This window comes from Pseudomonas sp. BSw22131 (assembly GCF_026810445.1).
Taxonomy (GTDB): domain Bacteria; phylum Pseudomonadota; class Gammaproteobacteria; order Pseudomonadales; family Pseudomonadaceae; genus Aquipseudomonas; species Aquipseudomonas huanghezhanensis.
In genome coordinates this window covers 2,067,110-2,123,515 of sequence record NZ_CP113949.1, presented here as the reverse complement: position 1 = coordinate 2,123,515, position 56,406 = coordinate 2,067,110, and the positions used below count along the sequence as shown (strand labels likewise).

General features: G+C 56.4%; 51 protein-coding genes and 9 pseudogenes (2 of these 60 only partly in view). 33 read left to right on the top strand and 27 right to left on the bottom strand.

Going from position 1 to position 56,406, the window contains the following annotated elements:
- A protein-coding gene (locus OYW20_RS09515; protein WP_268800432.1) for an alkene reductase crosses the window boundary here: on the top strand, positions 1–312 show its end. It extends 777 nt beyond the left edge of the window; the window shows 312 of its 1,089 coding nt (coding positions 778–1,089); its start codon lies beyond the left edge, outside the window; its stop codon occupies positions 310–312.
- Between the two features lie 226 nt (positions 313–538).
- Here OYW20_RS09515 and OYW20_RS09510 read toward each other — a convergent pair whose 3' ends face one another.
- The 5 genes from OYW20_RS09510 to yghU form a co-directional block, all read right to left on the bottom strand.
- A complete protein-coding gene (locus OYW20_RS09510; RefSeq protein WP_268800431.1) occupies positions 539–2,260 on the bottom strand; it encodes a diguanylate cyclase domain-containing protein in 1,722 nt (573 codons plus the stop codon).
- Complete coding sequence (locus OYW20_RS09505; RefSeq protein ID WP_268800430.1) at positions 2,257–3,297, bottom strand: ABC transporter substrate-binding protein; 1,041 nt, start codon at positions 3,295–3,297, stop codon at positions 2,257–2,259. Before OYW20_RS09505 ends, OYW20_RS09510 begins: the two co-directional genes overlap by 4 nt.
- A 206-nt stretch (positions 3,298–3,503) precedes the next feature.
- Positions 3,504–3,839 (bottom strand): helix-turn-helix domain-containing protein, encoded by a 336-nt coding sequence (locus OYW20_RS26175; protein WP_408005484.1) that lies wholly within the window; start codon positions 3,837–3,839, stop codon positions 3,504–3,506.
- Between the two features lie 259 nt (positions 3,840–4,098).
- Positions 4,099–4,479, bottom strand: coding sequence for a RidA family protein (locus OYW20_RS09500; protein WP_268800429.1), 381 nt, complete (start codon positions 4,477–4,479; stop codon positions 4,099–4,101).
- A gap of 84 nt (positions 4,480–4,563) precedes the next feature.
- A complete protein-coding gene (gene yghU, locus OYW20_RS09495; RefSeq protein ID WP_268800428.1) occupies positions 4,564–5,400 on the bottom strand; it encodes a glutathione-dependent disulfide-bond oxidoreductase in 837 nt (278 codons plus the stop codon).
- A 297-nt stretch (positions 5,401–5,697) separates the two neighbouring features.
- On the opposite strand from yghU, the gene OYW20_RS09490 reads away from it, so the two are divergent.
- From OYW20_RS09490 to OYW20_RS09480, 3 genes are read left to right on the top strand one after another with little or no spacing between them, the layout of a single operon-like run.
- A complete protein-coding gene (locus OYW20_RS09490) occupies positions 5,698–6,837 on the top strand; it encodes an ABC transporter substrate-binding protein (RefSeq protein ID WP_268800427.1) in 1,140 nt (379 codons plus the stop codon).
- 34 nt (positions 6,838–6,871) lie between these two features.
- Positions 6,872–7,948 (top strand): FecCD family ABC transporter permease, encoded by a 1,077-nt coding sequence (locus tag OYW20_RS09485; RefSeq protein ID WP_268800426.1) that lies wholly within the window; start codon positions 6,872–6,874, stop codon positions 7,946–7,948.
- A complete protein-coding gene (locus OYW20_RS09480) occupies positions 7,945–8,730 on the top strand; it encodes an ABC transporter ATP-binding protein (RefSeq protein ID WP_268800425.1) in 786 nt (261 codons plus the stop codon). The genes OYW20_RS09485 and OYW20_RS09480 overlap by 4 nt, the downstream gene beginning before the upstream one ends.
- A 182-nt stretch (positions 8,731–8,912) precedes the next feature.
- On the opposite strand, the gene OYW20_RS09475 is transcribed toward OYW20_RS09480, so the two are convergent.
- The gene (locus tag OYW20_RS09475) at positions 8,913–10,373 is read right to left on the bottom strand and encodes an aldehyde dehydrogenase family protein (protein ID WP_268800424.1); all 1,461 of its coding nucleotides are present in this window, start codon (positions 10,371–10,373) and stop codon (positions 8,913–8,915) included.
- Between the two features lie 389 nt (positions 10,374–10,762).
- Here OYW20_RS09475 and OYW20_RS09470 point away from each other — a divergent pair, with 389 nt between their 5' ends.
- The 4 genes from OYW20_RS09470 to OYW20_RS09455 all read left to right on the top strand — a co-directional run bounded on the left by OYW20_RS09470 (position 10,763) and on the right by OYW20_RS09455 (position 13,201).
- Positions 10,763–11,143 (top strand): hypothetical protein, encoded by a 381-nt coding sequence (locus OYW20_RS09470; protein ID WP_268800423.1) that lies wholly within the window; start codon positions 10,763–10,765, stop codon positions 11,141–11,143.
- A 181-nt stretch (positions 11,144–11,324) separates the two neighbouring features.
- Complete coding sequence (locus tag OYW20_RS09465; protein WP_268800422.1) at positions 11,325–12,200, top strand: hypothetical protein; 876 nt, start codon at positions 11,325–11,327, stop codon at positions 12,198–12,200.
- Positions 12,201–12,230: 30 nt separating this feature from the next.
- Positions 12,231–12,731: a GNAT family N-acetyltransferase gene (locus OYW20_RS09460; protein WP_268800421.1), complete on the top strand. Its 501-nt coding sequence runs from the start codon at positions 12,231–12,233 to the stop codon at positions 12,729–12,731.
- Positions 12,732–12,814: 83 nt separating this feature from the next.
- Positions 12,815–13,201, top strand: coding sequence for a hypothetical protein (locus OYW20_RS09455; protein WP_268800420.1), 387 nt, complete (start codon positions 12,815–12,817; stop codon positions 13,199–13,201).
- A 227-nt stretch (positions 13,202–13,428) separates the two neighbouring features.
- Here OYW20_RS09455 and OYW20_RS09450 read toward each other — a convergent pair whose 3' ends face one another.
- The 3 genes and pseudogenes from OYW20_RS09450 to OYW20_RS09440 all read right to left on the bottom strand — a co-directional run.
- Positions 13,429–14,928 (bottom strand): sensor domain-containing diguanylate cyclase, encoded by a 1,500-nt coding sequence (locus tag OYW20_RS09450; protein WP_268800419.1) that lies wholly within the window; start codon positions 14,926–14,928, stop codon positions 13,429–13,431.
- 215 nt (positions 14,929–15,143) lie between these two features.
- Positions 15,144–15,782 (bottom strand): LysR family substrate-binding domain-containing protein, encoded by a 639-nt coding sequence (locus OYW20_RS09445; RefSeq protein ID WP_268801089.1) that lies wholly within the window; start codon positions 15,780–15,782, stop codon positions 15,144–15,146.
- Between the two features lie 150 nt (positions 15,783–15,932).
- Positions 15,933–16,058: pseudogene (locus OYW20_RS09440) on the bottom strand (LysR family transcriptional regulator); the annotation flags it as partial.
- On the opposite strand from OYW20_RS09440, the gene OYW20_RS09435 reads away from it, so the two are divergent.
- From OYW20_RS09435 to OYW20_RS09425, 3 genes are read left to right on the top strand one after another with little or no spacing between them, the layout of a single operon-like run.
- Positions 16,044–16,343, top strand: coding sequence for a hypothetical protein (locus OYW20_RS09435; protein ID WP_268801256.1), 300 nt, complete (start codon positions 16,044–16,046; stop codon positions 16,341–16,343). The pseudogene OYW20_RS09440 and the gene OYW20_RS09435 sit on opposite strands and share 15 nt — an antisense overlap.
- Entirely contained in the window at positions 16,249–16,638 is a 390-nt protein-coding gene (locus tag OYW20_RS09430; RefSeq protein ID WP_268800418.1) for a GlcG/HbpS family heme-binding protein, read from the top strand. Before OYW20_RS09435 ends, OYW20_RS09430 begins: the two co-directional genes overlap by 95 nt.
- A 57-nt stretch (positions 16,639–16,695) precedes the next feature.
- Complete coding sequence (locus OYW20_RS09425; RefSeq protein WP_268800417.1) at positions 16,696–18,210, top strand: MFS transporter; 1,515 nt, start codon at positions 16,696–16,698, stop codon at positions 18,208–18,210.
- A gap of 501 nt (positions 18,211–18,711) precedes the next feature.
- Here the strand turns inward: OYW20_RS09425 and OYW20_RS09420 are convergent.
- From OYW20_RS09420 to OYW20_RS09410, 3 genes and pseudogenes are all read right to left on the bottom strand, one after another.
- Positions 18,712–19,414 (bottom strand): annotated as a pseudogene (locus OYW20_RS09420) (alpha/beta hydrolase fold domain-containing protein).
- A 207-nt stretch (positions 19,415–19,621) separates the two neighbouring features.
- Positions 19,622–20,005 (bottom strand): nuclear transport factor 2 family protein, encoded by a 384-nt coding sequence (locus OYW20_RS09415; RefSeq protein WP_268800416.1) that lies wholly within the window; start codon positions 20,003–20,005, stop codon positions 19,622–19,624.
- A 144-nt stretch (positions 20,006–20,149) separates the two neighbouring features.
- Positions 20,150–21,253 carry an alkene reductase gene (locus OYW20_RS09410; RefSeq protein ID WP_268800415.1) on the bottom strand — a complete coding sequence of 368 codons (1,104 nt, stop codon included), beginning with the start codon at positions 21,251–21,253 and terminating at the stop codon, positions 20,150–20,152.
- 102 nt (positions 21,254–21,355) lie between these two features.
- On the opposite strand from OYW20_RS09410, the gene OYW20_RS09405 reads away from it, so the two are divergent.
- On the top strand, positions 21,356–22,345 hold the full coding sequence (locus OYW20_RS09405) for a LysR family transcriptional regulator (RefSeq protein ID WP_268800414.1): 990 nt from the start codon (positions 21,356–21,358) through the stop codon (positions 22,343–22,345).
- Between the two features lie 75 nt (positions 22,346–22,420).
- On the opposite strand, the gene OYW20_RS09400 is transcribed toward OYW20_RS09405, so the two are convergent.
- On the bottom strand, positions 22,421–22,627 hold the full coding sequence (locus tag OYW20_RS09400; protein WP_268800413.1) for a barstar family protein: 207 nt from the start codon (positions 22,625–22,627) through the stop codon (positions 22,421–22,423).
- 188 nt (positions 22,628–22,815) lie between these two features.
- Here OYW20_RS09400 and OYW20_RS26170 point away from each other — a divergent pair.
- Positions 22,816–22,956, top strand: a pseudogene (locus tag OYW20_RS26170) (hypothetical protein); the annotation flags it as partial.
- 101 nt (positions 22,957–23,057) lie between these two features.
- Here OYW20_RS26170 and OYW20_RS09395 read toward each other — a convergent pair.
- Together OYW20_RS09395 and OYW20_RS09390 are read right to left on the bottom strand one after the other, a co-directional pair.
- A complete protein-coding gene (locus OYW20_RS09395; protein WP_268800412.1) occupies positions 23,058–23,495 on the bottom strand; it encodes a GFA family protein in 438 nt (145 codons plus the stop codon).
- Between the two features lie 99 nt (positions 23,496–23,594).
- The gene (locus tag OYW20_RS09390; protein WP_268800411.1) at positions 23,595–24,356 is read right to left on the bottom strand and encodes a DeoR/GlpR family DNA-binding transcription regulator; all 762 of its coding nucleotides are present in this window, start codon (positions 24,354–24,356) and stop codon (positions 23,595–23,597) included.
- A 64-nt stretch (positions 24,357–24,420) separates the two neighbouring features.
- Here OYW20_RS09390 and OYW20_RS09385 point away from each other — a divergent pair, with 64 nt between their 5' ends.
- Positions 24,421–25,422, top strand: a complete 1,002-nt coding sequence (locus OYW20_RS09385; protein WP_268800410.1) for an NUDIX hydrolase — start codon at positions 24,421–24,423, stop codon at positions 25,420–25,422.
- On the opposite strand, the pseudogene OYW20_RS09380 reads toward OYW20_RS09385, so the two are convergent.
- The 3 genes and pseudogenes from OYW20_RS09380 to OYW20_RS09370 form a co-directional block, all read right to left on the bottom strand.
- A pseudogene (locus OYW20_RS09380) lies at positions 25,367–25,569 on the bottom strand (glutathione S-transferase N-terminal domain-containing protein); the annotation flags it as partial. The gene OYW20_RS09385 and the pseudogene OYW20_RS09380 sit on opposite strands and share 56 nt — an antisense overlap.
- Entirely contained in the window at positions 25,570–28,530 is a 2,961-nt protein-coding gene (locus tag OYW20_RS09375; protein WP_268800409.1) for a sensor domain-containing protein, read from the bottom strand.
- A 31-nt stretch (positions 28,531–28,561) separates the two neighbouring features.
- Positions 28,562–29,413 (bottom strand): phosphate/phosphite/phosphonate ABC transporter substrate-binding protein, encoded by an 852-nt coding sequence (locus tag OYW20_RS09370; protein ID WP_268800408.1) that lies wholly within the window; start codon positions 29,411–29,413, stop codon positions 28,562–28,564.
- Positions 29,414–30,105: 692 nt separating this feature from the next.
- Here OYW20_RS09370 and OYW20_RS09365 point away from each other — a divergent pair.
- Entirely contained in the window at positions 30,106–30,732 is a 627-nt protein-coding gene (locus tag OYW20_RS09365; protein WP_268800407.1) for a pyridoxamine 5'-phosphate oxidase family protein, read from the top strand.
- Between the two features lie 128 nt (positions 30,733–30,860).
- On the opposite strand, the gene OYW20_RS09360 is transcribed toward OYW20_RS09365, so the two are convergent.
- The gene (locus tag OYW20_RS09360) at positions 30,861–31,235 is read right to left on the bottom strand and encodes a MerR family transcriptional regulator (protein WP_268800406.1); all 375 of its coding nucleotides are present in this window, start codon (positions 31,233–31,235) and stop codon (positions 30,861–30,863) included.
- 75 nt (positions 31,236–31,310) lie between these two features.
- Between OYW20_RS09360 and OYW20_RS09355 the strand changes: the two genes are divergently transcribed.
- The 3 genes from OYW20_RS09355 to OYW20_RS09345 all read left to right on the top strand — a co-directional run bounded on the left by OYW20_RS09355 (position 31,311) and on the right by OYW20_RS09345 (position 34,218).
- Complete coding sequence (locus OYW20_RS09355; protein ID WP_268800405.1) at positions 31,311–31,760, top strand: hypothetical protein; 450 nt, start codon at positions 31,311–31,313, stop codon at positions 31,758–31,760.
- Positions 31,761–31,876: 116 nt separating this feature from the next.
- Positions 31,877–32,206 (top strand): DHCW motif cupin fold protein, encoded by a 330-nt coding sequence (locus tag OYW20_RS09350; protein ID WP_268800404.1) that lies wholly within the window; start codon positions 31,877–31,879, stop codon positions 32,204–32,206.
- 344 nt (positions 32,207–32,550) lie between these two features.
- Positions 32,551–34,218, top strand: a complete 1,668-nt coding sequence (locus OYW20_RS09345) for a sensor domain-containing diguanylate cyclase (RefSeq protein ID WP_268800403.1) — start codon at positions 32,551–32,553, stop codon at positions 34,216–34,218.
- A gap of 90 nt (positions 34,219–34,308) precedes the next feature.
- Here the strand turns inward: OYW20_RS09345 and OYW20_RS09340 are convergent, their stop codons facing one another.
- Complete coding sequence (locus OYW20_RS09340; RefSeq protein WP_268800402.1) at positions 34,309–34,794, bottom strand: AAA family ATPase; 486 nt, start codon at positions 34,792–34,794, stop codon at positions 34,309–34,311.
- Positions 34,795–35,392: 598 nt separating this feature from the next.
- Positions 35,393–36,193: an enhanced serine sensitivity protein SseB gene (gene sseB / locus OYW20_RS09335; RefSeq protein ID WP_268800401.1), complete on the bottom strand. Its 801-nt coding sequence runs from the start codon at positions 36,191–36,193 to the stop codon at positions 35,393–35,395.
- Positions 36,194–36,434: 241 nt separating this feature from the next.
- Between sseB and tspO the strand changes: the two genes are divergently transcribed.
- Complete coding sequence (gene tspO / locus OYW20_RS09330; RefSeq protein WP_268800400.1) at positions 36,435–36,878, top strand: tryptophan-rich sensory protein TspO; 444 nt, start codon at positions 36,435–36,437, stop codon at positions 36,876–36,878.
- Positions 36,875–37,864: an alpha/beta hydrolase gene (locus tag OYW20_RS09325; protein ID WP_268800399.1), complete on the top strand. Its 990-nt coding sequence runs from the start codon at positions 36,875–36,877 to the stop codon at positions 37,862–37,864. The genes tspO and OYW20_RS09325 overlap by 4 nt, the downstream gene beginning before the upstream one ends.
- 28 nt (positions 37,865–37,892) lie before the next feature.
- Here OYW20_RS09325 and OYW20_RS09320 read toward each other — a convergent pair whose 3' ends face one another.
- A complete protein-coding gene (locus OYW20_RS09320) occupies positions 37,893–38,744 on the bottom strand; it encodes an oxidoreductase (RefSeq protein WP_268800398.1) in 852 nt (283 codons plus the stop codon).
- A gap of 273 nt (positions 38,745–39,017) precedes the next feature.
- Between OYW20_RS09320 and OYW20_RS09315 the strand changes: the two genes are divergently transcribed.
- The 7 genes and pseudogenes from OYW20_RS09315 (at position 39,018) to OYW20_RS09290 (ending at position 46,307) form a co-directional block, all read left to right on the top strand.
- Entirely contained in the window at positions 39,018–41,438 is a 2,421-nt protein-coding gene (locus OYW20_RS09315; protein ID WP_268800397.1) for a DUF3772 domain-containing protein, read from the top strand.
- A gap of 137 nt (positions 41,439–41,575) precedes the next feature.
- Positions 41,576–41,740: a DUF2986 domain-containing protein gene (locus OYW20_RS09310; protein ID WP_268800396.1), complete on the top strand. Its 165-nt coding sequence runs from the start codon at positions 41,576–41,578 to the stop codon at positions 41,738–41,740.
- Positions 41,741–42,027: 287 nt separating this feature from the next.
- Positions 42,028–42,762, top strand: a pseudogene (locus OYW20_RS26165) (MCP four helix bundle domain-containing protein); the annotation flags it as partial.
- 42 nt (positions 42,763–42,804) lie between these two features.
- Positions 42,805–43,668, top strand: coding sequence for a methyl-accepting chemotaxis protein (locus OYW20_RS26160; protein WP_408005505.1), 864 nt, complete (start codon positions 42,805–42,807; stop codon positions 43,666–43,668).
- A gap of 120 nt (positions 43,669–43,788) precedes the next feature.
- A pseudogene (locus OYW20_RS09300) lies at positions 43,789–44,151 on the top strand (glyoxalase superfamily protein); the annotation flags it as partial.
- 438 nt (positions 44,152–44,589) lie between these two features.
- Complete coding sequence (locus OYW20_RS09295) at positions 44,590–45,018, top strand: DUF2231 domain-containing protein (RefSeq protein WP_268800394.1); 429 nt, start codon at positions 44,590–44,592, stop codon at positions 45,016–45,018.
- Positions 45,015–46,307 carry a PQQ-dependent sugar dehydrogenase gene (locus OYW20_RS09290; RefSeq protein ID WP_268800393.1) on the top strand — a complete coding sequence of 431 codons (1,293 nt, stop codon included), beginning with the start codon at positions 45,015–45,017 and terminating at the stop codon, positions 46,305–46,307. Before OYW20_RS09295 ends, OYW20_RS09290 begins: the two co-directional genes overlap by 4 nt.
- 104 nt (positions 46,308–46,411) lie before the next feature.
- Here OYW20_RS09290 and OYW20_RS09285 read toward each other — a convergent pair whose 3' ends face one another.
- Both OYW20_RS09285 and OYW20_RS26155 read right to left on the bottom strand, forming a co-directional pair.
- Positions 46,412–46,768: a diguanylate cyclase gene (locus tag OYW20_RS09285; RefSeq protein WP_268800392.1), complete on the bottom strand. Its 357-nt coding sequence runs from the start codon at positions 46,766–46,768 to the stop codon at positions 46,412–46,414.
- A complete protein-coding gene (locus OYW20_RS26155) occupies positions 46,750–47,097 on the bottom strand; it encodes a hypothetical protein (protein ID WP_408005483.1) in 348 nt (115 codons plus the stop codon). Before OYW20_RS26155 ends, OYW20_RS09285 begins: the two co-directional genes overlap by 19 nt.
- Between OYW20_RS26155 and OYW20_RS09280 the strand changes: the two genes are divergently transcribed.
- Together OYW20_RS09280 and OYW20_RS09275 are read left to right on the top strand one after the other, a co-directional pair.
- Complete coding sequence (locus OYW20_RS09280) at positions 47,072–48,496, top strand: methyl-accepting chemotaxis protein (protein ID WP_408005482.1); 1,425 nt, start codon at positions 47,072–47,074, stop codon at positions 48,494–48,496. The two genes, OYW20_RS26155 and OYW20_RS09280, sit on opposite strands and share 26 nt — an antisense overlap.
- 97 nt (positions 48,497–48,593) lie before the next feature.
- Positions 48,594–49,402 (top strand): annotated as a pseudogene (locus OYW20_RS09275) (LysR family transcriptional regulator).
- Here the strand turns inward: OYW20_RS09275 and OYW20_RS09270 are convergent.
- Positions 49,388–49,959: pseudogene (locus OYW20_RS09270) on the bottom strand (substrate-binding domain-containing protein); the annotation flags it as partial. The pseudogenes OYW20_RS09275 and OYW20_RS09270 overlap by 15 nt on opposite strands.
- On the opposite strand from OYW20_RS09270, the pseudogene OYW20_RS09265 reads away from it, so the two are divergent.
- Positions 49,949–50,350: pseudogene (locus OYW20_RS09265) on the top strand (MBL fold metallo-hydrolase); the annotation flags it as partial. The pseudogenes OYW20_RS09270 and OYW20_RS09265 overlap by 11 nt on opposite strands.
- 300 nt (positions 50,351–50,650) lie before the next feature.
- Here the strand turns inward: OYW20_RS09265 and OYW20_RS09260 are convergent.
- Positions 50,651–52,852: a TonB-dependent receptor gene (locus OYW20_RS09260; protein ID WP_268800391.1), complete on the bottom strand. Its 2,202-nt coding sequence runs from the start codon at positions 52,850–52,852 to the stop codon at positions 50,651–50,653.
- Positions 52,853–53,034: 182 nt separating this feature from the next.
- Between OYW20_RS09260 and OYW20_RS09255 the strand changes: the two genes are divergently transcribed.
- Positions 53,035–53,487, top strand: coding sequence for an NUDIX hydrolase (locus OYW20_RS09255; RefSeq protein WP_268800390.1), 453 nt, complete (start codon positions 53,035–53,037; stop codon positions 53,485–53,487).
- Here OYW20_RS09255 and OYW20_RS09250 read toward each other — a convergent pair.
- A complete protein-coding gene (locus OYW20_RS09250; RefSeq protein WP_268800389.1) occupies positions 53,481–54,593 on the bottom strand; it encodes an ABC transporter ATP-binding protein in 1,113 nt (370 codons plus the stop codon). The genes OYW20_RS09255 and OYW20_RS09250 overlap by 7 nt on opposite strands.
- A gap of 269 nt (positions 54,594–54,862) precedes the next feature.
- On the opposite strand from OYW20_RS09250, the gene OYW20_RS09245 reads away from it, so the two are divergent.
- Together OYW20_RS09245 and OYW20_RS09240 are read left to right on the top strand one after the other, a co-directional pair.
- A complete protein-coding gene (locus OYW20_RS09245; protein WP_268800388.1) occupies positions 54,863–56,197 on the top strand; it encodes an ABC transporter substrate-binding protein in 1,335 nt (444 codons plus the stop codon).
- 133 nt (positions 56,198–56,330) lie between these two features.
- Positions 56,331–56,406 carry the 5' end (the start) of a carbohydrate ABC transporter permease gene (locus OYW20_RS09240; RefSeq protein ID WP_268800387.1) on the top strand. Its footprint extends 830 nt past the window's final position, so only the first 76 of its 906 coding nucleotides appear in the window; its start codon is at positions 56,331–56,333; its stop codon lies off the right edge, out of view.

The window sequence follows — 56,406 nt, the reverse complement described above, 5'->3', positions numbered from 1 at the left end:
CGCAAGATTGCGTTCATCAGCACCCGTGAAAAAGAAGGCCCCGACAGCATTGGACCGATGCTCAAGGACACCTTTGGCGGCCATCACATCGCCAACGAAGCGTTCACCCAGGATTCGGCTCAGGCCTGGCTGGGCGCCGGGAAAGCAGACGCCATTGCGTTCGGCGTACCCTTTATCGCTAATCCGGACCTGCCGGAACGTCTGCGGGTTGGCGCTGCGTGGAACGAGGCCCGTCGAGAGTATTTCTACGCTGGCGTCGAGGTGGGCTACACCGACTACCCCACCCTGGCGCAGGTCGCTGAACCGGCTTGAAACCAGAACGCCCCCGGTTTCCGTTGAGGCCAGGGTTTTGATTCTGCCCGGAGGGCGTAGGAGTCCAGCTTGCTGACGATCTGCTGCGCAGCGGCAGTAAATTCAGTGAATGCGGTGCATCAGGTACAGCTGAAGTGTCCGGGTTCAGGGCCGCTGCGCAGCCCATCGCGGCCTCGCGTTGCTAACCTGAGCGCATTACGCGCCCGAGCGAGGCTGACGCGGCGACTCAGCCCCGCCCCGGCATGTCGAAGGAGTACCGATTACGGCCAGCACTCTTGGCTTTGTACATTGCGTTGTCGGCATGTTGAATCAGCGTCTCTATGTCGCTGCCGTCCTGAGGGAACAGGCTCACACCCATGCTGGCGTGGATCTGCACTTTCCGCCCATCAATGAACAACGGCAGCTGGAAACACTGGTGGAGTTTCTCAAGCAGCAAGACGATTTTCCGGGGATCTTTCACGTTGCTGAAAAACATCACGAACTCATCCCCGCCCAGCCGCGACACACAATCAGCGTTGTCGCTTGCCGAGATCAGCAACTTGGCCACCGCCTGCAAGACCCGGTCACCGAAGTGATGGCCGTATTGATCATTCATCTCCTTGAAATGATCGAGGTCGACAAACAGTAACGCCATCTGTTCTGAATTCAACCGTGCCACGGTCAGCGCATGCTCCAGTCGTTCAAAGCACATTCGCCGATTGGGCAGTTCAGTCAACGGATCATGTCGGGCCAGGTGTTCGAACGCGGCGCGGCTGCTGGTGAGGTCATCGAGCTGGTCGAGAATCTCCTGCTTCATGGCATGAAAACGCCTGGACAAGACGCCCAGTTCATCGCGCCTTGGCGGGAGTTCGGTGATCTTGCGCTCGCGGGAAAACAGCTCTACCGCATCGGTCATGCTGCGCAAAGGACGGATCAGCGCGCGTGACGCAACGAACGCCGCAAGCAGCGCCAACACGCTGAAAAACAGGGCGATCCGAAAGATATCGGTGCCCGCACGGGAGGCCTGCGCCAGTACGTGACTTTGCTGTTGGCCAAGGCCCAGCACGACAAAAGGCTGCGACGCCCCGTTTTGAGACAGCCGCACAAACGCCGCAACCAGTCGCTCCTGCTGGTCCTGCTCGACGCTGCGGGTGATCACACTGCTCGGGCCGGGGTCATCCAGCAGTTGCGCCACATCAGGAAACTCGTCCTGCAAAAACAGCCGGCGGCCCTGATCAAATCCGAACGTGCGTCGATCGTCGGGGTGCACCAGCAAATCACCCCACCGATTGCTCAGGTACACCTGATACTCGCTGGGCAAATCACTTTGCAGTTGGCTAAACAGCTGGTCGAGGTCAACGTTGATCACCAACAACGCGAATACGTTGCCTGCGGCATCGGCAACCGGTGTCGAAACGTGCAGCGTCGGCTTGCCGAGCCCTGAGTGCGCGCCCTGTTCGTGGTTGATAACGATGGGGGATACGCGTACGTCGCCGGGCGCCAGGTTCAGCGTCTCGAACACGTAGGCGTAATGCCCTTTCTCCTGAAGATCATTGCCGGTGACCCTGACGATATCGTGGCCGTCACGGTCCTGCCGCACCAGTTCCAGACCGTGATCGGTGGCGCTGATCAGCCGGATCTGCATGTAGTCCGGGTGCGCCAGCAACATCGCGCGAAAGGAGTCCGCCAGGTTGTCCTGAACCTCGGTCCGGGTGTGTTGCTCGGCGATGTCGCCCAGTTCACGCACATGCGGGCCATTACCGAGCACCGCTACGTCCCGCGAAATGTTGCGCAGACTGCTGCGCAAATCACGCCCCAGCACCTGCACCGAGGTCAACAAGTCGCGCTCCGCGCCTTGCAGCAGCATTTCCCGGCTGCTGTTGTAGATGTAATACCCCGCAAGCGCAGTCGGCAGCATCCCGAACAAGGCCATCAGGCAACCGAGTTTGAACGCGATGCCGAACCTCATGGCAGTTCCCTCAACGGTGGACGCTCGCCCGACATGATGCGCTCCCACAGCGCCGCGCGACGCTGATCGTCCTCAACCGGACGCAGCCAGATTAAACGGCCGGAGGGGCTGGCGTCTTTGGGTTCTTCAACCGTACTGGACAAGTCCTGACGATCACTGAGGGCGCGGCTGGCCTCGGGTTCGAGCATGAAATTGATCCACTGCGCCGCCAGCGCCGGGTCACGGGCCTTACGACTGATCGCCCAGCAATCGAGCCACGCCAGCGCGCCCTCCTGCGGGACCACATAGCCGACATCAACACCCGCATCGCGAAGCTGCTTGAGCTGCTGACGGCCATAATTGGCAAATATCAGCGCCACCCTATGCGTGCGAAACAACTCGGCGGCCTCTTCAGGCAGCGAGTAAAAAGTCAGGACGTTACGCCGTAGGGCGACCAGCTTGTCGGTGACCCTTGGAAATTCCTCGGCACCGATCTGAAACGGGTTGCCGCCAAGTGCGAGGCTGGCGAGAGAGTAATTATGGTTGCCGGTATTGAACGCCAGCACGCGACCTTTGAACGCCGGGTCCCACATGCTGGTGATCGAATCCGGGGGCTGGCTGAATTGCTTGCGGTCGTAGATCAGGCCCATGTCGGACCAGGCGTAAGGCACTGCGTAGATCTGGCCGTCAATCACGATGTCGGGGAGTTTTGAATAATCGCGAAAACGCGGGAGCTGGCGGGCGGTGTTGGCAATGCGTTCGGGATGCACAGGTTGCAACAAGCCCTGCTGTGCGTAGTTGTGGATCTCAGCAGTATTGGCGGCAATCACGTCGAAATCCGCGCCCTGATTGGCGCTCAACTTGCTGCGAAGGACTTCATCGCTGCCCACCAGCGTGATTTCCACGTTCACCTTGTGGCGCTTTTCGAAAGCAGCCACGATGTCGCTGTCGGCATAACCGGGCCACGCCAGCACACGCAGAACCTGATCTTCGGCGCTGGCCTGCGTACCGAAGAAAAGGGAAAAAATGACCCAGCACACAGAGAGCAGGTAGTTCATGAGGATAGCCAGGACATGCGGTCGCAGTACTATACAGATGGCAATGTGCCTGTGTTCAGCAACGTCAGCAGCGCGGCGGCCCTTCGGTCGGAAACGCAACGCAAGCCAGCAGCATTAGTCAACGCGCACATCAAATCGACGCAGGCAAAAAACTGCCTGCGTCGAATGACGCTTTATGTTTAAAGTTATGTATCTGTATTGAAGTGCTAGTTCTGACTTGCATAACAATGCCTGAGCCAGGTTTTGAATAAATGATTCACAGCTTCCTTATCGTCCTGCGGCATTTTCCTTAGCGCAACAAGTATGTCGTGTTCATCCTGAGACATCTCTGCGAATGTATCTAACATACGTCGTCCGGTAACTAAGTAGCTAACATCGATAACGCTTGCCGTTGCCAAGAGGTAGTCAACACGCGGCATGCGCTGACCGTTTTCGTAGTGCCCTCGGGCATTTGGCTGCACGCCACCAATCTCGGCGAGGGCGGTTTGAGTCAGCTTGCTACGAATACGCTCCTCCCTTAAGCGGCTCCCAAACGTGTCCATACTTGCAGTGGCCTATTACAATTAAATACTAATTCACCAGTTTAGGCACATGGCTATTATCGCGCAATATTCGCGCAGATGGATTTGAAAAGAGAATCATCCATTTGGATTAAAGATATTCGCCGTTTTCTTCTAGATCCATCACATGACGTAATACCAAGCAATCATATAAGCAAGAGCGCCACGGACCACTGACACTCAAGACTGCTCATCGACGCGCAAAACCGCGCCGATGAGCGCGTAACTTACTGACAGCGCCTCAAGCTTTGGCCGCCATCGCCGTCACCTCGACACGCATACCCTCAACTGCCAGCGCAGCGACGCCTACCGCCGCCCGGACCGGCCAGGGCCTGGCAAAAAATCGCTGGTAAACCTCATTGAACGCGGCGCGATCAGCCATATCGGTAAGATAAATCGTCAAATGCAGGACCCGGTCCATTGAGCTGCCAGCGCGCTCCAGTGCAACTTTTAGGGCTTGCAGCGTGCACTCGCTTTGTTCGGTAATCCCCCCCAACTCAAGAGTGCCATCTGCGTGAGTAGGAATTTGAGTGGACACCAAAAGCCCACCAAATCCGGCGACATCCGAAGAGATCGATTCCGCATCGGGATCGGGGATAAATGTGAGGTCGTGATTGGCCATGGAAATCCTGATAAACGTAAGTTGAATGACTATCCGCCTGAACGGCATTTCACGCTGCGCGAGCGGCAGCGTGTGCGCTGACTGTTAATCCAGATCCGCCGCCGAATGCCGCTCCGCCACCTGTGTGGCTTCGTCGCCCCACGTCGGATTGACCCGCCGACCGCGAATCACTGCGGGCCGGCTGGCGATTTCCTGCGTCCAGCGTTGCACGTGGGTGTATTCATGGACCGCTAGAAATTCCGCCGCTGAATACAGATCGCCCAACGCCAACTGGCCATACCAGGACCACACCGCGATGTCGGCGATAGTGTACGTATCGCCCGCCAGATAACGGTTCTCGCTCAGGCGCCGGTCGAGGACGTCCAACTGACGCTTGGCCTCCATGGTGAACCGGTTGATCGGGTACTCGAGCTTCTCGGGCGCGTACGCATAGAAGTGCCCAAAACCGCCGCCCAGATAAGGCGCCGCGCCCATCTGCCAGAACAGCCAGTTGAGCGTTTCAGCGCGACCTGCCGGATCGGTAGGCAGCAAGCAGCCAAACTTCTCGGCCAGGTACAACAAGATCGAGCCAGACTCGAACAGCCGAATGGCCGGTTCGACGCTGCAATCAAGCAGTGCGGGTATTTTGGAATTGGGGTTGATATCCACAAAACCGCTGGAGAACTGGTCGCCCTCGCCGATACGAATCAGCCAGGCGTCGTATTCGGCTCCGGTGTGACCGAGTGCCAACAACTCCTCCAGCATGATCGTCACCTTGATGCCGTTCGGCGTGGCGAGCGAGTAAAGCTGCAGCGGGTTTTTGCCCACTTCGAGGGTCTTGTCATGCGTGGGTCCGGCGATCGGCCGGTTGATGCTGGCAAACTGGCCACCGGACGGCGCGTCATGCCAGACCTTGGGAGGAACGTAAGGTGCGTTGCTCATGGGGTGAACCTCATCGTGGGTCGCGGCGGTCCTGGAACCGCCAGGCCAATAGTGAACAGGAACGGCAATGGACACGAACAATACTGGAGAGAACATCTGACCGACCACTCTTGCGTCCGGTTCAGTACCTGCCAGAGGGCGTGCGCAGTCAAGGGGATGGCGACGAACTTAGCCGGGTACCACATTTTTAACTGACGAATGATAGTTATTATCATATCCTTGTCGCTGTTTTTTCTAATCGCCTTGTCGTGAAAACCCTCGATCAACGCCTCCCCTTCCGCTGTTATGGATGCCTAGATGCACGTCTTCAAGCACCTCATCGCCGGTCTCGGTCTGTTGCTGACCGGTCAGACACTGGCCCACGCCACGACCTATCCCGTGACCGTCACCGACGTTGCCAATCGCCAGGTGGAAATCGCTCACGAACCCAAACGCATTGTTCTTCAGGACGGGCGCGACCTTTTTACCCTGGCCTTGCTGGACCGCAACGATCCCTTCCAGCGCATCGTTGCCTGGAACAACATCGTCAAGCGCTCGGACGCCAACACCTGGAAAGTCTTCGAAAACCAGTGGCCGAAAACTGCGAATCAGGCCATCGACATGCAGTTTGGGGATGATGGCGATCTGAACCTAGAGGCCATCGTCGCCTCACGCCCGGACCTGCTGGTATTCCAGACACGCGCCCGTGCATCGCTGGACAACGCAGGCGTTGCGCAAAAACTGGCGGCACTGAAGATTCCGGTGGTCTTCGTCGACAGCGACCTTGATCCGGTCACTAATAGCCAGAAGACCGTCGCGCTGCTCGGCAAGGTGCTCAACCGCGAAGCAGAAGCCAAGGCCTACCTTGATTTCTACAGCGAGCGTCTGGCAAAGATCGACGGCATCATCAAACAGCACACGCAAAAACCACTGGTGTTCGTGGAAGCGAAGGCCGGACAGGGCGGCGTATCGGCGTGCTGCTTCACGCACGGCGACGTTTACTGGGGCAAGCTGGTGCAAGCTGCTGGCGGCCAAAACCTGGGCTCAAGCCTGCTGCCCGGCGCAACCGGCGATGTCACCCTTGAAACGGTGCTCGGCAAGAAGCCCGATGTCTACGTGATGACCGGCTCGCAATTCCCCGGCAACGCCTCGGTTGCACCGCCTTACGGCTTTGGTGACAGCGTTCGCCAGCCTCTGATCGATCACGCGCTGAGCGTGTTGCAGAAACGTCCCGGCTTCGCGCAACTGAAAGCCAGCCAGAACGGCCGGGTCTATGGTATCTACCACCAGTTTTACGCCAGCTCCTGGAATATCCTGGCCCTTGAATACCTCAATCAGGCGTTCTACCCCGACAGCGCTCAGCAACTGGACACGGCAAACAGCCTGACCACACTGTTCGGCCTCACGGGCTTGAAAGCGGTGCCGGCGATCCTCTATTCGCCAGCGCCTGTCAATTGAACGGTCTATGCACCTTGATGAGCGAACTGCGGCCATGACTGCTCATATCCAGCCTGCCCCCCTCACCTCGCAGGCCCGCTACAGTCACACCGTCTGGCGGCGCAGCGTGCTGCTGATTGCACTGCTGGTGCTGGCGGTCGCAGCGTTCGTCGCTGATTTGATCGTGGGTTCCGGCACGCTGACGTTCGGCGAGGCCATCGCGGGGTTGCTGCAACCGGACAGCGTTGACACCAGCACCCGGGTCATCCTCTGGGAACTGCGTATGCCCATGACGCTGATGGCGGTGCTCGCCGGCACCTGCCTGTCGCTGGCGGGACTGATGATGCAGACCGTCCTCGACAATCCGCTGGCTGAACCTTTCACCTTGGGCATCTCGTCGGCCGCAGGCTTTGGCGCATCGTTGGCGCTGGCTTTCAATGTGTCGCTCGGCCAGGCGTTACCCGGCTTTGGTGCCGACCTGATCGTGACCGCCAATGCGTTTCTGTTCTCGCTGCTGACCGTGGGCATGATCTTGCTGCTGACACGGGGCCACGTCGGCCTGCAGGCCATCACCCTGCTGGGGATTGCCGTGCATTTCGTGTTCAGCTCGCTGCTCGGGCTGGTCCAGTACGTGGCCAGTACCGACCAATTGCAAAGCATTGTGTTCTGGCTGATGGGCTCGTTGCTGCACGCGACCTGGAACAAAGTCACGCTGTGTGCGGTGATCGCGCTGGTGGCGATCCCGGTGGTGCTGGTCCAGGCTTGGGCCTTGACGGCTCTGCGCAGTTTCGGCGAGCAGGCGGTGGTGTTCGGTATTCCGGTACGCCGATTGCGCACCGTGATGCTGGTGCTGGCTGCCTTGCTGGCGGGCGCAGTTACGTCGGTGGTGGGGATCATCGGCTTTGTCGGTCTGGTGGCGCCACACGTGGCACGGTTGCTGGTGGGTGAAGATCAGCGTTTCACCATCGGCGTGACCATCGCCTGCGGGATCATCTTCGTCACCCTCGCCTCGCTCGCCAGCAAGCTCATCGTGCCCGGCGCGGTATTGCCCATCGGCATGGTCACGTCGCTGATCGGCCTGCCGTTTTTCATCATTCTTATCTTGCGCGACCGAAGGCTGACTTCCCGATGAGTTTCTCTACTGCCAATTACCGGGTGACCTTGGGCGGCAAGCAGATCCTCAAGGGTCTGGACATCACTGCGTCGGCCGGTCGGACACTGGCGTTGCTTGGCGCCAATGGCGCGGGCAAATCGACGTTCATGAAAGGCTTGTGCGGGCTGGCACCAGCGCACGGTTCGGCCATTATCAACGGCACCGAGTTGCTCGGGGCGTCTGCGGTCAAACGTGCTCAGTTGATCGGTTACGTCGCGCAAGACCTGGCGCACCTCGATGTGCGGCTGTCCACCTACGAATTGCTCCTGCTCGCCCAACAGGGCACTGCAAGGGGCTGGAAAACCGGGAAGGACGCGCAGCGCAAAGCCGCTGAAATGCTCGAGTTGCTGGGCTTGGAGCGGTTCGCCGAGAGCCAGCCCGGACAACTGTCCGGCGGCGAGCGGCAGATGATATCGCTGGCATTGGCCTTGGTGCGAAGCCCGCAACTGTTGCTGCTGGATGAACCGACGTCGGCGCTGGACCTGGCTAATCAGTTACAGATACTGGACGCGGTCAGCACCTACACGCGCGCACAGAACATCGTCACGCTGGCGATTTTCCATGACATGAACCTCGCCAGCCGCTACGCCGACGACACGCTGATGCTGCATCAGGGCCATGTGCATTGCAGCGGCTCGACCCGGTCCACATTGACCCCGGAAAATCTGGCACACGTGTACGGCGTCGATTGCCGCGCTTTGAGCGTCGACGACGGCGCGTTTACCGCGATCTATCCGGTGTCCGTGCTCGAACCAGCCTGAGCCTCCCTCGACCGGAACGCATGCTCGCACCGGTCTGATGCTCTCTGTAGCAGCCAACTTGTTGGCGAGACAGCCTGGCGCGTTGAACCAATTTCTACGCCACGCGAATGAGTTCGCGCGTACAGGGAGACGCGCGAGGCATGATGCGCGGCAGCGGCCTGCGCATCGACCGTCGTCGGCCATCAGGCAAACCCGATGATCGCCTTGGTTTCCAGGTATTCCTCAAAGCCATGTACGCCGTATTCGCGGCCATTGCCTGAACGCTTGTAACCCCCAAACGGTGCCATGGGGTCCCAGGCCGGGTAATTGAGATGCACCTGACCGGCGCGGATACGGGACGCAACCGAGCGGGCCAGATCCAGGTCTTGTCCCTGAACATGCGCGCCCAGCCCGTACACCGTGTCGTTGGCTATCGCGACCGCTTCATCGACCGTCTCGTACGGGATGATGCACAACACCGGGCCGAAGATTTCCTCCTGCGCGATGCGCATCCCGGTGCCGACCTCCGAAAACACCGTCGGCCGCGTAAAAAAGCCTTTGTCGTGCCCCTGCACGCGCCCGGGTCCGCCGCAGATCAGCCTGGCACCCTCGCTCAGCCCCGCTTCGATCATGGCCTGAACACGATTGAACTGAGCCTCGTTGGCAATCGGACCGAGCACTGTTTCTTCGGATTGCGGATCACCGACGATGATCGCGTTGGCCGTTGCAGCTGCCAGCGCTTCGACTTCTGCCAGACGGTCCCTGGGCACAATCATTCGGGTCGGCGCGCTGCAAGACTGGCCGACATTACGGAACGCTGACATCACGCCCTGCGCCACCGCCGTGTTGAAATCGGCATCAGGCAACAGCACGTTCGGCGATTTGCCCCCCAGCTCCTGGGTAACGCGCTTGACCGTGGTAGCCGCAGCCTGCGCCACCAGAGCGCCCGCACGGTTGGAGCCGGTGATCGAAATCATGTCGACATCCGGGTGCGCCGCCATGGCACCGCCCACCTCGGGGCCGTTGCCGTTGACCAGGTTGAAAACGCCTGACGGCAGACCGGCATCGTGCACCAGCTGCGCGAACAGCAAGGCACTGAGCGGTGACAGCTCGCTAGGCTTGAGCACCACTGTGCAGCCGGCGGCGATGGCAGGGGCTACCTTTGCAGTGATTTGATAAAGCGGCCAGTTCCACGGCGTGATCAGCGCGCAAACGCCGATCGGTTCCCGTGCAATCGCGGTGCTGCCCTCAACCGTTTGAAAGCAGTATGTTGACAATAGATCACGGGCGACACGCACATGCTCGGCCGCCAGTGGCACCTGCATGGCGCGGGCAGACGTGATCGACGCACCCATTTCCAGTGATAACGCCTGCGCCAACTGCTCCTTGCGCTCGATAATCAGGTCGTAAATTTTGCCCAGTATCTGAGCTCGCGATTGCGCTGGCGTCGCGGACCAGCCGGGAAACGCTGCGCGTGCTGCGGCCACCGCACGATCAACGTCCTGCGCAGACCCGCTTGCCACGTGTGCAACCACGGCTTCGGTCGCGGGATTGATCACCGGCAACGTGGCCGCCGTCGTCGGCGAGCACCAGCGACCATCGATGTAAAAGCGCTGGGAGGTTTCTGGATCAACGCGGTGGCTATTCGAAGAAAGGGGTGGCATCCAACGGCTCCTTGGCTCATGGCAAACGCGGCGAGGGGCATCAAACCGCCCTGCCGCTTCATAGCAATAAGCTAGCAAAGCGCTTCGGAAAAATGACGCCGTTCTTCAAAGCGCCAAAGAATAATCTGCTGTATCCAACCGGCGAACGCTGCATTAACGCGGCCAGGCAACGTCACTGCGGATGAAAGGTGCGTGCCGGCGCATCGAGGAGAGTGGCGATGGGCGCCAGCGCCATGATGAACCCACGCCGGCAAGGCGCGACGCGATCAAATATTTATCCCTTCGTCTGACCGCTCTTGAGAAAGGGCAATCATGAGACCATGCAAAAACACAGGGCCAGCGACGAGCTGGCACCGGACTTAAAAGCCACACATCAAGGAAAACCCGCGATGCCTTCAAACAAGCGCGGACAGGTGCGTACCGGGCGCCGTCTGGTTGCGGCCCTTACCGAGGCGTGCGAGACCGCAAAAGCTGAAATCATCGGCTTTGAATGGCTCACCCACGAGGTGGATTATGGGGCGTTTAGACAGAGCCTTCGCGTGATCTGGGTGTTCGATACCCGCCTTCACAAAGAGCACGCCCTTGCCGGCGGACAGGATGCACGGATGCGCGAATTAACCGCCCGGGCGCTTGCCGATGCCGAAGTGGACGTCTCTCGCCTGGACCGCTGCGTGCAATTCGATTCAGAGGAAGAATGCAGCGCGCAACACGGCGGAGACTGGCGCAGCCGCGTCGCCGGATTGTATGCGGTGAAGGGACACTGCTCGTAATCTTAATAGCCGGGCACGAGCAATACGAGACCGCGGCCGGCTGCCAGTAATTCGCAGCGTTCATTAATGTCGACATGCCGCCTCGCCCCCGTCACAACTGTTCACTCATCCCGATTAAATTGAACGACCTCACGCCGCCAGCGTTCCACTGCTTTAACCAGCAGCTAACTGAGCCAAAACCGTGATCGAAATCAATAGCTACACCACCGTCAAAAGGCGCGAGCGCGTCCCGCATGAAGTGTTCGCGACCTATTGGCGCGATGTTCATGGCCCCCTGTGTTCACGCTTGGCGGGCCTTGGGCTCTATATCCAGCACCACTTTTCCCGAAATCAGGATGCCCATCTGTGGCCACTCGCCGACGGGATAAAAGAGATCGCCGACTATGAACTGGATGGCGGCGTAGAAATCGGCTTTGCGTCTGGCGTCGATCAAAAACAGTTCCAGGACGCCAGCCCGATTTTGTTCTCGGACGAACAAAACATGTTCGACGAGACCCTGGCCTACGATTTACCCAAAGGGTCCGTGGACGTCGTAAACCGCCTCAACGATGAAACCTTCAACGGCCTGGACCGGCATGATCGTATCCACGTGCACTTCAGCCCGCGTTCAAGCCTTTCAGACTTGCACGACTATCTGGCCAATGACCTGGCGAGCGTGCTGGGTGCTGCCGATGGAGTCCTGAAATTGCGTCTGCACTTTTGCGAACCCTTCAACAACGACGGCATGCACCCACCGGCACCCAACGTCGCGCACTTTGCCAATGCTGATCGCGAATCCTTGGCCGTGATGGAAATCGCATTCGAAAGCCCACTCGCCCGCCGCCGTTTTTTCGACAGCCAGGTGTTCAAGGACACCCTCGCCGACCAGGCGCGGCACGTCAGCACGTTGAAAGCGTTCGCCGTGTCGGGGCTTTACACCTACGTACGCGACGGCGAACTGACCACGGCAGGACTGCGCGGCAGTCGCGCCGCTGAGCTCATCGATTACCTGGGTGCGAACAATCAACTGACCGATGATGTGCAACATCTGCTAATGAACGGCACACTCGACGACTGACGTTCATGGTCAATACAGGGAAGTAGCCTTATGGAGTCCATCGACATCCGAACATTGCGCAGCGCCGACGCCAAGGCGCTGCTGGATTTCGAGCTGGAAAATCGCGCGTGGTTCGAGCGCTCCATCACGCCCCGCGATCCTGCGTTTTATTCACTTCAGGGTGTCAGCGAACATATCTCCGATTACCTCACTCGCTACACCGCAGGGACGTGGCATTCGTGTGTGATCGAGGATGCTCGAGGGGTGATCATCGGCAGGGCCAATCTAAAGGACATCGGGTTGTCCGGCCGTTCAGCCGAGGTGGGTTACAGGATTGCTCAAGACGTTTGTGGTAAAGGCCTGGCGACTTTGGCGGTGAAGCATTTGATAGAGCAGGCGCAGTCCCGGTGGCACCTCAACCAGTTGTCTGCTCAGGTATACGCCTACAATATCGGCTCGGCTAAAGTCCTGGAGCGCTGCGGATTCGTGCTTGAGCAGGTTACCCAGAAAAACGGGGACGATCATGAGTATCGGTTTGTTCTCAGGGTTTAGCTTGGCAGATCCAAGTTGCCCCTCAACTTGATCCGGTGAGATAGAAGATCAATTTGACGAGTAATGAATGGAAGAACTCTACAATGAGCAACATACCGTTGGGCCTGATTAGTCTATTCATTGGCATACCTATGATATTAATCGATCTTTGGTTGATTTATGTTATCCGTGTTCATACAGAAAAAGCTGAGAGCCTGATGCCGACCAGTGCTTTTGTAGAGTCTAATAAAAGTGCCTACGCTCAAGCGGGCCTGCTTGGAAAAGCTATTCGCAATGGGTTTTTGACTCTAGTCCTTGCAATGCCTACCCTCTGCCACAAAAGGGGAATAGTGAGCCTTGCGGACGTGAGAAATCTCCCGCCAAACTTGAAACGTTTATTATTTTTATTGTGGGGCTTATGCGCTTTATTTCTAACAGCCTTAATGATACTCGGCGCATATATTAAACTTTCAAAATCATCCGGATTGTAGAGACGATCATCAGTGATGAGCGAAAAGGGGATGGATTTATTTTTTTACTTTCCATTAGTAGAAATAAATCCGTCCCCTTTTCCCATGAGGAGGCCATGCTGGAAAATGGAATGGTGACATGAAGGCAAACCGCGCCTCCAAGACTGTCCAGTTTTGGCTTTTTCCGCAGTAATGTTTGGGTAGCCGTTCTGCTACATATCTGCAAGTTGGACTTGATCTCTACCATTTTATTTAGCACTGTACATCGCGGTATCGGCACGCCTAATAAAAGCGTCAAACGATTCTGTTGGATTCCACTTTGCAACGCCGAAGCTGCAAGTTACCTGCCCAACATCATCAAACGGTAGAGTGCTTATTAGCGCTCGAAGCTTTTCTGCCAGCAGCCTTGTATCGTTCAGTTCGGTATCCGGACAAATCAATGCAAACTCCTCTCCCCCTGTCCTGCACAGCAGATCGGTCGTGCGTGTTGCCGAACGTATTCGTGCACACAACGACTTCAGAACGTTATCGCCACACTGATGGCCCCAACGGTCGTTGATGTGTTTGAAGTGATCGATATCAAACATAATCAGCGTCAGAGAGCGGTATTGCACGTTAGCCTCGATGAGCAGTCGCTCCATCGACTCTTCGAAGTATCGGCGGTTGTAAACTCCGGTCAGGTGATCGGTAATGTTCAGCACACGCAAGTCTTGCGTACGTTCATCAACCAGCGAGAGGGCGCGGGCGCGCTGGGTTATCAGCAAGTACACCATCAAGGTCAGCAGCAGCGTCAACCCTGCTCCGAATACGATAATCAGGCCGATGGACAGTGCGTGGCTGTTGGCGATCAGAAATGTTGAGCTGGGTCTAAACTGGATCAAGTAAGTTTGGTCGGCTACTTTCAGCATCCGCTGCGCGTACAGCGCTGAAGGGGTTGCAGGGGCCAGGCTCTGATAAATTTTTTCCCCATGATGCTGAGTGTCGATCAACGAAAGCGTCACGTTCAGTCGTTGCAAACTCGTTGATGGAATCCCTTGTTCCATCAAAGAAGCCAAGCGTACGGTGGATACAACGAACCCCTGCAAATTATCATCGTTCAATGAAACGTCAGGAGACTGCTGGAATACCGGTGCGACAAAGAAAATCCCCGACTGCCCATTGGTCATGTTCAACGGTTCGGACACCACTATTTGACGTGTTTCTCGTGCCTTGCTCATCAGGATTTCGCGACCCGGGCGAGCCAAAACATCCATGCCGGGTATGATCTTTACGTCATCTCGCTTCAATAAGTAGAGCAGTATCCAGTGTTCTGGCCGGCTGGCGAGGGGGACTCTTTCTCCGGTGACGGGATTAATTTCATGATATGAAAAATCACTGGTGCCGTTCAGAAGCGCCTTAGCGCGAAACGCTTGTAGATCCTTCTCGAGAATTTTTGGTACCCAGCTATAGGATTCGTCCTCTCCAACCAGAGGCGTTACGAATCCCAAAAACTCCTTTTCAGTGACATCGTCGGCGTTGATAAAGAAACGCCTCACAACGTCTACTTTCAAGACCTGAGTATTAACGCGTCGTTGCAGGCGACTGAATCTTTCGTCGACCTCCAGCTGAAAAGCAACGCTGACGGTACGCTGCTCTGACCCTAGGAACAGCATCAACACCAGGAACGTGACAGCCACTCCGGCCAGGCATACCAGACCGCAAAGAGTCACGTCTGATGCTTTGAGTGCGTTCTGACGATCAAACATCATTTTGTGTCCCTTGCTCATCGCCCAAAACAGCGTGCAGTAACCTGGAGTACTTTGGACTATCGGCACGCTTGTCGTTATCTTTATGGATCAGGTTTCAGAGAAAGGGGCTTATCTGAAGGACTCCAAACAGTTGATGGTTCAAATCTCGAGCTGTCGTGGCGAACGGGTCTGCGAACAGTTAAACCCACCGGAAGCTTACCCCCCTCCCAAGGCATTCATTTCTTCGCACTCCGCAAGGGATCGCCGTTCCATACGCCTTCGTCGGTCTCCAGGATCTGGCTAATCAGGTTGCACACGATTGGCAATTTCTCATGGCGGCGAAACAACGCTCCCACCTCTGAAAAAATGGGAGGCCCCGCTATCTCCCTAAAGACCACGTTCGGCAGTTGAACAGTTTGAATCAGAACGCTGGGAATGACCGCTATACCCACACCCAATGCCACCTGTGTCAGCACTGCGACCAGACTTCCGGGAACCGAACCAATGTATGGATCGAATCGCCCGCGCTTAGCCACTTCACGCAACCCTAACCCTTGTTCAGGTAGCACAAACAACTCACCAGCAAGCGCACTCGGGCGAATGTCATCAACTGTCTTTGCCAGGAGATGGTTCGCTGGCAACGCAATGCAGAATCGATCTCGGGCCAAAATACGGCTGGAGATTGCGTCGGGCAGATGCACCGGCATCCGTACAAAGGCCACGTCAATCCGACCGTCCTCCAGAAGTGCCGTGAGCTGCTCGGTAGGGAGTTCCTTGGTGTTCACCATGACGTCTGGCCACTGATTGCGAAAGCGCTGGACCTGGTCCTGGAGTACCCCGAAAAAGGCAGCAGAACCCACGTATCCGATTTCCACTCGGCCAACCTGGCCTCGGCCTGCGCGTTGGCCCACGTTAACAGCTCTCTCGAACTGTTCGAGAGTAGCGCGGGCCTCTGTCAGAAACGCTTCCCCAGCTGGCGTCAAAACGACAGACCGCTTTGTTCTATTAAAAAGCCGAGCTTCCAACAAGCTCTCCACTTCCTGTATCTGCGCAGTGAGAGTTGGGGCAGAAATGCCCAGATGCTCGGCCGAGCGTGAAAAATGTAGATTTTTCGCCACTGTGACGAAGGATCGGAGATGGCGAATGTCCATGGCAGCGGAACCCAGTATTCAGTTTTTCTGAATTATAAAGCGGTCAAGCTTTGTTGTACTGAATTATCCCCGCTGTTCCAATCATTGGACTCACTACATCAGGAGTTCACCATGTTCCGTCTTCCTGACATCGCGACTGCCTTGGGGCTTGCTGGATCCCTTGCTCTGATCTCGCTGCCAGCAGCAGCACTTGATTTCGCTTGCCGCCGCTCAACAGATCCTTACAGCAGCCCAAACAAAAGCGCAAACGGCTGGATGGCCGTGCGTGATCGCAGTTGTCGATAACGCCGGCTTGCCTATTCTCCTCGCTCGAATGGACAACGCCGCTGTGCCGGCAGGCGTCGAACTGGCCCCCGGAAAAGCACGCACAGCCGCCCTGTTCCGCCGTCCCAGCGGCGCGCTGGAAGATGCCATCAACGGCACTAGACCTGCCGCCACCACCGCCCAAGGCTTTGTGCTGATGCGTGGTGGTTTTCCGATCATCGTCAACGGACACACCGTTGGGGCTGTCGGGGTATCTGCGGACACACCACAGCACGATGAAGAGATCGCTCAAGCCGGGCTAGCTGCATTTAAATAAACGCCCCTTTCAAAAAGTGCGCTTACCGCTCCCGTTATTAGAAGAGACTGCCATTCCATGAGAAAAGAAGCGGCCATACTGGTTGTCGCATCGGCGGGCTGTGCCATGACAGTTCTAGATACGAATGTCGTGGGCATCGTATTGCCAACTATTGCCAGAGATCTTCATGCGTCATTTGCAGAAATCGAGTGGGTCATAAGCACCTACGTGCTCTGCTTCGCTGCCCTGCTGCTTCCCGCTGGCTCCATCGCTGACCGGTATGGCCGGCGACGCGTCTTTCTGGTTGGAATAGCGCTATTTGCAGTCTCTTCTCTGGCCTGTGGTCTGGCGCCTTCAGCACCAGGCCTTTATCTGGCGCGAGCGGTGCAAGGGGTCGGAGCCGCGTTCCTGCTAGCTCCTGCCTTAGCCATCATCGGACACACCTTTCACGATGAAAAAGCGCGCAGCCACGCTTGGGCGATATGGGGCGGGATCATGGGACTCACAATGGTGGTTTCGCCGCTCATTGGTGGAGTCATCAGTAGTTCACTTGGATGGCGCTGGGCCTTCTTTATTAACATCCCAGTCTGCTTATTGCTGGCGGCAGCGGTTGTGACGCTGGTGGATGAATCTCGTGACCCCACGCCCAGAACTCTGGACATCCCGGGAATCGGGCTTTTCGCGCTGGGGATGTTCAGTGCCACCTGGGCACTGATCGCGGGTCCCAGTCATGGATGGTCGAGCACCCCTGTCCTCCTGAGCATGATCGCAGGCCTGCTGTTGTTCGCAGTCTTTGTCTGGGTTGAAAAACGTCGCACCCACCCAATGCTTGATCTCGAATTGTTCAAAGCCAGCCCCTTCGTCGGCGCCGTGCTTGCGATGCTGGCATATGCCTCATCTGCTCAGGTCATGGCATCGCTGCTGCCACTTTTTCTACAAAATGGCCGTGGAAACGGAGTAGTCGAAGCGGGTATCGCCATGCTTCCCTTTGCCACTGCGATGCTGATTTTTCCGCAAGTAGGCAGGCGACTTTCGCCCTATCTTGGGAGCGCAGAAATCCTCCCACTGGGGCTCTTAATCGTTGCACTGGGTAACCTTGTTCTGATGTTCGCCGCCGTTCAGCAGGGACAACTGTTGCTGATTTCCGGCATGGCCATTCTGGGAGCAGGCGGTGGATTGCTGAATGGCGAAACACAGAAGGCCATCATGGGCACAGTTCCTCGGAGTCGCGCCGGAATGGCATCCGGCATCAGCACTACATCCAGATTCACCGGCATATTGCTGGGTTTCGCCGGACTGGGAGCGGTACTAGCCAGCGGAGTGAAATCTGCGATTGAAAGCAGACTGATAGACGCGGGGGTTTCTGCTAAACCCGGATTTTTCGAATACGTCATGGCAGGCGACTTCGAACGTGCTATCTCGATGTATCCCCACGACTTAACCGAAACACTGAATGGGCTCGCTCAGCAGAGTTACAGCCAGGGATTCGCGGGCGCATTTGTGATTACCGCTACGTTCTCGCTACTCGCATCCGCTGCGGTGTATGTGCTGATGCGCAGCAAACGAAGCTACTCCCAGAGCCCTGCAATCTAAAAGGCACCCTGCAAAACGTGAGTAAATTCCATGTCGATAAACGACCTGAAAATTGCCCATCCGGTAGAGACAGACGCAATCATTTTTGACCTGGACGGCACGCTCGTCGGCTCTGCGGGCAACATGACAGCGCTTTCATACCCACCGCATCGATGACCGGCCGCCTCTGGCGCACAGTGTGAAAAACATAGGTTGAATCCAGGGGCAGTAAGCCAAGCGGTTCACTGCAGATATGCTAGATGTTTCTGAACGAGGCTGTCGTCTTTATGCGATTTATGTGGGCGCTTGTAGTTCTGACAATTAATTCCAGTAGCTTTGACCCACTCGTGCTGCGAGTTCCGACCCAGCCACTCCAACGGTTGTAATCAACTGCGCTGACGATGCTGACCCACCGCTCAAGCACTGAGCTGTCCGCTCACCTTCGGAGCAGGTCACCGCAATTGATTGAAGAAGGCATTTGAAATGTTTATGCCGATCTCGGCTGCGCTGATGCTTTTGCAATTACTGGCTTAGGTTCGTCTTGAGTTCTTGCGATGCTTGCGCGATCGCGCTTTGCACTGCCGGCAAATGGTTGAACGCGTTCGATAGCCCAAAATCGTGAATCATGCCGTTGTAGCGCACCGACTTCACCTGCACACCCGCAGCGGCGAGCTTGCGGCCGTAAGCTTCGGCTTCATCGCGCAGCACATCGAATTCAGCAGTCTGGATCAACGTCGGCGGCAAGCCTTTCAACTGCTCGGGCGTCGCCTGCAGCGGCGATGCGTAAATCTGCTTGCGTGCCTGGGCGTCAGTTGTGTAGTTGTCCCAGAACCACACCATGAGGTCTTGGGTCAGGAAGTAGCCGTTCGTGTGTTGGGAAGTCGCCCAGCACCCAGCCCCCGCCGTGGAAGTACATGAACGCCGGCAGGGTCTTCTGTTGGCTGCCGGCCGGGCGCACGATGGTCAGCTTCAGGTCGCGGTCATTGACACGAATCGTCTTCTCGCTGACCTCAGCTGCGGGCAAGGCCACGTTGGAGGCGGCCTGGGCACCCGCCAGCGCGACGCGAGCATCGGTCGGCGGCATGCTGTCGAGCGTTTGGCCGCCCTCAAGGGACTGCAAGAATTTTGCTACGTTGCGTTCGACGCCGGGCCGTTCGGCTGCAGAGGCGCTACCAGGCGACAGGGCCACAACGGAAAGGGAGAAAGCGGAAGTGAGAGGTTTCACGATGTTTCCTTTTTATCGCCTGAGTGTGCGCGTCATTACATAGCGGCCTGTTGTATTACTTTGTTGCGCCTGCGGTCAGGCGATCGAAGTCAGTGGATTTCAGGCCGCGTGCCGGACACACAGTTGCAGCGCCGCTCGGCTGCAACGAAAAACACGGCAGATAGGGTTCAAACCCTCATCTGCCGCGTGCTCAGGGAAGGTAGATATTCAAGGCGCGACGTGGGTGTGGAAGATCTTGCTGACGACCGTCCACTTGCCATCGACTTTCAGCAGGTGGAAGAAATCTGTAAAGCAAAAGCCCGATACGTCATTGGTGTCGATGCGCGCGCTGGCAGCGGTGCCTAAGATGTCGATGTTGACGATTACACCTTGAGCTTCAGGCGACGGGCGGAACACGCTGTCAATGCCATCGAACAATGTCTGAATCGGGCCGCCGACCAGTTTACCGTCGCCATCGACGCTAAACATCGTTGCCTGCTCACTGAAAGCTGGCTTCATGATGCTGCTTTTGGCCTGCTTGCAGCCTTCGTTGTATTTGTTCAGTACTTCAACGATGGCTTGATATTCCGGCACATAAGTAGGTTTGTTCATGTGTGTAATCCTGGTTGTTAATTGGAGTCGTGTTAAAAAAACCGGCCACTTCTGGCTGGCATTGAAATCAACCCCTGCGACCCTCCGCAGCGGCGTCCATTGCTGGGACCCAAGGTCTGACTTTTGAAGTGTTGCCCAGTTGGCTTATCCAACGAGCGCAGGCCAATCGGTGTAACCCTTGGCGCCGTTGCCGTAATAGGCTTCGCGTGGCGCAACAGCGAGTTCTGCACCTTCTTTTAATCGACGCACCAAATCCGGATTGGCAATAAACGGGCGACCAAAAGCCACTGCATCGACCTTGCCTTCAGAGCGGCGGGTAACGGCCAGTTCGATGTCGTAATTGTTGTTGCCGATGTATGGGCCTTTGAACCGTGCACGTAGCGCATCGAGATCTACGTTCTCGGGAACAGTGCGTGACGTAGCGGTAGCCCCCTCGACAAAATGCATATAGGCGAGCTGGAAGCGATTGAGTTGCTCAATCAGATAGCCATAGGTTTGCATTACCTGGCTGTCCAAGGGCGTGTTGCCGGCATCTGGCGTTACGGGAGAGAGGCGAATGCCAACGCGGTCGTGACCCCAGATCTCGACGACTGTTGCGGTTACTTCCAGTGTGAGGCGTGTGCGATTCTCTATCGAACCACCATATTGGTCGGTTCGCTGATTGGTAGAGTCGCGCAGGAACTGATCGAGCAAATAGCTATTGGCAGAGTGAACTTCAACACCATCGAAGCCGGCGCGTTTTGCGCATGCGGCGGCGTGTCGGTACTGCTCGATAATGCCTGGGATCTCGGATGTCTCCAGTGCTCGCGGCATGGAGACGTCCATCATTCCATTTTCAGTGAAGGTCTGGCCTTCGGCTTTAATCGCCGAGGGCGCTACCGGTGCCGTGCCATCGGGCTGCAGGTCCACATGCGAAAAGCGCCCCACATGCCACAGTTGGCAAACAATAAGTCCACCAGCGGCATGCACCGCATCTGTTACCAGTTTCCAGCCTGCTACGTGCTCATCAGTCCAGATGCCTGGCGTCAGTGCATACCCCCGCGCTTGCGCGGAAATATTGGTCGCTTCACTAATGATCAAACCGGCGCTGGCACGTTGTGCGTAGTAGCGAGCGTGCATTTCGTTGGGGACGCCTTCTGGCCCCATGCGGCTGCGCGTTAACGGGGCCATGACAATACGGTTAGCCAGAGATAAGGCCCCTAACGTCATTGGAGTGAAAAGATCCGTTGATGGGCTGTTGAATGTCATTGTGATTCCTAGTGATAACTGTTCTGCCGGATGAAACTCCTTGCTATATCAACTATGGAGGCCAATGATAATGACGTAAATAGTCATAGGCGTGGATACAGTATGAGCAAAAAGGTCATAATGCAGAGCCCGACGCGCGCGGAGGGCATAGAGGGTTCACTTCCTTTACCGCCGGTGCATTTCCCAGGTCTTTTAACCTTCGAGGCTGCCGCCAGGCACTTGAACTTCGCTCGCGCCGCCGCAGAAATCGGTGTCACGCCAACGGCGGTATCACGCACGATCAAAAGTGTGGAAGCGCAACTCAATGTGCGGCTATTCAATCGAACAACCCGCAGTGTCAGCCTGACCGAGGCAGGCGCGTCATTGAACGCAGCATTGGCACCAGCGCTTGCCTTGATCAGAGACTCCTTGTCACAAGTATTGCTGGCGACTGATCAACCATCTGGCACAGTGCGCCTCAACTCTTCGTACGTTGCATACCGCATCTTGATCGAACCGCATCTAACCGCCTTCATGGAAAAATTCCCGCTGATCAATGTCGAGGTATCACTGGACAACCAACTTGGCGATATCGTTAATGCCGGTTTCGATATCGGCATGCGCATGGGGAAAAAAGTGCAAAACGACATGGTCGCGGTGCAGTTGGGAGCGGCACAAAAAAGAATTGTGGTGGCTGCGCCGGATTACTTCAGCACGCTGGTCGAGCCACAGACACTTGAGCAACTGCTGAAGCACAACTGCATTCGCCAGCGGTATTCAGTTGGCGGAAGGTTCTTTGAATGGAAATTCGAAGATGGCGGGCAAATGGTTCAAATCGATGTTCAAGGGCGTTTTATTTTTGACGAAATGAGATCCGTCCTTGATGCGGCAATACAAGGCCAAGGCATTGGTTTCGTTTTCGAGGGCTTCGCGAAGAAAGAGTTAGAGAACGGTACACTTAGTCAGATATTGAAGCAGCACAGCGGCATGGACGATGCGTTTCATCTTTACTACCCGCATCGTAAACACATGCCAGGCAAGCTGCGTGCGTTTGTTGATTTCATGCGCAGTGCTAATAAGGTAGAAAGTTCTGATTTAATTTTCCCAATGTAGCATGTTCAGAAATATTGAGTAATCAGCACAGATGAAGTTAGAACATATCTTTTGAAATTCCAAGGCTACGAATAGTCAGTAATGTCCACTTTTGGCCGATTTCTGCCTGTCGATACCGGCAGCAATGGGGATAACATATTCTGTCCTGAAATCCGCAGACGCACGGGGCATTTCAATCAGCCCCGTAATTGCGTCCCAGAAAGCATCCCAATTACAGCCCTGCCATCCAGGAAATCCCAGCGCACCCCTCAAGACACAATGTAGTTCTTCAGCGCTTGCCACCCCACTTAAGTCAATTTTTACCGATCCGTAATCGGGTCATCGTCAGCACCTCAACAATTGTTTGCCAGCCAATGGTTAGCTGAAGCCTCAAATTCCAAAGGCTATACCTCAATGCAGTTTTGCCATTATTTCCGACGTGATTAACTCAGGGGTTGGTAATTAAACCCTTGATACAAAGCGGACCTTGAGGCCAAAGCACCTTACTTCCCGACAGCCTCGACGACTATTTCAGTGATACCAATCCTGTACGCGTAGCCGACGCCTTAGTCGACAAACTCGACTTGCTCGATCTGGTTTTTGACAGCCTTATACCGGCAGAGACAGGCCGAGCAAACTGAAGCGTGACCAAGCAACTGAGACAGGAAAGTCACCCCGTCGCTTTCGACCAGAAACAGCCGTTGAGATACCGAGCGACATCGTGATGTTTTGCTCAGTCAGCAGTATTAGAAAGATATCGCAGATATCCAGCAATGGTGGGGCCGCCCTCCTCTGACTGATCCTTTGGATGGATTCGCCCCTCGTTCACTGGCACCTCTCCAAAATCAAATGGACTGACCCCTTCCAGGCACGCTGCATTAATCCCATATTGCTTTGGGTTAGACCGGCGCTGATGATGTGTGTATATCCCACACTTTGAGCAGAAATAGTGTTTGGCTTGCAGGGTGTTGAACTGATAGAGCGTAAGCAATTCTTCGCCAGCAGTGACCTCTATGTCCTGGAGCTCTGCTGATACAGCCACGGCGCCCCTCATGCGGCAATAAGAGCAATTACAGCGTCGTGCGGTAGTGAGTCCTTCGGTAAGTCGTACTTTGAGTTGTACCGATCCACAATGACATGAAGCTCGTAAAGGTCTCGCGCTGCTGTCCATTTATTTATCCTTTCTCGATGACTGCCTCTGGTCGATAGCTGTAAATATGGCAATGAAGGCAGCGGGCAGAGCTTATTACAACCGATGCAGAGCGATCGCTCATACCTTCGCTTGATGGATTTGCAAGCCCATTTGCCGATACGGGGCCAACAGCCGATCCGGCACATCGCGAGTAACCACGAGGCCTGTCACTTCTGCGAGTGTGACCACCACATAGGGCGAAGCCGTTTCTATCTTTTCTGCAGAAGCCAGCACCATGGTTTGCGCAGCCGCATGGCATAACGCGCGTTTTATGACCGCTTCCTCGTAATCACCCGTCGTCAGTCCCGCCGTTGGATGAACGCTGCACACCCCCATGAAATAGAGATCGGCACGAACCCGACTGATTGCTTCCAGAGTCGCCGCCCCCGTTCCCACCATTGAGTGCCGGTAAAGCCGGCCGCCGAGCATGATGACTTCAATCTTCACATGCCCGCTGAGCGCTACTGCAATCGCAGGGCAGTGAGTCACTACGGTTGCCTGAAGCGTCAAAGGCAGATGTCGTGCAACCTGGGCACAGGTTGTGCCGCCATCAAGGATCACCACGTGCCCCGGCTGAACCATCTGCGCAGCCATGCGCCCGATCGCTTCTTTTTGCCTCGGCTCGATGGTCTGACGCTGCGTCAAATCACCCATCGCCAGGGAAGCGGGCAAAGCCCCGCCGTGTACCCTCGTCAGCAGTCCGGCTTTGGCCATTTCTCTCAAGTCGCGGCGAATCGTATCTTCGGAAACCCCAAGTTCGACGCTGAGCGGCTTAGCCAACAGTTGGCCGTCCTGCTCCAGCCGTTCAGTTAAAAAATGCTTGCGCTGCTGCGTTAACATGATCAATCCTTTGCATGATATTTCACGATTATGCACGATAATCAATGAATGCCAAGGGGCTGTGATGGACCACTTCAATGTTCGAATTTTAAAGCGCCAGATCCTCTCGGATAACTGGTTCATTCTCCAGAAAGTCGAGTTCGAGTTGCTGCGCCGTGACGGCAGTTGGCAAACCTTAGCCCGTGAAGTCTATGACCGAGGAAACGGGGCCACGATCGGCCTGTACAACCTTGCCAATCGCACCGTTATCCTCATCCGCCAATTCCGCATGCCCGCGTTCGTCAACGGTCACGACGGCTATCTGATCGAGGCCGCCGCCGGTCTGCTGGACAACGCGGGGCCAGAAGAGCGTATTCGGATGGAGGCGGAAGAAGAGACCGGTTACCGCGTCAAATCAGTGCGAAAGGTCTATGAGGCTTTCATGAGCCCAGGGTCGGTCACCGAGCGTCTGCATTTTTTTGTGGGCGAGTACCATGCGCAAGACCGCGTAAATGCAGGAGGGGGCTTGGAGCAGGAAGGGGAAGATATCGAAGTGTTGGAGTTGCCTGTCGATGTCGCCATTGAAATGGTTGAAGACGGGAGAATAATGGACGGCAAAACGATCATTCTCCTGCAGTATCTCCAGCGGCTGATGCCGCCCTCACCTGCCCTGACGCCGCCGCCCTCGGCAAGTCTGATGATTTTGGTCGCAGGTCCTTACAGGGGTGGCACGGATGACGACCCCGATGCCTTGGCCGCCAACGTGCAAGCAATGCAGGAATGCGCGGGCGCGCTGCTTGAGGCAGGGCACTTTGCGCTGGTTGCGGAGTGGGTGGCATTGCCGTTAGTAAAACTTGCGGGCTCCAACCGCATTGGCGATCCTGTGTATGAAGCCCGTTTTCATGAGTATTCCATAAGGCTGCTGGAGCGCTGTGATGCCGTGCTGCGCATCGGTGGCAAGTCTCGGGGTGCAGACTTCATGGTGGAGATCGCTCGCCAGCGTGGGCTGGCGATCTTCCATAGTCTGGATGAGCTGCCAGCGTGCCCTCACCCAACTCCAATACCGGAAGCGTTCCGAAATAATTGAAAGCCAGAGACTTTGCGCTCTTGTGCTGCCCTGTCCACAGATTCACAGTTGCGAACTCGACTTGGGCCAGCAGGGCTTTTTCCGCCAATGCAATGCGCACGTGACGGGGTAAGGAACATCAAACCAATCGTGGATTTTCGGACTAATTTACGCAAAACCATTTTCAGAAAATTTTATATCCAAGCTACGTGACGATTTAATCATGGCAGCACACTCATCAATAGTTACAGGCTTACTAAATAGATAACCCTGTATTTGATCGCAACCATGTTTGACAAGCAGCTCTAGCTGATCGAATGTTTCGACACCTTCCGCAATGACTTCCAGATCCAATTCGTGCGCCAATACTATTACCGCTCTGGTAATAGCCGCGTCCTCATGATTGCTTATTATATCTTTTATGAACATTCTATCGATTTTGAGGGTATCAATAGGAAATCGCTTCAAGTAGGCTAAACTGGAATAGCCCGTTCCGAAGTCATCGACCGAAAGACCGATACCAAACGACTTTATATCTCGAAGTATTTCGACCGCCGATTCGGGATCAATCATTAACACTGATTCGGTAAGCTCGAATTCTAAAAGAGCGGGGTTGATACCGTACTCTTCCAAAATATGCTTGACGATTCTAGCCAGGCCTTTTACCTGAAGCTGCCTGGCTGACAGGTTGATTGCGATCGGTACCACTCTTAAATTTTTCTCTTCCCAGCTTTTTATGGTTTCACAGACTTTGCGGATAACCCATTCGCCTACAGGAATTATCAGCCCAGTGTCCTCAAGCATAGGGATAAAGTCAGCGGGAGAAACCAGGCCTTGTTCTGGATGATTCCACCGCAATAAAGCCTCCAAACCACTTATCCTGCCATCTGTGAGGCTGACCTTTGGCTGAAAATGCAGAATAAACTCATCGCGATCAAGCGCGCCGCGCAATAGCGTTTCAGTTTGCAAGCGCTTGATTGCACTTTCGTTCATCTCGGAATTGTAAAACTTAAAATTATTACGGCCACTTTTTTTCGCATTGTACATGGCTGTATCAGCATTCTTGAGGATAACGCCAGCGTCACTCCCATCAAATGGATAATTAGCGATGCCTACACTCGCTGAAACAAATATATCCTGGCCGCGAAGGTTAAACGGCTTGCCCAACGCTTCAACAACATGGGTCGCAAGAGATTTGATGAAGCTCTCCGAATAAACACGATGTGTGACCACGATCGAAAACTCATCGCCTCCCAACCGCGCAACCATACTATTCTCATCAATGTACGCTTCCAAGCGTCGACTCGCCTGTACAAGCAATTCATCACCTGCAGAATGCCCCATGGTGTCGTTTACGGTTTTGAATCTGTCCAAATCGATGAAGATGACGCTTATTGCATCTGGCGTTGACCCTGACGCTTCACGACTGATTGCCCCGCGCAGGTAATTGTTGAGAAACCAGCGATTAGGCAAATTGGTGAGCGAATCATTTTCGGCCAGATAGGTTAGCTTTTTCTTTGCGTCATCCCTTTCAAGCGCGGCAGCCAATAGGTTTGCCAATGTTTGAATGTAACTAACATCTTCACGTGTAAATGAGTAGTCAGTGCTGGCATAAACTCCAAGAACGCCCTTAAAAACCTCCCTGCAAGATATATCAACCTCTATACCACTTCTAATACCGTAAGCGTCCACTGCATCACCAGGAAGCAACGTGTACATAGTATCAGGCGTATCACGCATATCACGCATATCACGCATATCACGCATATCAGGATTGATGGTAAATCCAGTAGAAGAAGCAATACCTTTCAAAAATTCATTATTATTACCATCACAGATTTCAAAGTTGGTCAACCCAACCTCAGCTTTGAGGATGATCCCGTGACTCGCGCGATCAACGACTAATAAAGCGGCGTTGCTCAATTTCAACCCTTGCGCCGCAGTAAGTGCTGCCAGTTCACCTAGAGCACTGACGTTTTCTTCTGTCAATGCCTGCTGGCCAAACAAGGCGATAAGGTTTTGCCTTCTAGAGTTATCTAGAATCGCGACCTCAAACTCTTTTCGATCTGTAATATCGATATCGATGCAAATATATTTTTCAACGCCGCCCTTGTCATCGAGAATAGGTATGACGGTGCGTCGATGCCATTCCTCCTTACCTGTACGACCTGAGAGCCTGACCTCACCGTTCCAAACCTCCTTTTCAGGTGCCCATTGCCACGGCTGACTGGCTGAAGACATGCCGGTCCAGACTTCATTGATCGTCAACTCTAAAAGCTCAGCTCGCGAATGCTGTGAGCTTGTTACGAATCGGTCGTTAACATAGGTGATACGGCCAGAGGCCAAAACTTCGCAAACTATTGAGACCTCATCCAAGGCATTTTTATGCTGCACCAAGGTATTCATCAACGATTCGATACGCTGGCCAAAATGATTGCGCATACTCGCTGCAGTACGGTTTACCGCTTTTATAGCCTCCTGTATTTCCATCGGAGCATCAGCGACCAACATATCTTCTGCTGCCACAGCGCCTGACGAGATTTCCGCCTCATAAGAATGAAGCTTGCCTAGATGTGCAAGCGAACGCTTGATCATGAACCCCATCAAAATCAGGCTGATAAGTAAAAAAAACACTGCCAATAGCGTAGCCTGTACCACCAGGCTGTAGAGTTCAGAAGCAATTCTCTCGGCATTAAAAGACAGACGCATCACGCCATAATCTTTCCCCCCGATAGTTATCGGACGATTGACATCGAATAACCTGGCAGCGACTTCGGACTCTATCCACGCTGGGGCTCTTCCAAGAGGCGCACTGGGTGCCTGCAGGCGAATGACGCCACCCGACAGGTCAATAAAAATGGCCGACTTGAAAGGCGAGCGAGCCAAGGTTTTTTCGAGGGTTCTTTTGATTGTATCGTAATCGCCAATTACTACACTTTCCTCCACAGCTTGGGCGACAACCTCTATCAGCATGTTAGCGGTGTCTTGTATCTCTTCAATATGCTGGAGCATCTGATTTTTATAAAACAGACCCAGGCCAGTCGTAAGAAAGGCCAGTATCAAAATAGATAACATCCCCAATATTCGCGACGTCAGTGATTTGGGCAGCAGGCTTTTATAGAAATTCACTAACAGCCCCTCCAGCTAAATTTAAAATTATTTACTTACGGTTTGCTGGCAAGCTATTGTAAAAATCACGATAGGAAGCATAATCCGCTTCCGTGGCAGGAATGAAGGTAACAGGGGTCGGTGCATGGACTAACTCGGCCGCCTCAAGAAGAATTTTGCTACCGTAGGCATCATGTTGCATATTAAAGAATGCGCTTGCTACTGCATCAAGTTCTTTTTCAGATACTCGAGGGGATGCCATAAGGGCTAAATCATTGAACGAGGACGAACTCCAAAGTACGCGGAACGACTTACCTTCTCTCTCAGTGTAGCCGCTTACAAGCTGTGAATTGACCCCCATCGCTTGGGCCTTACCACTGAGCAGTTGGCTGAAAGCGCCATCCATGTTTCCTGCAAACACAGTAAAAGTATTTATCCCTTTCTTTACCAACTCTAAGCTTGTGACTTTATAAGCAATGAAAGCTTCTGGTCCCGGATAAACTATTTCCTTGCCTTCTAGTTCCGAAAGGCTGTGGATTGGCGAGTCGGCAGGTACTACGATTTGTCCTTCGAGAGAAGGCGCGTCACGGCGACCAAATACCTTCCAGCCCATCTTCTCGCGCTCGGGGCTAAAAAGATGGTTGGTAAAAGCGAAATCAACTTCTTGCGCGAGTACATAACTTGTTGTATCAGAGGATGTTCGCCCTAACTTCAGAGTGAGATTCACTCCGCTTTTTTCGGACACATACCTTATGATTGGATTCCAAAAACCTGCTGAAAGATTAAGATTATATTGGTTAACAGGCGAGAAATTGTATACTTTAAGATCTTCAGCAACAGCCAAATCTGACAAGACAAAGGACAGCACAATAATTATAGCTTTGCAGTTTAGGCTTAACGTCACTTGCTAACTCCAAATTTATACCAACCTTTCACTGAAAGGTGATTAGAGCTAATTCAAGCTCCTCAAGTTAATATAGTCGGCCGAGGCTCGTGGATCTTAAGCACAGGTTTCATAAATAGTTAACTGCGGTGGATCCAATCCGCACCTCATCACTGACCAAATTAGCGAAGGCCGTTATCCCGTGCCCGTCGGGGATGCACCAGCGGATGGTGCCTAATGAGACGTCAGCGCTGGCGTAGAGCCATTGCGCGGCGCAGTGTTTGACCAGTCGTGGGGTGTGGTCGGCCGTTGGAGGCGAGCGTCAGCGGGCGCTTCCTGGGTTGTGTACGTAAAGTCGGCGAGCGGCGATCAGGCAATGCAAAAAAAGGCGAGGAACGCCTGGGTCGCGTTCGACTTGAGTCGAAGAGGTTTCATCGGCGGATATCCTTTTTTGGCCCAGTGCAGCCAAAAAAGTGAGGGTCCGCCATTGGCCGAAAGCAGCGTAGGCATTAGCCGATTGCCTGGCTATGCTAACACCTCGATACGCTCAGCCACTTGCGCCAGATTTTTTTGTTTTCGCACAACCGTCATCGTGCTAACCATAAAATAGTCTGGATGCCTTTGAAGCAATGCGCAGGGGTAAAGCCGCTAGGCCACTGCCCTGTGAGCTGAAGGGTGACACCAACATATTGCTGAACGGGAGGGCCTGCACGATGCATCTTGAAGACGACTCTTATGTCACGACAGTGCAGGAACTTGAGAGCCTTTATGGCCCAGTTGCCCGCCCGTCATATGTAAAAGAAGTTGATCATATTCATCCCGCCTACAGGCCTTTCATAGAGTCTGCTCCTCTTGCGATTCTTGCCTCCTCCGGCGCTGGTGGACTTGATGCCTCTCCACGCGGCGATCACGCGGGCTTCGTGCACATTGAAGACAGCAAGACGCTCTATTTGCCCGACAGACGCGGTAACAACCGAATCGATACGTTGCGCAATATTGTCGAAGACCCGCGAGTTGCCCTGCTGTTCCTGGTGCCCGGTGTTGGCGAAACGTTGCGTATCAATGGGACTGCCCAGATATCTGTGCAGCCTGAGTTGCTGGCGCGTTTTGCGGTAAACGGCCAACTCCCCAAGTCTGTTCTTCGTATCGCCGTGACGAGCGTGTATTTCCAATGCAGCAGAGCCGTCATCAGGGCTGGGCTTTGGGATGTATCACGTTACGTTCCGCGCAATGCTCTACCGACTGCGGGGCAGATACTCAAAGCGCTGTCTGAAGCTGAAATCGATGGGGATGCCTACGACAGGGACTTGCCTGGGCGTATTGCCGACACGTTGTATTGACGCAATCGACGAATGAAGCACTAAATCGCCTGAGTGTGGAATTCGAACTTATTCAATGGATTGAACGGCTGCTTCTGGCCGAGGCTGTGTAAAAAAGTTTTTCAGCTCGATCGACCAGAAGTGATCATTCAGGACGAGGCAACGTGACTCGTGCCCACCAGCGGGCATACCTGCACGGCTCGTGCGGCCAAGAGAGTGCGCAGACTCTGCATTTGTCCGATGCGCTGATCAAGCAAAGCGATTTTCTCTTCGAATAATTGAGCCAACAGGTCGCTGGAAGCGCCTTCGCTATTCCATAGCAGTGGCAGATTTTCGCCAATCTCTCTTAGCGAAAATCCAAGCTGCTGCGCCAACTTGATATACCCGACCAGTTGTAGCGTCTGTTCGGAATAAAACCGATAGCCGTTGGCAGCGCGATGCGGCTTGATCAGACCTTTCTCTTCATAAAATCTCAGGGCGTCGACTGACACCCCCATCTGCGCTGCCACTTCTCCGATCTTCATGAATATCAATTCTCGCGTTGACTCTGGACCTAACACCAGGCTTTAGCCTGCGGACTCGAATTGTGAGGTCTGACTATGATCAGCGTAACGAGAAATCTACAAATTGTCCGAGTTAGCGCTTTCTACGACTTGGTGGTCACAGCAGGCTTCATGACGCCTTGGACAGCATCGTCGGTTTTCAAAGCCTTCGCCGCCTTGTCCGGCGCGCTGGAGTTGGAGCGAATGGTGCCGACGCTGGACATTAACGCCATGCTTTTCGCCAATCTGCTTGGCAGCCTTGTGGTGGTCTGGTCGCTCTGGCGGCTAACGCAACCGAGCCGCAGCATAGGTTTGTATGATGCACTGGCAAGAATACTGTTCGCTATCTGGCAACTTTACGCGGTAGCCCACGGAGCCAGTTTTCTGATCCTTGGCTTCACGTGTTTGGAGGTGGGATTTGCTGTAGCGCAGATCCTGCCACTAAACGATCTAAGAACGGTTAAAACCAACGCCAGTCGAAAGTGTTCTGGTTGCGGCGCGCTATAAAACGGAACGGCCGTTTTGGGTCCAAAGTGTGTAACAAAGAAATCAGCCCGATCTGTGTCTATTGGCTTCCTTGTCACATAGGTACGATCCACTCCTTTCCTTTGGCTGAGATAATCATGCAACTCACAGGCATTCCGTTCGGCACCACCAATTGGTCGAAAATAGAACCCACTACCCATCCCGGCGAAACCGGCACGGCGCTCTGGCGCACCTGCCATTTCGGCGGAGCAAGAGTCCGAATGGTTGAATACAGCGCGGGCTACCTATCCGATCATTGGTGCAGCAAAGGGCATATCCTGCTGTGTCTGGAGGGTCGGCTGGAGACCGAACTCGATGATGGTCGCACGTTTACGTTGACTGCCGGCATGAGCTATCAGGTGGCCGACAACGCAGAGGCTCACCGGTCGTCAACCGCCACTGGCGCCAAGTTGTTCATCGTGGATTGAGCATTGAAAAGGACGGAATGCTTCCTGCCATTTTCTGAACGTCCTGAATGGCGGCTGCCGGCCAGAAGCACTCACTCCCTTGCGCTCGAAACAGCCCCCTACTGCTTCATTGACGCTCAACGCGCCGCTACATCCACTAATTAATAACCTGAGTTCTCTCTATGCAACGGATTGCAGCCCTTTCAATTTTTGCGGGCATATTTCTTTGCTAGCGTGAGACAAGAACAATCCCAAGCGGTATGTCAGATTTGAATCGAAAGCGTCTTAAGAAAACCGTGATGCCCGCCGATAGCTTTTAGGAATGCCATGGATCTAAGGCGTTTGATCATGCCAGGTAATTCCTCATGCAGATGCGACCCTTCCAAAGCCTACGAGCGAAATTTGCAGTCGTTGTCGCGCTCACCGTGCTGGTCATCACGTGTATTTTCGGCAGTGTCATCGGCGCGTCCGCGATTTCCAGGCACAAGGAACAGACCGGGCATCAGCTGGCGGAATACGCCGCCTCGATGATTGACCGTCTTGATCGTGACATGCACAGCCGCGCCAAGGAACTCAGCGTGCTGAGTGCACTGGAGGCCCTGCGCAATCCGCAGAACGTCGCAGAAGCCCGGAGCCTGCTCAACCACCTCAACGCTCAGTTCCCCAGCTATTCCTGGATTGGCCTCACCGACGCCCAAGGCACGGTTGTCGCTTCGACCGGGCGTCTGCTTGAGGGGCTCAGCATTGCGCACCGGCCCGTGTTCGTGGAGGGGAGGGACAAGACGTTCATAGGTGACGTACACGAAGCAGTGTTGCTCGCAAAGCTCTTACCCAACCCATCGGGTGAAGCCATGAAGTTCGTCGATATCAGCATGCCGATATTGGACAAGACCGGAAACTTCATTGGCGTACTGGGCACTCACCTGTCTTGGCAGTGGGCGGCGGAAATAGGCCGAACCATGTTAGAGCCGTTGAAAAAAAGTCTTCCAGGTGTGGAGTTCCTGGTCATCAGCAAAGACGGTATTGTCTTGCTCGGCCCCAAACAACTGATCGGCAAACCGAGTGAGGCCGGGATTGATAACGAAAGCAACACCCGCTGGACGGTCAGCGAGTGGCAGGATGGAAACACATACGTGGTGGGGGCGGCCAAAAGCACCGGTATTGATGGTTACCCTGGGCTGGGCTGGACCGTCGTTACGCGTCAGCCAGCGGAAGCCGCTTTTGCTGAGGCAAACGGGCTGCGCGTTGAAATATTGCTGTGGGGCAGTCTACTGTCCATCACCTTCGCCATGCTGGGATGGTTCGTGGCGGGCGTCATCACTCGACCACTCAACCAGATTGCCGAGGCGGCCACCCGCCTCTCCGAGGGCGCTGATGTCGACATTCCGCTGGTCAAAGGCAGTCTGGAAGTTGAAAAGCTGAGCATAGTCATTCGGCATCTGGTTGAGAACCTGACGCAAAAGAAGGGCCAGTTGGCGCTTATCAGGGGTGTTGCCTATCGGGACACCGTGACGGGTCTGCCCAACCGTGCTGCGTTGGACAACTACGTCAATAGTCTACAAAAAGAACCCGGTCAGCAGCCTGCCTTCGGCGTGCTATGCCTGGACCTCGATGGCTTCAAATCCGTGAACGATCGCTTTGGTCATGCTGTTGGGGATGCCCTGCTCCATTCAGTCGGCCTGCGTCTGTCAGCCAACGTGCGCGATGGCGATATCGCAGTCCGCCACGGCGGTGACGAGTTCGTTCTGCTGCTGCGGTTGAAGGCCGGCGAATCACTGGGACATGTGCAGAGCGCTGCGCAGCGCATCATCAAAACGATTGCAGAGCCGGTCCCGCTCGCGGGCGCGGTGATCAGGGTTGGCTGTAGCATTGGCGGCGCAGTGTGGACCGAGGGTGATTTCGCTGACGTTTTGGCTAAGGCCGATGAAGCACTTTATCGTGCCAAAAGGGCCGGCAAATCCCAAGCGCAGTTTTATCCGGCTGGCGGACTGGCAGATACCTTGATCAGCGCGACCAGCCCCGAGTCTGTTTAGAACAGCGCCGTGCCGGCCGACGATAGATGAGCGTTTTGGCCGGCCAGTAACTGCCAGAAGCGGACATTCCAGATAATCCAATTCCTGACTTCAAAGGCGGTGAGTTTCAATGTGGAGTTCCTCACTCTCATCCGGAGCCCGAAAGTAGCTAGTGATCAGATCGAACTCCGCATCGGTCGCAGCAAACTCATGTTCAGCGCAGCGGTTGCGAAGATGCAACCTGCCCCGACAGATGTCATCGTCCACCTCGATGTAGTGGACACAATGTGATACCTCGGCTGAGTCAGCCAGGCCACGCAACCGATGTCGATCTTGAGGGGTGTTGGCAGGGAAATCCAAGACCACAGTCACGCCAGCATTCAGTAGATCGATGACGAGTGGGCCTACCACCTCCCGAATCTGGCGTGCCAGGCGCAGATAATCGGTTACTGACTTGATCTGATCAGGGTAAAGCTTCGAGAGCCAATAATCCTCACTCAGCAGAATCGCCGACTGTTTGGCTGCCAAGCGTTTGGCCAGCGTTGATTTACCGGATGCAATCTTGCCTGACATGAGATGAAGCACTGGTTTGGGCATGGGGACGTCTCCTTGTCGAACCGCGATGATGCTTATTGAAAAGCGTGGAAGCAACCAACGACCATTACCGCCCGCTTTGGGTCCAGGCTGTGTAAAAACGTTTTAGAGCAGGTTTGAAGATCAGAACCGGACCGAAAATCGCGCCCCCACGAAAATTTCAGGTCTGCTGACCAACCAAACGCTGACAGATTTTAAGTAGCGACGCGCACTTCAAAATGGTGCATGCGTCTTCACACAGCCTGGACCCGAAGCCGCCACATCACTAAACGCATGTTCCACCAGAACACGATTCGCTAAGTTTCCTTCTCGCTCATTACTCGCCAACCAATCGACACTCATGCAAGTGACGACCGTTCCCACGCTCGCCCGTCATGACATTGATCAACTGCGCGTTAACACCGACGTAGCAGAACTCCGTCAAACCGGGGACAACGTAATCCTCACTGTTAGTGCGAATAACCTAGCAATCACCGTTGGCAAGAAAGCTCACAGGGCTGAATGATAAAACGCTGAGATTTGCCATCTCTCATGATTCCCCCAAACGGGCCAGACAGGGTTTCGCAGACCTACTCTACGGTTAGCACGGCATTGCGCTATTTCACGCTCTGCCGAAGCCAAACAATGAACGCAGCCAGCCTGCCGACTTCCGTTCATAGAAGGGTGCAGTTTGCTTGAGGAAGTAATCACTAAGGCCTGATTCCCCTTCGTGAACGCGGTACAGGTCGACGGGTTCTCCATCCGGAGAGGTGTCCCCGGCAACGTTTCCGGCTTCGCGCATGACCAGTTCAATATCGCCGTCGGCTTCGATGCCCACGATCAGATGAGGCTTTTCATCAGCCGATGCGTCATGCATCAAGGCCAGAAACGCACGCTTCACGTTGCGATGTTTGGCGAGTAATTGTGTGAGCGAGTTGACCATCTTCGACGGATATTGGGACGGTTCTCCAAGCAGCACTTGAGTGTCTTTTTCGACCGTACGCTGCACCGGCTTTTGGCCGATCCCGTCGGATAGCAGATACCGCACTTCCTCCGGTAAAAACTCTTTTGCGTAAGGAGACTTTGGATTGAGGAAAAGAGGGCTGCCCAGCGTTATTTCAAACAGCGATCTGGCCGGGATCTCTATGTAGGATTCTTCTGTCTCTATGGATGCTTGTAGCGTTTGCAACGAAGAAAAAAACGGGATGACCGCGGAGCCGTCGGGCTTTTGCCAATGCGCGATGCTGATGTTGCTGCCAGCCTCAAGGTTGACTTTACCTTCGCCCGTGCCAGCAGTGCCGAGGGCGTAGACAGTGGAGCTCAACAGAGTCTTGAAGAAGTCGGGGCGGTGGGCCGGTTCATCCGCAGCCAGTCTGAGTGATGTTTCGAGGGCGTTTTCTTGCTTGGTATCCATGATTTCCATCGGCAGCTCCATTAAAACAGACAAGAATGAATGGCAAAGCGCGCGCAGTTTTTCACGTGAGTGTGAAAACAGGAAGAACAGGCGGTTGATAAATCTGAACTATTCGGACAGTCACTCAGAAGAGCTCCAGGCCTTTCATTCCAGAGAAATATCCCCTGCATCCAAACTTTTAGCCTCACTGGACGTCCCTTCTTTACCGACGCCGAGATGGCATCGACCCCAGAACAGCTAAGGAACGTTCATGACCTTTTTTATATTTCTTTTGGCCTGCGCCGCTGCGGCAAGCACAGGGATCATCTTCAAGCCGGGCGATTGGTATGCGGCGCTGATCAAACCGCGTTTCACCCCGCCCAACTGGCTGTTCCCTGTGGCGTGGACGACTATCTACCTGTTGCTGGCGTGGGCGGGTTACCGGCTGACGCTGATCCCCGGCAGCCAGACAGTACTGGCGTTATGGGCGGCGCAAATTGCGCTTAATACGCTGTGGACACCGGTGTTCTTCGGTGCCCACCACGTTCTCGCCGGTATGGTGATTTTGACGATGCTCTGGCTTGTCGCCGCCGCCATGGTGGTGATGGCGATCCAGCTGGACGTGATCACCGGTTTGATCCTGTTCCCGTACGTGGTCTGGCTGTGTGTGGCTGGCGCGTTGAATTTTTCCATCCTGCGCAATAACCGCTCATGAGTGGTGCCGAACCGGGCGCTCGAACGCCTTGGCCCGTCAGCGAGTCGGCTTTGTTGCAGGTGCGTGCCTTCAACAAAAAGCTCGCGTGGCTGCCGCGCTTTAAAATCCGTAACCGTGTCGCGCCCTTCCTCATCCAGTCGCTGCTGCGGGCCGGCCAACTCGGTGGCGGCCGTAAGTTGCTAAAGCACGGGCTCACGGCCGAGACCAAGACCATCGGCGCCAATGACGTTCCTGTGCCCGTGCGGATCATCCGGCCTAAAGGCAAAGCCCAAGGTGTGGTGCTCGATATCCATGGCGGTGGGTGGGTCATTGGCAACGCGCAGATGAACGACGACCTCAACATCGCGATGGTCAATGCGTGTGAAGTCACGGTGGTTTCGGTCGATTACCGGCTGGCCGTGTCCACGCCCATTGAAGGATTGATGGAGGACTGCCTGTCGGCAGCGCGCTGGTTGCTGAGCGATGTAACGGGAGAATTCGCTGACCTACCGGTGGTAGTCGTCGGCGAATCGGCGGGCGGGCATTTGGCGGCGGCCACGTTGCTGGCGCTGAAAAGCTACCCTGAACTGCTGCGGCGGGTGAGCGGTGCATTGCTTTATTACGGCGTTTACGACCTGGCGGGAACGGCCAGCGTACGAGCAGCACCCCGCGAAACCCTGGTGCTGGACGGTCCCGGTATGATCGACGCACTGCGCAGACTCACCCCGGAACTTAATGACGAGCAGCGCCGGCAGCCGCCGCTGTCACCGTTGTACGGCGACTTCACGGATTTCCCCCCGGCACTGATGTTCGTCGGCGAGCTCGATCCGCTGTTGGACGACACGCTGGAGATGGCAGATCGCTGGGCCGAATCAGCCCCTGTCGAGATGCACCTTCTGCCCTCCTCGCCCCACGGTTTTATCCACTTCCAGACCACCGTTGCAGCAGACGTGCTGGCATACAGTCGGGCATGGATAACGGATCGGCTGAAGGCGTCTGACGCCTGACGGATCAGGCGTCAGCGTCAGGCAAGTCTCAACTTGGGAAATCCGAGCCCACGCTGATGTCTTGCAGGGATTCAATCTGCTGCAAACGCTCACGGCGATCAGCCACCACGGCGTCGTATCCCCATTTGCCCAGTACCAGGTGACGGGGCGGCTTGGCCATCTGAGTGACGGCGATCATGGCCTCGCCGGCGCGCACCGGGTCTCCCGCCTGAGTGCCACTCGACTTCTTGGTCGACTCCAGTCGTGAGCCGGCGGTGTCTTGATAGTCGGCGATCTCGGTGCGGGTCTGGCGCAGCGAACGTCCTGCCCAATCGGTGCGGAACGGTCCCGGCTCGATGCACGTCACGGCAATCCCCAGCGGCTCTACTTCGACCCTCAGCGCATCGGACAAGCCTTCCACCGCGTGTTTTGTCGCCGCGTAATAGCCTGATCCAGGGAAGCCGATCAGTCCTGCCACCGACGTGATGTTGATGACGTGGCCACTTCGTTGGGCGCGCATCAGCGGCAGCACCGCGCGAGTCATTGCGAACAGGCCAAACACATTGGCATCGAACTGCGCACGAATTTCAGACTCGACGCCCTCCTCCACGGTGCTCTGATAGCCATAGCCAGCGTTGTTGACCAGCACGTCAACCCGGCCGAACTTTGCTTTGGCGGCGGCAACCGCCGCCTCAATCTGCTCGGATTTGGCCACGTCCAGATCAAGCGCCAGCACACGGTGTTCGGCATTGAGCGCCAGGTCCGCGACGCGGGACTTGTCTCTGGCCGTTGCGACCAGACGCCAACCGCGGTCAACGATCAATTCGGCCAGCGCGCGACCCAGGCCGGTTGAACAGCCAGTGATAAACCAGACGGGGGTATCGTGGGTATGAGTTGTCATTATTCAGTTCTCCGTAAATCCGTAAAATGAACGGCATGCGCCTGAGCAACGTCTTGGACTTCGCGTTCCTGGCTTTGACTGCATCAAAATCGCTGTCCAAACGCACATGAATGCGAGCAAGCCTGCGAGCATGTCGCTGTGACGCCATAGATCCATCGCGGTATAAAGTGCCCGTTACCGACTGCGCCCCGGAACGCAGCCTGTTTTTCGAGTCAAAGGGGCTGGACGCACAGATCTCGTCAACCGCCTGAAGCCACGCAAGAAGGAAAGAAAATGCAACACCCTACGCTGAACCGACTTTGTACGGGGCTACTCGCCCTCTTGCTGCTGTGCGCAACGTTGCCAGCGCTGGCGCAGTCAACCGCCCCTGTGCAGCCCGGCAGCGCCAGCACCGAGCAGCAGGTGGTTGAAGGGCCGAGCCTTGAGGATCTCAATGAGCAGCTCGACCAGATCAGGCAAAAAGTCACCGGTAATGCCAACGATGATTTGCTGTCGAGCTTGCGCCAGGCGGCTTTGCAGGTGCAGAAGCAGGCCGACGACCTCGTGGGCCGGCAAGCTGCCGACATCGAACACCTGAACGACCAGCTCAATATTCTCGGGCCCGTGCAGCCGGAGGAGGCGCAGACGCTGACCACCCAGCGCAAGGCGCTGACCTCCCAGAAAAACGCACTGGTCAATGACGAGCGTCAGGCCAACACACTGAGCCAGTCGGCCCGTGACCTGGCGACGCAAATCTTCAGCCTGCGCCGCAGCCTCTTCGACTCCCAAATCAGCAGCCGGACAGCCAGCCCGCTCACCTCGGCATTCTGGTCCAGCCTGATTCGTCCAACCGACGATGACCTGGGGCGCTTGAATGGCTTGCTCGTCGATGTCAAAAGCGTGCTCGACAGCACGCTGGCACCGGGCAACCGTCTGTTTTTCGTCACCGTTGTGTTGGGCGCGCTGCTGATATGGATCGTCGCGCGACGCTTGCTTGAACGCCTGTTGATCTGGCTGATGATCCGCTGGTTGCCAGAAGGTCGCCTTCGGCGCAGTGCGCTGGCACTGGCAGTCGGCATGGCGACGATTCTGACCATCGGCGCCGCCACAGCCCTGTTGCGCTGGGGCGTGGTGAGCAATGCGGTGCTCAGCGCCGATGTCGATAACTTGCTCAACCAGCTGCAGACGCTGGTGATTTTCTGCGCTTTCATCGTCGGCCTCGGCCGTGCGCTTTTGATGCTGCCTCATCCGTCCTGGCGCCTGCCGCAGATTCCCGACCAGATCGCCACAGCCCTGGGTCGATTCCCGGTGGTGCTGGCGCTGGCGCTGATGATCATCGGCACCCAGGAACGCATCAACAGCGTCATCGCCAGCAGTCTGGCATTGACGGTTGCGGTCAATGGCCTGACGGCGCTGGCGGTGTCGCTGGTGTTTTTCTCTGCCTTGTTGCGCTATCGCCGAACCCGTCGCCGGTTCGAGCTGGAACGCCCGGAGGGTTTCGCCGGGCTGATCCCCTTTGCCGTTGCGGTCTGGGTCGGTCTGAGCCTGCTGGCGTTGCTGAGCGGTTACCTGACGCTGGCCTACTTCCTGGCAGTAAAGCTGCTCTGGATCAGCGTTGTCGCGGCGACGGCCTACCTGTTGATTGCCTGCTTCACCGACATCTGCGAAACCCTGCTGTCGCCCAAGCAACCGGGCGGCATGGCGCTGGGAACGGCACTCGGCCTGTCGCCCCGGCATCAGGCTCAGGCCAGCACCCTGCTGGCTGGTGTCGGGCGCACGTTGCTGTTTGTCGTCGCAGTACTGCTGGCGTTTGTACCGTCCGGCTCAAGTCCAGGCGAGCTGCTGGACAGCTTCACGCTGATCGGCCTCGGCACCAAGCCGCTGGGTAATCTGGACCTCGTACCGAGCGATATTCTTCTTGCCCTCGGCCTGCTCGTCGTCGGAGTGCTGGCGGTCCGGATTCTGAAAGACTGGCTGGGCGAACGGTTGCTGCCGGAAACCAACATGGACGCCGGCATGCGTGCCTCGCTGGTGACGCTAGTGGGCTACATCGGCTTTGTGCTGGTGGTCGTCGCAGTGATGTCCACCCTGCGTATCAGCCTGACCAACCTGACCTGGGTGGTGAGTGCGCTGTCGGTGGGGATCGGTTTCGGCCTGCAAGCCATTGTGCAGAACTTCATCTCGGGCTTGATCCTGCTCACCGAGCGTCCGGTCAAAGTGGGCGACTGGGTGAGCCTGGCGGGGGTCGAGGGCGATATTCGCCGGATCAACGTACGCGCCACGGAAATCCAGATGTCCGATCGTTCAACAGTCATCGTGCCCAACTCACAGTTCATCACGCAGAACGTTCGCAACGTCACCATGGGCAATGCTTTGGGCGTGGTCGGAATCACCCTCACCTTGCCGCTGGAAACGGACGTCCTGCAAATCCGCGACCTGCTGCTGCAAGCCTTCACCGAGCACGAGGCAATACTGGATAACCCGGCCGCCTCGGTAACGTTCAAGGACCTGACCACCACCGGTGTAATCATCGCCGTGAGCGGTTATGTCAACAGCCCGCGCTCGGTGGGAGGCGCCCGCAGTGATTTGTTGTTCACGGTGCTGGGCCGCCTGCGTGACCTGGGCATTGCGTTATCTTCACCTCAAAGCATGGTCTGGGTCAGCGACGGTCAGGAGAACCCCGTCCTGAAGACTGAGCCCACTGAAAAAATATGACTGACTTTTGCGGGTGGGTGACTCAGGTGCCTGCTCGCGAATCACCCGTCAGCCATTAACACAGAACGCTTTCAGGGGATCTGGTTTAGACTTTCAGCCAGATCCCCCGCACGCACCGACACGCTGAGAAGCCCTCTATGAATCGTCGTAAAAAACTGAATCAGATACTCAAAGCCAACGCCAAGAAAGCCAGTTCAAAACTGGCACCCGTTAATAAAGACAGATACATCAGCAAAGCTGACCGCTTGAAAATGGCCGAAGAAGCCGGTCAGGAGACCCCTGTTTCTTCTGTCGAGGCCTGAATGTGTATATGACGCGCCACCGGTTTTTTTAAAACCGGGGGGAGTCAGCACTCCGCCAGCATCCTCCTCATGCACGCAGTTTTACCCCGCATTCAAGGTCGGTTGCCTCAATCAACGTCCGGGATCGGGGCAAACTCCGTGTGGGTGAAAACCGTCCTTCATATTTTTTAGAGCCACTATTCAGATCTTCCTGCCAGTGTCGATAGACAAAAACAAGCGCACCTCACGGCCCATTTGCACTGCCGGGCGTCGCTTGCACCGACTTTAGACACTTTCAGGACAACGCTATGAATTGGCTCCGTGACGCAAAATTATCCAGCAAGTTGATCGCAGCATTCGGGCTGTGCGCAATCATCACGCTGGTGGTCGGTGTTTTAGGCAGCCGGGGCGTCAGCCAGTTGTCTGAGAATCTCAATCTGGTGTTCTCGAACAACCTGGTATCCGTGGCAAGAATAGGGGAATCCAGAACCAAGGCGGTCGAGCAACAACGCGATCTTTACAGCCTGATCTTAGCGACAGCTGCCGCAGCGCCGCAGAGTACGAAAGATGAAATCCTCAACAGGATGACGGCCAACCGCGCGGACAGCGAAAAGGCATTCACGACTTATCGCAAGACACCGCTGGCCGATGACGAACGCGCCGCCGGCGACAAGATGGAGCGTGACTGGCCGGCGTATCAGACGCAGGTGCAGCGGGTAGTTGCCGCCCTGCAGACCGGGGACATTGAATCGGCCCGGTCGATCATGGCAGGCGACCTGCAACGTGGTTACGCCACCGTCATGGACGAACTGACGCTGATGGTGGACTCCAATAACCGCCAGATTGGGGAGGGTGCGCGCGACGCTGACCAGTTGCAGCGCTCGGCAACTACCACGTTGTACATCGGTATTGGCGTGGCCTTTATCGCTGCGCTGGCGCTGGGCCTGTTCATCAGCAAGTTGATCAGCCGTCCGATTGCGACCGCGGTGTTGAGTGCTGAGCGGATCGCCAACGGTGACCTGACCCATACCATTACCAGTGAGTCGAAAGATGAAACCGGGCAGTTGGTCAGTGCATTGGCCAACATGCAGGAAAGCCTGAAAAGCACGATACGTCAGATCGCCGATGCTTCTCATCAACTGGCGTCTGCCGCCGAAGAACTCAACAGCGTCACCGAGGACGGCAGCCGTGGGCTGCTGCGTCAAAACGATGAAATCCAGCAAGCCGCGACAGCGGTCAACCAAATGACCTCTGCTGTGGAAGAAGTGGCGCGTAACGCGATCTCCACGTCCGAAGCGTCGAAAACCGCCAGTACACAAGCCAGCAATGGTCTGGGCCAGGCGCGCGATGCCGTCGCTGCGGTCAACAACGCTACTGTCGAAATCACCTCCTCGACCAGCATCGTCGAGGACTTGGCCGTGCAGGTGCGGGATATTGGCAAGGTGCTGGACGTGATACGCGGCATCGCAGAACAGACCAACCTTCTGGCCTTGAACGCTGCCATCGAAGCGGCACGTGCCGGCGAGCAAGGCCGCGGCTTTGCGGTTGTAGCCGATGAAGTCAGGGCGCTGGCCGCCAGAACCCAATCTTCGACGGGCGAGATAGAAGGCATGATCGGCGCCGTGCAATCGCGCGCGGATCAGGCCGTGGTCGCGATGGGCAAAAGCCAATCGCTGGTGACCAACACCCAGACCCTTGCTCAGGCTACCGGTGATGCGCTCGAACATATCGCGAACGGGATTGGCCAGATCAACGACCGCAACCTGGTGATCGCCAGCGCGTGCGAAGAGCAAGCCAACGTAGCGCGTGAAGTGGATCGTAACCTGCTGAACATTCAGGACTTGTCCACCCAATCCGCTGCGGGCGCTCACCAGACCACCGCCTCCGCTCAGGACCTCTCACGATTGGCGGTGTCGTTCAATGATTTAGTGGGCCGTTTCAAACTTTGATTGACGGCGGTCATGATCGATTGGGTATCCTCAGCGCGAGCCACCCCTCGCGCCATGAGGCACGGTGTGCGCATTCTTCATCAAAGGAGCCTGTACGTGACCCCAATCGATCACCCTTCATCCATCACTTTTGGTAAGCCGATCCCGATACTGCGGATGTTCGACGAAGCCAAGGCCCGCGAGTTTTACCTGGACTTTCTCGGTTTCGGGATCGAATTCGAGCACCGTTTCGAAGCGGGAATGCCGCTTTATCTGGGGATCATCCGCGGCGGTTTGCAACTTCATCTGTCCGAACATCATGGCGACGCCTGCCCCGGCTCGACGGTGTTCATCCCGATGCAGAACATCGAAGCGCTTCGGGACGAGCTAATTGCCAAGCGCTACGGTTACGGGCGCCCGGATATCGTCGAACAGGCATGGGGCAAAGTGCTGGAAGTGCTCGACCCTTTCGGCAACCGCCTCAGGTTTTGCCAGGACGCCTAATTTCAGGGCTGTTGCGCAGCCTATCGCGGCCCCGTGCCGTTCAATCGCCCCTGCACCGATTCTGTAGGAGCCCATTTGTTGGCGAGGCGTCGTCCGGGGCGAACCAGAACCGCCGCCACGCGAATGAATTCGCGCCTACAGACGCCACAAATCCTGTAGGCGTTGACGAGCCTGAGCGAGGTCGCGATGGGCCGCGAAGCGCGCCACGGGTTGAACCGATCCACCGCAACGCAAATGAATTCGCGCCTACAGATGTGCATAGCCAGGTTTACCGGTATTTGCCGGAACAATTGGTTATCAAAACATTTCGACACGAAACACGATGAACTAACACGCACCCTGCGGGCTCATTCCTTATGCGCAGTGAGCGCGACCTTGACAGGCCAGCGCATCCGCACTGAACCTGAGGTCAGGATCGCTCAACCATAAGGAGCCGCCGTGACTGTTACAGCCCCCGCCACTTATCGACACACGCCAAGCCCGCTTCACGCGATCATGCTTGCCGGCACCGTCCCTCTGTTTCTTGGCGCCCTGCTGAGTGACATCACCTACTACAACACCTACCAGATTCAGTGGAGCAACTTCGCCTCGTGGCTTACCGCCAGCGGGCTGGTGTTCTGTGGTCTGGGGCTGTTGTTTGCACTGATCAACCTGATCCGTGCCGACCGCAAATCCGGTCGCCCGGTGATGTACTTCCTGCTGATGCTGGTGACGTGGGTACTGGGGCTGGTCAACGCCTTCGTCCATGCCAAGGATGCGTTTGCGTCCATGCCTTCCGGCCTGATTCTGTCAGCCATCGTCACCGTGCTGATCTGCATCACGGCGTGGACAGGCCTGACCAACCTGCGTTCGGGAGAAGCCCAATGAAAAACGTACACGCACTGACCTTATTGAGCGTGGCCGTATTGCTGAGCGCATGCGGCGGCGAACCTGACAGCACGCAAGCGCGCGGCCCGGACCCTAAAATGCCCACGCCACAAGGCGGCCTGTTGCCGAGCATGAAGATCGCCGAGCCGCTAGCCTGGGGCGACCAGAAACCTACCGTGCCACAGGGCTACAGCATCACCGCGATCGCCACCGACCTGAAGATCCCCCGCCAGACGCTGGTGCTGCCCAATGGCGACATTCTTGTGGCAGAAGGCCGTGGCGGCAGTGCGGCGAAGCTCAAACCCAAGGACGTGATCGCCAGCTATATCAAGGCTCAGGGCAACACCCAGGTCAAAGGCGGCAATCGCCTGACGTTGCTGCGTGACGCTGACGGCGACGGTACTTACGAAATGAAAACAGTGTTCGCCGAGAACCTCAACGCGCCATACGGCCTGGCCTTTGCCAACGGCAAGTTGTACGTGGCGAACCAGGACGCACTGGTCCGTTTCGATTATGAAGAGGGCCAGACCAAAGCCAGCGCGGCGCCGGTCAAAGTCACCGACCTGCCGGCCGAAATCAATCACCACTGGACCAAATCGCTAACGGTCAGCCCTGATGGTCGCTACCTTTACGTGGGCATTGGCTCAAACAGCAACGTCACCGAACGTGGCATGGAAGTCGAGATCGACCGCGCAATGGTCTGGCAGATCGACGCTGTGACCGGCGCCCACAAGCCCTACGCGACAGGCCTGCGTAACCCCACGGCGTTGGCCATTGAGCCGGAGTCCGGGAAGCTGTGGACCGTGGTCAACGAGCGTGATGAACTGGGTCCCGATCTGGTGCCCGATTACCTGACATCGGTCCGTGACGGCGGCTTCTACGGCTGGCCCTACAGCTACTGGGGCCAGAACGTCGACACACGCGCCCAGCCGCAGAACCCGGCCAAAGTCGCTGCCGCAATCAAGCCCGATTACAGCCTGGGCTCGCACGTGGCGGCGCTCGGCGTTAGCTTCTCGCTGCCGGTCATGGGCGAGAAGTTTGCCAAGGGCGTATTCGTCGGTGAGCACGGCAGCTGGAACCGCGACAACCCGGTTGGCTACAAGGTGATCTTCGTGCCGTTCAATGACGGTCGTCCGGCCGGTGAACCGGTTGACTTCGCAACCGGCTTCCGGGGCGCGGACGGCAAGACGCGCGGACGTCCGGTCGGTGTCACCGTCGATCCGCGAGGTGCGCTGATTATTGCCGACGACTTGGCCAACACGGTCTGGCGAGTGACGCGCAACCGGTAAGCTTCAACCTGAAAGACCCCGCGTCAGACGGTGAAAGCCCCCACGGCTTTCACCGTCGCCACTAACATGCCCAGCCCTGCCCACCGGAACGCTCACGGCCCGGGTCAGGACTTCTCAACCAGCTCCCATCTGTCCTTGCCGCTGCGTTTGGCCTGATACAGGGCTGCGTCTGCCGTTTTGATCATCAACGCAGGGAGCAGGTCGTCGGCTGGCGAGCTGTCCACAAACACACCGGCACTCAGCGTCACGCGATTGAACGGACTGGCGTCATGAATGATGTTCAGCACCCGAATGTCATCCAGAATCTGAGTGACAACGACACGCGCCCCGTCAGCATCGGTGTTCGGCAGCAATACCGCGATTTCTTCACCACCGTAGTCCCCTCCAATGGCAGCCGCCGCGTCCTGCGAACGCTGCCATTCTCCCTGCCCGCAATTTTGTTCTAAAACCTCAAGCTGCAATTCACGCTGCCGATAGAGTCGATATCACTGTGGCATCTACTTACTGTGTCTCGCTGATAAAAAAATGACCGAGCCAAGGATGCTCTAATTTCGAGTCCATAACCATGATCAGCAAACTCAGTATTTCGCAGAAACTCTACCTCAGCTTCGGCGCCATCATCGTCATATTGTGCGTCCTCGTTGTCAGCGCATATCGCGGTTTCGTCCAGGTCGAAGACGCGACCAACAACAATGTTCACACCTACCGTGTATTGGCTCAGGCCCAGATCGCGCTTGAGCAACTGATTAACATCAGTTGCCGGCATGCGCGGGTTCGTCATCACTTCCAAGGACAACTTCCTGGAGCCGCAAATCGCGGGGGAACGCAAGTTCACCGAGACCCTTGCGACGCTTCAGAAACTCACTGCTGACAATCCGCAGCAACAAACCCGACTGGCCTCGCTCGCCCAGATGCAGAAGCGCTGGCTGGACGATGATGTGCACTCGATCATCGATCAGCGCAGGCAGTTGACCAAAGACAACGCGCCGCAAGACGCGCTGTTTACTCGTATCAGCAGCGGTAACGACAAAGCCAAGATGGACAGCATGCGCGCAACCATCGCCGAGATGTCACAGGCTGAAGATGTGCTGCTGGCTCAACGCTCCAAGGAGATGAATGACGCCAAGGATCGCGCCGTGACGATCCTGATTGCCGGCGGTGTGATTGCAGCGCTGCTGTCGATGGTGCTGGCATTCGCCCTCGGCCGCACAACGCGTTCACGTTTGCAAATGGCGATTGATGCAGCCACCGCCGTTGCAGAGGGTCGATTGAACACCGTCATCGATACCAGCAGCAGTGACGAGCTGCCCAAGGCCCTGGACCGGATGCAAACGCGTCTGCGCGAAATGATTCAGCAAATCAGCCAGGCATCGAATCATCTGCTTGAGGCCGTGCAAAAGATTACTGGCGCCTCCGAGCAGCTTTCCGATGCGGTCAGCGAGCAATCCAACTCGGTCTCATCGATGGCCGCAACGGTTGAAGAACTCACCGTCAGCATCAATCACGTCGCTGAGAGCGCAGGTGAAGCGGGTCAGCTCGCCAATCGTTCGGGCCAACAGTCACGCGACGGCTCAGAGGTGATCCAGAACACCCTGAACAGCATGAACGGTATCGCACGGACCGTGCAGCATGCCTCGACCAAGGTGTCTGAGTTGGGTCAGCACTCCGAACAGATATCCACCATCATCAGCGTTATTCAGGGCATTGCCGATCAAACCAACCTGCTGGCGCTCAATGCTGCTATCGAAGCGGCGCGTGCAGGTGAGCAAGGTCGAGGCTTTGCCGTGGTGGCGGATGAGGTGCGGTTGCTTGCGCAAAATACCGGCAAATCCACCAAGGAAATCGCCGGGATGATCGACAAGATCCAGGCCGGTGTGCGTGAAACGGTGGAAAGCATGCGCGGCGGCGTGATCGAGGTTAATCAGGGCGTGGACATGGCCAGTTCTGCTGGCTCGGCCATCACTGATATTCGCGAAAGCTCTGGTCAGGTGCTGATGGTGGTCGAGCAGATTTCTCTCGCGCTGCGCGAGCAAACGGTTGCCAGTCAGGACGTCGCACGCAATGTCGAACGCTCGGCGCAAATGGCTGAGCAGAACAACATGGCGGTTCAGGATCTTCGCCGCACCACGTCCGGGCTGAGTCAGTTGGCACTGGGGCTCAAACAGGAAGTCAGCCGCTTCAGCCTGTAAGCAGTGGCCCGGGCTTAACGTTTCAGCGCGTTGACACAGATGATAATCGGGAGCGGGCATGATATTGATGCCCGTCCCTTATCAATTGACCTCCCCGATGAGCATCAACGTCGACCTCAATGACCTCCAGGCATTTCGCGCCGTCGTTGAGAACGGCAGCTTTCGCAAGGCCGTCGAATCAGTGCGAATCCGTGCGAATCAAAGCCGGCGCTCAGTCGGCGCATCGAAAAGCTTGAGTCAGCCCTCAACGTAAAACTGTTTGAACGCACCACGCGCATGGGCAGCGTGACTATCGCCTGCGTGCCGTCGGCTGCGTACTACTTCATGCCGCAGGCAATTCGTCAATTCCACCAGCTTTATCCGAAAATAAAAGTCAAAGTGCTGGACGTCAGTGCCAACGAAGTCAATGGCTCGGTGACGTTGGGCGAGGCAGATTTCGGGCTGAGCTTCAGCGGCAACCTGGCGCCGGAAGTCGAGTTTGAGCTGCTCCTGCAGGAGCGCTATGTGGTGGGATGTCGACGCGACCCTCCGTTGGCCGGCCGCGATTGCGTCAGTTGGAAAGAGATGTACGAGCACGACTCCATCACTCTGGATAAAACCTCAGTCAATCGGTTGGTGCTGGATCAGGCGCTGATGCGTTTGCATCCCCAAAAGCCCGCCATCTGCGAGACGCGCCACGTGACCACAATGATTGGCATGGCCGAGGCTGGATTGGGTGTGACGGCGGTGCCGTCGATTGCCATGCCGGTGACAAGTCACCCGATTCTGGTGAGCGTGCCGCTGGTGGAACCTGAAGTGATGCGCAATGTAGGGCTGATCAAACGCCGCGGGCGTACTTTGACACCCGCGGCGCTCGAACTGGAACGACTGGTCAGGGAAAAGCCGGCCCGGTTAGCGGCTGACTGAGTCAAGCCCCGTGGAGGTCACGACTGGCTGCGCCTTGGGCGAAGACAGGTAGTCCAGCAACGCCTTGGCCTGCGCCGGGTGAGGCGCGTTTTTCGGGATGCCGGCTGCATAGCGTGTGACCGACTGTACGTCTTCCGCAATCTTGCCCACGAACGTCGCCCCGGTATTGGCAACAGCTCGGCCACTTGCTGGCAGCCTACTTCGTAATCGCCTTTTGCGACCACGGACGCGACGGGAATGCGCTCGATCACTCTGCCTTTGGGTGCAAGCTGCTCCTGGATCCCCAGCTTCTTGAACAGCTCTTTCTCGATGTACACGCCGCTGGCGCGGTCGGAATAAGCCACGGACCTGGCCTTGAGCAGGACATTTTTCAGCGCGGCATCGGGATCGATCATAGGCTTGGTTGCGCCCTCCTTCACCACCATGCCGATGCGGGAATCTGCCAGTTCGACCCGTGAGGCGGGATCGACCTTGCCCTGTTTGATCAGCTCATCCAGCGCGAAGCCGACCATGATCACCACATCAGCCGGTTCGCCGCGTGCCAGTCGGTTGATCGGCCTTGATGGCCCGCAACCAGACCGCACGTTTGTCTGGATACCGTCCATAAAAGCCGTGGTCGGCGGCGTGGTCCTGTCGAACAACATCCACGTGTGGATGGCTGACACGCAAACGCCAAAGTCGCATCACGACTGGCTGTCGACGCTGGCGACGATTCAAAAGCTCAAGCCAGTGACGGTGGTGCCAGGGCATTTTCTGCCGGGCAAAACCAAGCCGACCGATGCTGTTGAATTCACCGCGGGCGACATCAGGACGTTCGATGCCGAGACGGCCAAGGCGAAAGACTCAGCAGGACTGGTGAAAGCAATGGCTACGCATTATCCGCAGCTGGGTGATACGTCTTCGCTGGAGATGAGCGCCAAAGTCGCCAAGGGCGAAATGAAATGGTAAATATCCGGATTTGCGAGCGGCGCGCCGCTGTCGGGTGCCTGCACGAGTAGCCCTCATTGTTCATACAGGGATTTGCGGGGGCTTTGAGATTTTGATTCTGCCGAAGGGCTGCAGGAGTGAACTTGTTCGCGATCTGGCGCGCAGCGACAGCAAACCCTGTCCACGCGGTATTTGAGGGATATCCAGATTGTCTGGTTTCAGGGCCGCTGCGCGCCCCATCGCGGCCTCGCGTTGCTCGTGCGCTCCTACAGGGATTTGCAGGAGCTACAGCCTCGAACCCGCCAGACACCTGCCAGCCAATCAGAAATCAACAGTGCCCGAGAACTTCACCAGACGCGGCTCGCCCTGCGTCAGGTAACCACCGTTGGCGGAGGCCCAGTAGTTCTTGTCGGCAATGTTTTCCACATTGACGCGCAAGGTGACGTCTTTCTCCGAGAGCTTGATCTTGTAACGCGCGCCAGCATCGAAACGGTTCCAGGTCGGCAGGCTCAGGTTGTTGGCCTGGTCTGCGTATTGGCCGCCGGTGCGCAACATGCGTGCGTTGAGCGCCGCGCCTTCCAGACCCGGCACGTCCCAGTCAACACTCGCATTGAGCTGAAAAGTCGGTACGCCAATGGCGTGATTGCCGTCATCCAAGCCACCCGAGGTGTCTTTCAATTCAGAGGTCATCCGGGTGCCACCCGCCATCAGACGCAGCCCTTCGACAGGCTCGCCAAAGACGCTTAACTCAATCCCCTTGTTGACCTGTTTGCCGTCGCGAACATAGAGCGCCTGGGTGGCGTCCACATAACCGTCGGTAGGCCGCTCGATGCGGAACACACCAAGATTGGCGCCGAAGGTGCGCATGTCCAGCTTGATACCGGCTTCCAGCTGCTTGGTGCGGCCCGGTGGAAACGCCTCGCCCAGGTTGCTGATACTGGTGCCCGATGCAACGGGTCCTTGCGCAAGACCTTCAATGCGGTTGGCGTACAGCGAGACCGTCTCGGCAGGCTTGTAAACGATGCCGTACACCGGCGTGGTGATCGCTTCGTCGTAGATCGAGGCACGGCTGCCATCGTTCGCAAGGTTGGCATCACCATTGAAAGTGCTGCCATCGTAGAGATAGTTCTCCACGCGCAATTGCTGACGACGCACGCCGTAGGTGAGCAACAGGCTGTCGTCGAACAAACCCAGGGTGTCGGAAATCGCCAGGCTGCGATTGCGGGTTTTACCGGTCACGCCCGGATCACCCATATCCCCGCCCGTAAAGGAAACGGCAGTCGGCTTAGGCAGATTGCTACGGTTGTAGATATTGGTGTTGCCAGTGGTAGAGCTGTAAAACGTGTAGGCGTTTTCCTGCTCGGTCCAGATGGTCGAGGCGCCAATAGCGATCTGGTGACTGACCAGCCCCGTCTGCAATCGGCCATTGAGGCCGGTGCTGAAACTGGTGTTGTCTTCGTTATGCGGGATCTCCGAGCCACCGACACTGGCTGTTCCGGCGTTACCGACCAATGCCGGCGTTCCGTACACGCCCGTTTCACGCGTGTGCTTGGCGCCACCGGCGAGGTAGGCCGTCCAGTTTTCGTTCAGGTCGTAATCGCCGCGCATCATGCCGAAAGTGTCTTCGGTTTCAGTGTAGGTCCAGTCTTGTCCGTAGTTGTGGTCGGCGTCCGGAGCGGTCGGGATACGCGTCGCACTGCCCAGTTGAACGGTGTTGCGCAGGTGATTCACGCGCTGTTTCTGATACCCGAAGTCGGTCGATACACGAAAATCGTCACCGCGGTAGTCCAGGCCTGCAACGAACAGCTTGCTGCGCTGATCCTGATCGTTCACCGCCGTTTCTCCCTCACGCTGGCTGAGGTTGACGCGGGCGCCAAAGCGGTTGCCTTCACCGAACCTCTGGCCCAGGTCCAGGTGCTCGCCAATCCGGCCGTCGGTGCTGATGTCCTGGGTGTAACGACGCGTCGGCACATCGCCTGCCCGTTTGGGTTGCAGATTAACGCCGCCGCCCAGCCCGGTGCCTGTGGGGCTGACGCCGTTGATGAACGCATTCGGCCCTTTGAACACCTCAACGCGCTCGATGGCGTCAGTGGAAAGGATCTGGCGCGGTAATACGCCATACAGCCCATTGTAGGAAATGTCATCGCCGGACAGCGGCAAGCCACGAATCACAAACACCTGCGACTGATTGCCGAACCCGAAAGACTGCCGCACTGACGGGTCATTGAGCAGCACATCGCCCACGTCTTCGGCCTGTTGGTCTTCGATCAGCTTAGAGGTGTAGCTGGTCATGGTGAACGGCACGTTCATATTGTCCTGGTTGCCCAACACACCCATCTGTCCGCCCCGCGCAACCTGCCCGCCCGCGAAGGTTTCAGGCAGCGTATTGGAGTTGGTTTTGACGGTGTCAGCGTTGACGTCGGTTGCGCCAAGTTCAAGGGCAGCGTGAGCGGGTTGTGCCAGGAAGCCGACGGAACAACACAGAGCAAGCAGGGTGGGACGATTGGGGAAAGAAACGACCATGTAGGGAGCTACCTGCGCGAGCAACAAGAATGATGAAGCGCCTCCCTGGCAATACGACTGGTTGATAGGTGGGAAATACTACCAGTCGTGATTGCGAATTGTTATCACTCGGTTACAAAATTTTCACATCGGATCTGATGCTCTGTGCGTAGAAGAATTTTTCGGCTGCGCAGTGAGGTCCAATGCCCGTATACCCATCCTTCTCCGGAGCGAAGATTGCCCTGCTGTGTGACGCCGGGTTGCTGATCTATCAACGCGATGACATTCCGACGATTCCTTGGCCCGGCCTTTGGGATCTGCCGGGGGGCGGCCGCGAAGGCGATGAAACGCCAGAACAATGCGCATTGCGCGAAACGCTGGAAGAGTTTGGCCTGACGATTGATCCTGCCTGCATCGTCTGGGCGAAGGTTTACCCGGGTCAGGGCATGGGCGGACTGGACACTTGGTTCTTCGTGGCGCAGGTGCCGTCCGGGACGTTCAGCCAGATCGTGTTCGGCGATGAAGGCCAGCGCTGGCAAGTGACGACGGCTCAGGCATTTCTGAACCTGCAAGACGCCATCCTCCCCTTGCAGCAGCGTCTGGAGGAGTTTTTGCAGAACGAGAGCAACGGATTCCGAGCGCCAATGGCTCAGTAAGTCAACGCGCTGTAATGCGTCAGGTGCCGCAACGCTTCGCCCTTCTCGTCGAACAGATGACAACGCGCACCTGACACGCCAATCGTCAGCGTCTGCCCCGCCTTGACCTGTGAATGCCCCTCGCCTTTTACCATGACATCATGCCCGTCGGCGGTCTGTGCATGGGAGAAGGTTTCGCCACCCAAATGTTCAACCACTAGCGCTGTCGCGGGAATACGTGCGTCGCCCTGCCCCAGTTCCGACAGGTGTTCCGGACGTAGCCCCAGGGTAAGCGGCGTGCCAACGGCGACCCCCTCAGCGCTGACCGGCACCCACAGCAGATCCCCTCCCGGCAAACTGACCTGAACCCCGGCAGCGCTGACCGCGACCGCTTGAGCCGGCAGGAAGCCCATTTGCGGCGAGCCGATGAAACCCGCCACGAAACGGTTTTGCGGGTGGTGATAAAGCTCAAGCGGCGAACCCACCTGCTCGATCCGGCCTTTGTTGAGCACAACGATTTTGTCGGCCAGGGTCATGGCTTCCACCTGATCGTGGGTGACGTAAATCATCGTGGCTTGAAGGTCGTTGTGCAGCTTGGCGATCTCGATGCGCATCTGCACGCGCAACGAGGCGTCGAGGTTGGAAAGCGGCTCGTCGAACAGGAAAACTTCTGGCTCGTGAACAATCGCACGTCCGATCGCTACCCGTTGGCGTTGCCCGCCAGACAGCGCCTTGGGCTTGCGGTCGAGCAAGGGTTCGAGCTGCAGGATGCGCGCTGCGTTGCGCACTTTTGCTTCGATCTCGGCCTTTGGCAGCTTTTGCATCTTCAGGCCGAAGGCGATGTTGTCGTAAACCGACATGTGCGGGTAAAGCGCGTAGGACTGAAACACCATCGCCACGCCACGATCTGCTGGCTCAAGGTAGGTCACATCGCGCGAACCGATACGAATCTGCCCCTGCGTGATGCTTTCCAGCCCGGCAATGGATCGCAGCAGAGTCGACTTGCCGCAGCCGGAAGGCCCGACGAACACCACGAACTCGCGACTCTCGATATCCAGCTGAATATCGTGCAGGACCTTGATGTCACCGTAGGCTTTTTCAACGCCCGACAATCTGAGCTCAGTCAAAATCGTTTCCCCTTGATTATTGTTGTGCGTTCCGGTCACACGGGCGTGTTCCGGACGTGGGTGACGAGTGCAAATACAGCGTGAGGTATGCCCTTGACAGGTAGCGTTTTCCCTCTACGATCATTTGTAATTCAACAATTACAAATGTCAAGGACATGGGTCGTCACGGGCTGAAAGCCGTTGCTGATGCCTGTACCTGCACGGCCCTGCACTCAATGCGAACGACGATTGACGTACTCCTCACCAACAACAAAAAATGAGGTCACGCAATGAAGAAGCTGGTATGGAACGCCCTTGCGCTGTCGGTGGCTCTGGCCTCCACAGGCGCACAAGCCTGGACCCTGGAAGAAGCCGCAGCGCCCTACAAAGGGACGACGATCAAGGCGATTTTCCTTGATCGACCGGGCTACGCCGCCGCCATCAAAATGCTTCCGGAATTCGAAAAGAAAACCGGTATCAAGGTCAGCTACGAAACCATCCCCTACGAAAACAGCCGCGAGCGCCAGGTCCTGACGTTTAGCTCCGGTGAGGAACAGGACGTCGTGCTCACCGACGTGGTGTGGATTGGCGAGTTTGCCGGCAACGGCTGGCTGGAGCCGATCAAGACCTTTACCGACAACGCCAAGCTGGCTGACCCGGACCTGAAACTGGACGGGTTTTTCCCGATTCTGCTGGAGTCGTTCGGCACTTGGGACAAGCAGGTCTATGGGCTGCCGTTCGATAACTACTCGGGGCTGCTGTTCTACAACAAATGCATGCTCAAGGACGCAGGTTTCGACAAGCCGCCAGCTACCTGGGATGAGCTGCTCAAGGTCTACGCGCCCAGGCTCACCGACGCCGCCAAAGGCAAGTACGCCTACGCCCTGCAATCGCGACGTGGTGAAACTCAGTCAGCCGACAGCTTCATGCGCTTCCTCTGGCCATTCGGTGGATCACTGCTGGACGCGGGATTCAAATCCAACCTGAACGCCAAAGAGTCGCAGACGGGCCTGCAGTTTCGTCAGGACCTGATGAAGTTCATGCCGCCCGGCATTGTTGATTACGACCATAACGAGGCGGTCAATGCGCTGGCCCAGGGCAATGTGGCGATGATCACCGAGTGGTCGGCGTTCTACAGCACCCTGGCCGATCCGAAGAAATCCAAAATCACCGACTGCCTGGCGGTGTCGACCGAACCCAAGGGGCCAGCCGGGCTGAAACCGGCGTTGGGCGGTTTCTCTCTGGGCGTGAATGCCAGCGCCACCGACGAGAAAAAAGCAGCGGCGTGGTTGTTCATTCAGTGGGTCACTTCCGAGGCCATGGCCAGGCCGTATCTGGATGCGGGTGGCGTGAGCGGCCGGATGTCGGCTTACAAAGATGCGGACGTGCAGAAGAAATACCCGTTCGTGCAGCCGATGGTGACGTCATGGGAAGGCGGTGTGCCCGACTACCGTCCACGCTTCCCGCAGTGGCCTGAAATCTCCGAAGTCATTGGCGAAAACGGCACGGCGATCATGCTGGGCAAAACCACTGTGGAAGCGGGGGCCAAGACTATTGGTGCACGGGTCGAGGAGATCCTTGGCAAAGCGGGTTACTACGACGGCAAGGCTAAATTGCTGAAGTAGCCCACCCGCTGCAGGGGCGCGCTTGCCCGCGATGTCGGTTTGTCTGCGACATTGTGATCGACTGACACAATGCTATCGCGGTCAAGCGCGCTCCTACCGTTGAACCCGACACGTTCAGGAGTTCCCGACCACCATGTCCACCCCAAAAAAGCCGGTGTTCCCGACCCTGTGGAACAACACCCGGGTCGCCTTCGCGTTTCTGGCGCCCG

What these genes read in the sequence shown, in the direction of transcription:
- OYW20_RS09470 (WP_268800423.1), top strand. Translation starts at nt 10,763, where the DNA reads ATGCCTTCAAACAAGCGCGGACAGGTGCGTACCGGGCGCCGTCTGGTT.
- OYW20_RS09415 (WP_268800416.1), bottom strand. Translation starts at nt 20,005, where the DNA reads ATGAACAAACCTACTTATGTGCCGGAATATCAAGCCATCGTTGAAGTA.
- OYW20_RS09290 (WP_268800393.1), top strand. Translation starts at nt 45,015, where the DNA reads ATGAAAAACGTACACGCACTGACCTTATTGAGCGTGGCCGTATTGCTG.
- OYW20_RS09360 (WP_268800406.1), bottom strand. Translation starts at nt 31,235, where the DNA reads ATGAAGATCGGAGAAGTGGCAGCGCAGATGGGGGTGTCAGTCGACGCC.
- OYW20_RS09475 (WP_268800424.1), bottom strand. Translation starts at nt 10,373, where the DNA reads ATGCCACCCCTTTCTTCGAATAGCCACCGCGTTGATCCAGAAACCTCC.
- OYW20_RS09385 (WP_268800410.1), top strand. Translation starts at nt 24,421, where the DNA reads ATGGACCACTTCAATGTTCGAATTTTAAAGCGCCAGATCCTCTCGGAT.
- OYW20_RS09255 (WP_268800390.1), top strand. Translation starts at nt 53,035, where the DNA reads ATGCCCGTATACCCATCCTTCTCCGGAGCGAAGATTGCCCTGCTGTGT.
- OYW20_RS09310 (WP_268800396.1), top strand. Translation starts at nt 41,576, where the DNA reads ATGAATCGTCGTAAAAAACTGAATCAGATACTCAAAGCCAACGCCAAG.
- OYW20_RS09455 (WP_268800420.1), top strand. Translation starts at nt 12,815, where the DNA reads ATGAGCAACATACCGTTGGGCCTGATTAGTCTATTCATTGGCATACCT.
- OYW20_RS09450 (WP_268800419.1), bottom strand. Translation starts at nt 14,928, where the DNA reads ATGATGTTTGATCGTCAGAACGCACTCAAAGCATCAGACGTGACTCTT.
- OYW20_RS09315 (WP_268800397.1), top strand. Translation starts at nt 39,018, where the DNA reads ATGCAACACCCTACGCTGAACCGACTTTGTACGGGGCTACTCGCCCTC.
- OYW20_RS09505 (WP_268800430.1), bottom strand. Translation starts at nt 3,297, where the DNA reads ATGAACTACCTGCTCTCTGTGTGCTGGGTCATTTTTTCCCTTTTCTTC.
- sseB (WP_268800401.1), bottom strand. Translation starts at nt 36,193, where the DNA reads ATGGAAATCATGGATACCAAGCAAGAAAACGCCCTCGAAACATCACTC.
- OYW20_RS09435 (WP_268801256.1), top strand. Translation starts at nt 16,044, where the DNA reads ATGGCGAATGTCCATGGCAGCGGAACCCAGTATTCAGTTTTTCTGAAT.
- OYW20_RS09395 (WP_268800412.1), bottom strand. Translation starts at nt 23,495, where the DNA reads ATGGACAGCAGCGCGAGACCTTTACGAGCTTCATGTCATTGTGGATCG.
- OYW20_RS09365 (WP_268800407.1), top strand. Translation starts at nt 30,106, where the DNA reads ATGCATCTTGAAGACGACTCTTATGTCACGACAGTGCAGGAACTTGAG.
- OYW20_RS09405 (WP_268800414.1), top strand. Translation starts at nt 21,356, where the DNA reads ATGAGCAAAAAGGTCATAATGCAGAGCCCGACGCGCGCGGAGGGCATA.
- OYW20_RS09490 (WP_268800427.1), top strand. Translation starts at nt 5,698, where the DNA reads ATGCACGTCTTCAAGCACCTCATCGCCGGTCTCGGTCTGTTGCTGACC.
- OYW20_RS09410 (WP_268800415.1), bottom strand. Translation starts at nt 21,253, where the DNA reads ATGACATTCAACAGCCCATCAACGGATCTTTTCACTCCAATGACGTTA.
- OYW20_RS09510 (WP_268800431.1), bottom strand. Translation starts at nt 2,260, where the DNA reads ATGAGGTTCGGCATCGCGTTCAAACTCGGTTGCCTGATGGCCTTGTTC.
- OYW20_RS09460 (WP_268800421.1), top strand. Translation starts at nt 12,231, where the DNA reads ATGGAGTCCATCGACATCCGAACATTGCGCAGCGCCGACGCCAAGGCG.
- OYW20_RS09345 (WP_268800403.1), top strand. Translation starts at nt 32,551, where the DNA reads ATGCAGATGCGACCCTTCCAAAGCCTACGAGCGAAATTTGCAGTCGTT.
- yghU (WP_268800428.1), bottom strand. Translation starts at nt 5,400, where the DNA reads ATGAGCAACGCACCTTACGTTCCTCCCAAGGTCTGGCATGACGCGCCG.
- OYW20_RS09325 (WP_268800399.1), top strand. Translation starts at nt 36,875, where the DNA reads ATGAGTGGTGCCGAACCGGGCGCTCGAACGCCTTGGCCCGTCAGCGAG.
- OYW20_RS09485 (WP_268800426.1), top strand. Translation starts at nt 6,872, where the DNA reads ATGACTGCTCATATCCAGCCTGCCCCCCTCACCTCGCAGGCCCGCTAC.
- OYW20_RS09480 (WP_268800425.1), top strand. Translation starts at nt 7,945, where the DNA reads ATGAGTTTCTCTACTGCCAATTACCGGGTGACCTTGGGCGGCAAGCAG.
- OYW20_RS09260 (WP_268800391.1), bottom strand. Translation starts at nt 52,852, where the DNA reads ATGGTCGTTTCTTTCCCCAATCGTCCCACCCTGCTTGCTCTGTGTTGT.
- OYW20_RS09340 (WP_268800402.1), bottom strand. Translation starts at nt 34,794, where the DNA reads ATGCCCAAACCAGTGCTTCATCTCATGTCAGGCAAGATTGCATCCGGT.
- tspO (WP_268800400.1), top strand. Translation starts at nt 36,435, where the DNA reads ATGACCTTTTTTATATTTCTTTTGGCCTGCGCCGCTGCGGCAAGCACA.
- OYW20_RS09355 (WP_268800405.1), top strand. Translation starts at nt 31,311, where the DNA reads ATGATCAGCGTAACGAGAAATCTACAAATTGTCCGAGTTAGCGCTTTC.
- OYW20_RS09320 (WP_268800398.1), bottom strand. Translation starts at nt 38,744, where the DNA reads ATGACAACTCATACCCACGATACCCCCGTCTGGTTTATCACTGGCTGT.
- OYW20_RS09350 (WP_268800404.1), top strand. Translation starts at nt 31,877, where the DNA reads ATGCAACTCACAGGCATTCCGTTCGGCACCACCAATTGGTCGAAAATA.
- OYW20_RS09245 (WP_268800388.1), top strand. Translation starts at nt 54,863, where the DNA reads ATGAAGAAGCTGGTATGGAACGCCCTTGCGCTGTCGGTGGCTCTGGCC.
- OYW20_RS26160 (WP_408005505.1), top strand. Translation starts at nt 42,805, where the DNA reads ATGCAGGAAAGCCTGAAAAGCACGATACGTCAGATCGCCGATGCTTCT.
- OYW20_RS26175 (WP_408005484.1), bottom strand. Translation starts at nt 3,839, where the DNA reads ATGGACACGTTTGGGAGCCGCTTAAGGGAGGAGCGTATTCGTAGCAAG.
- OYW20_RS09500 (WP_268800429.1), bottom strand. Translation starts at nt 4,479, where the DNA reads ATGGCCAATCACGACCTCACATTTATCCCCGATCCCGATGCGGAATCG.
- OYW20_RS09280 (WP_408005482.1), top strand. Translation starts at nt 47,072, where the DNA reads ATGCGCGGGTTCGTCATCACTTCCAAGGACAACTTCCTGGAGCCGCAA.
- OYW20_RS09425 (WP_268800417.1), top strand. Translation starts at nt 16,696, where the DNA reads ATGAGAAAAGAAGCGGCCATACTGGTTGTCGCATCGGCGGGCTGTGCC.
- OYW20_RS09390 (WP_268800411.1), bottom strand. Translation starts at nt 24,356, where the DNA reads ATGTTAACGCAGCAGCGCAAGCATTTTTTAACTGAACGGCTGGAGCAG.